38 protein-coding genes and 2 riboswitches (2 of these 40 cut by a window edge) are annotated in these 57,671 nt (G+C 58.2%); of the genes, 15 read left to right on the top strand and 23 right to left on the bottom strand.

Translation table 11 applies throughout. The annotated features are described in order from the left end of the window. A protein-coding gene (locus tag HMPREF1147_RS09200; protein ID WP_369791748.1) for a subtype B tannase crosses the window boundary here: on the top strand, positions 1-195 show its 3' end. 1,329 nt of this gene lie to the left of the window's left edge; only the last 195 of its 1,524 coding nucleotides appear in the window; its start codon lies off the left edge, out of view; its stop codon occupies positions 193-195. Positions 196-614: 419 nt separating this feature from the next. On the opposite strand, the gene HMPREF1147_RS09205 is transcribed toward HMPREF1147_RS09200, so the two are convergent. The 7 genes from HMPREF1147_RS09205 to HMPREF1147_RS09235 all read right to left on the bottom strand — a co-directional run bounded on the left by HMPREF1147_RS09205 (position 615) and on the right by HMPREF1147_RS09235 (position 13,553). After that, complete coding sequence (locus tag HMPREF1147_RS09205; protein WP_009349530.1) at positions 615-1,169, bottom strand: biotin transporter BioY; 555 nt, start codon at positions 1,167-1,169, stop codon at positions 615-617. A 297-nt stretch (positions 1,170-1,466) separates the two neighbouring features. Further along, positions 1,467-5,462: a DNA-directed RNA polymerase subunit beta' gene (gene rpoC / locus HMPREF1147_RS09210; RefSeq protein WP_198002991.1), complete on the bottom strand. Its 3,996-nt coding sequence runs from the start codon at positions 5,460-5,462 to the stop codon at positions 1,467-1,469. Between the two features lie 50 nt (positions 5,463-5,512). Continuing rightward, positions 5,513-9,265, bottom strand: a complete 3,753-nt coding sequence (gene rpoB, locus HMPREF1147_RS09215) for a DNA-directed RNA polymerase subunit beta (protein ID WP_009658616.1) — start codon at positions 9,263-9,265, stop codon at positions 5,513-5,515. A 268-nt stretch (positions 9,266-9,533) separates the two neighbouring features. Further along, positions 9,534-10,418: a YecA family protein gene (locus tag HMPREF1147_RS09220; RefSeq protein WP_232208075.1), complete on the bottom strand. Its 885-nt coding sequence runs from the start codon at positions 10,416-10,418 to the stop codon at positions 9,534-9,536. A gap of 212 nt (positions 10,419-10,630) precedes the next feature. After that, positions 10,631-11,407: an ABC transporter ATP-binding protein gene (locus HMPREF1147_RS09225; RefSeq protein ID WP_009658709.1), complete on the bottom strand. Its 777-nt coding sequence runs from the start codon at positions 11,405-11,407 to the stop codon at positions 10,631-10,633. Continuing rightward, positions 11,404-12,366, bottom strand: coding sequence for an iron ABC transporter permease (locus tag HMPREF1147_RS09230; protein ID WP_232208076.1), 963 nt, complete (start codon positions 12,364-12,366; stop codon positions 11,404-11,406). The genes HMPREF1147_RS09225 and HMPREF1147_RS09230 overlap by 4 nt, the downstream gene beginning before the upstream one ends. A gap of 56 nt (positions 12,367-12,422) precedes the next feature. Further along, entirely contained in the window at positions 12,423-13,553 is a 1,131-nt protein-coding gene (locus HMPREF1147_RS09235) for an ABC transporter substrate-binding protein (RefSeq protein WP_037351378.1), read from the bottom strand. Between the two features lie 101 nt (positions 13,554-13,654). Further along, positions 13,655-13,810: riboswitch (molybdenum cofactor riboswitch) on the bottom strand. Positions 13,811-13,991: 181 nt separating this feature from the next. On the opposite strand from HMPREF1147_RS09235, the gene HMPREF1147_RS09240 reads away from it, so the two are divergent. The 4 genes from HMPREF1147_RS09240 to HMPREF1147_RS09255 all read left to right on the top strand — a co-directional run bounded on the left by HMPREF1147_RS09240 (position 13,992) and on the right by HMPREF1147_RS09255 (position 18,096). Beyond that, entirely contained in the window at positions 13,992-15,044 is a 1,053-nt protein-coding gene (locus HMPREF1147_RS09240; protein WP_009658633.1) for a methionine ABC transporter ATP-binding protein, read from the top strand. Then, a complete protein-coding gene (locus HMPREF1147_RS09245) occupies positions 15,013-15,666 on the top strand; it encodes a methionine ABC transporter permease (protein ID WP_009658697.1) in 654 nt (217 codons plus the stop codon). Before HMPREF1147_RS09240 ends, HMPREF1147_RS09245 begins: the two co-directional genes overlap by 32 nt. A 24-nt stretch (positions 15,667-15,690) precedes the next feature. Further along, on the top strand, positions 15,691-16,497 hold the full coding sequence (locus tag HMPREF1147_RS09250; protein ID WP_009658637.1) for a MetQ/NlpA family ABC transporter substrate-binding protein: 807 nt from the start codon (positions 15,691-15,693) through the stop codon (positions 16,495-16,497). Positions 16,498-16,623: 126 nt separating this feature from the next. Next, complete coding sequence (locus tag HMPREF1147_RS09255; protein WP_009658638.1) at positions 16,624-18,096, top strand: MATE family efflux transporter; 1,473 nt, start codon at positions 16,624-16,626, stop codon at positions 18,094-18,096. A gap of 114 nt (positions 18,097-18,210) precedes the next feature. Here HMPREF1147_RS09255 and HMPREF1147_RS09260 read toward each other — a convergent pair whose 3' ends face one another. The 5 genes from HMPREF1147_RS09260 to HMPREF1147_RS09275 form a co-directional block, all read right to left on the bottom strand. Continuing rightward, complete coding sequence (locus HMPREF1147_RS09260; protein ID WP_009658712.1) at positions 18,211-19,305, bottom strand: hypothetical protein; 1,095 nt, start codon at positions 19,303-19,305, stop codon at positions 18,211-18,213. A gap of 39 nt (positions 19,306-19,344) precedes the next feature. After that, the gene (locus HMPREF1147_RS12170; protein WP_009438289.1) at positions 19,345-19,491 is read right to left on the bottom strand and encodes a hypothetical protein; all 147 of its coding nucleotides are present in this window, start codon (positions 19,489-19,491) and stop codon (positions 19,345-19,347) included. Further along, positions 19,479-31,262, bottom strand: a complete 11,784-nt coding sequence (locus HMPREF1147_RS09265; RefSeq protein ID WP_009658694.1) for an autotransporter domain-containing protein — start codon at positions 31,260-31,262, stop codon at positions 19,479-19,481. Before HMPREF1147_RS09265 ends, HMPREF1147_RS12170 begins: the two co-directional genes overlap by 13 nt. Before the next feature lie 13 nt (positions 31,263-31,275). Next, the gene (locus HMPREF1147_RS09270; RefSeq protein WP_232208077.1) at positions 31,276-33,735 is read right to left on the bottom strand and encodes a TonB-dependent siderophore receptor; all 2,460 of its coding nucleotides are present in this window, start codon (positions 33,733-33,735) and stop codon (positions 31,276-31,278) included. Positions 33,736-33,996: 261 nt separating this feature from the next. After that, positions 33,997-34,169: riboswitch (cobalamin riboswitch) on the bottom strand. A gap of 572 nt (positions 34,170-34,741) precedes the next feature. Then, positions 34,742-36,061: a metallophosphoesterase gene (locus HMPREF1147_RS09275; protein WP_009658591.1), complete on the bottom strand. Its 1,320-nt coding sequence runs from the start codon at positions 36,059-36,061 to the stop codon at positions 34,742-34,744. A gap of 206 nt (positions 36,062-36,267) precedes the next feature. Between HMPREF1147_RS09275 and purB the strand changes: the two genes are divergently transcribed. Beyond that, positions 36,268-37,560, top strand: a complete 1,293-nt coding sequence (gene purB, locus HMPREF1147_RS09280; RefSeq protein ID WP_037351380.1) for an adenylosuccinate lyase — start codon at positions 36,268-36,270, stop codon at positions 37,558-37,560. A 36-nt stretch (positions 37,561-37,596) separates the two neighbouring features. Continuing rightward, the gene (locus tag HMPREF1147_RS09285) at positions 37,597-38,883 is read left to right on the top strand and encodes an adenylosuccinate synthase (RefSeq protein ID WP_009658602.1); all 1,287 of its coding nucleotides are present in this window, start codon (positions 37,597-37,599) and stop codon (positions 38,881-38,883) included. 84 nt (positions 38,884-38,967) lie between these two features. Here HMPREF1147_RS09285 and HMPREF1147_RS09290 read toward each other — a convergent pair whose 3' ends face one another. From HMPREF1147_RS09290 to citD, 5 genes are all read right to left on the bottom strand, one after another. After that, entirely contained in the window at positions 38,968-40,293 is a 1,326-nt protein-coding gene (locus HMPREF1147_RS09290; protein ID WP_009438284.1) for a CitMHS family transporter, read from the bottom strand. Positions 40,294-40,335: 42 nt separating this feature from the next. After that, complete coding sequence (gene citG, locus HMPREF1147_RS09295; protein ID WP_009438214.1) at positions 40,336-41,190, bottom strand: triphosphoribosyl-dephospho-CoA synthase CitG; 855 nt, start codon at positions 41,188-41,190, stop codon at positions 40,336-40,338. A gap of 112 nt (positions 41,191-41,302) precedes the next feature. Next, the gene (citF, locus tag HMPREF1147_RS09300) at positions 41,303-42,862 is read right to left on the bottom strand and encodes a citrate lyase subunit alpha (RefSeq protein ID WP_009658676.1); all 1,560 of its coding nucleotides are present in this window, start codon (positions 42,860-42,862) and stop codon (positions 41,303-41,305) included. Between the two features lie 13 nt (positions 42,863-42,875). Then, positions 42,876-43,787, bottom strand: coding sequence for an aldolase/citrate lyase family protein (locus HMPREF1147_RS09305; RefSeq protein WP_009658696.1), 912 nt, complete (start codon positions 43,785-43,787; stop codon positions 42,876-42,878). Next, positions 43,784-44,086, bottom strand: a complete 303-nt coding sequence (gene citD, locus HMPREF1147_RS09310; protein WP_009658675.1) for a citrate lyase acyl carrier protein — start codon at positions 44,084-44,086, stop codon at positions 43,784-43,786. The genes HMPREF1147_RS09305 and citD overlap by 4 nt, the downstream gene beginning before the upstream one ends. Positions 44,087-44,250: 164 nt before the next feature. Between citD and HMPREF1147_RS09315 the strand changes: the two genes are divergently transcribed. Genes HMPREF1147_RS09315 through citX form a run of 3 tightly spaced genes read left to right on the top strand, consistent with a single transcriptional unit; the run spans position 44,251 to position 46,792 of the window. Next, positions 44,251-45,156 (top strand): LysR family transcriptional regulator, encoded by a 906-nt coding sequence (locus HMPREF1147_RS09315; RefSeq protein ID WP_232208078.1) that lies wholly within the window; start codon positions 44,251-44,253, stop codon positions 45,154-45,156. A gap of 18 nt (positions 45,157-45,174) precedes the next feature. Continuing rightward, complete coding sequence (citC, locus tag HMPREF1147_RS09320; RefSeq protein WP_009658666.1) at positions 45,175-46,221, top strand: [citrate (pro-3S)-lyase] ligase; 1,047 nt, start codon at positions 45,175-45,177, stop codon at positions 46,219-46,221. Positions 46,222-46,267: 46 nt separating this feature from the next. Continuing rightward, positions 46,268-46,792: a citrate lyase holo-[acyl-carrier protein] synthase gene (citX, locus tag HMPREF1147_RS09325; RefSeq protein WP_009658600.1), complete on the top strand. Its 525-nt coding sequence runs from the start codon at positions 46,268-46,270 to the stop codon at positions 46,790-46,792. 128 nt (positions 46,793-46,920) lie between these two features. Here the strand turns inward: citX and HMPREF1147_RS09330 are convergent, their stop codons facing one another. The 4 genes from HMPREF1147_RS09330 to HMPREF1147_RS09345 all read right to left on the bottom strand — a co-directional run bounded on the left by HMPREF1147_RS09330 (position 46,921) and on the right by HMPREF1147_RS09345 (position 50,121). Continuing rightward, complete coding sequence (locus tag HMPREF1147_RS09330; protein ID WP_009658656.1) at positions 46,921-47,532, bottom strand: DNA glycosylase; 612 nt, start codon at positions 47,530-47,532, stop codon at positions 46,921-46,923. A 447-nt stretch (positions 47,533-47,979) separates the two neighbouring features. Then, positions 47,980-48,963 carry a YeiH family protein gene (locus HMPREF1147_RS09335; RefSeq protein WP_009658593.1) on the bottom strand — a complete coding sequence of 328 codons (984 nt, stop codon included), beginning with the start codon at positions 48,961-48,963 and terminating at the stop codon, positions 47,980-47,982. Between the two features lie 28 nt (positions 48,964-48,991). Then, entirely contained in the window at positions 48,992-49,354 is a 363-nt protein-coding gene (locus tag HMPREF1147_RS09340; protein ID WP_009658728.1) for an arsenate reductase family protein, read from the bottom strand. Between the two features lie 20 nt (positions 49,355-49,374). Then, positions 49,375-50,121, bottom strand: a complete 747-nt coding sequence (locus HMPREF1147_RS09345; protein WP_232208079.1) for a DUF6630 family protein — start codon at positions 50,119-50,121, stop codon at positions 49,375-49,377. A 311-nt stretch (positions 50,122-50,432) separates the two neighbouring features. Between HMPREF1147_RS09345 and HMPREF1147_RS09350 the strand changes: the two genes are divergently transcribed. Beyond that, positions 50,433-50,891, top strand: a complete 459-nt coding sequence (locus tag HMPREF1147_RS09350; RefSeq protein WP_009658662.1) for an Hsp20/alpha crystallin family protein — start codon at positions 50,433-50,435, stop codon at positions 50,889-50,891. Positions 50,892-51,061: 170 nt separating this feature from the next. On the opposite strand, the gene HMPREF1147_RS09355 is transcribed toward HMPREF1147_RS09350, so the two are convergent. Next, a complete protein-coding gene (locus HMPREF1147_RS09355) occupies positions 51,062-51,709 on the bottom strand; it encodes a class II aldolase/adducin family protein (protein ID WP_009658618.1) in 648 nt (215 codons plus the stop codon). A gap of 174 nt (positions 51,710-51,883) precedes the next feature. Beyond that, the gene (locus tag HMPREF1147_RS09360; RefSeq protein WP_009658685.1) at positions 51,884-52,774 is read right to left on the bottom strand and encodes a LysR family transcriptional regulator; all 891 of its coding nucleotides are present in this window, start codon (positions 52,772-52,774) and stop codon (positions 51,884-51,886) included. Between the two features lie 150 nt (positions 52,775-52,924). On the opposite strand from HMPREF1147_RS09360, the gene HMPREF1147_RS09365 reads away from it, so the two are divergent. The 4 genes from HMPREF1147_RS09365 to dcuC all read left to right on the top strand — a co-directional run. Further along, complete coding sequence (locus HMPREF1147_RS09365) at positions 52,925-54,319, top strand: sodium:alanine symporter family protein (RefSeq protein WP_009658660.1); 1,395 nt, start codon at positions 52,925-52,927, stop codon at positions 54,317-54,319. Positions 54,320-54,339: 20 nt separating this feature from the next. Beyond that, positions 54,340-55,266, top strand: a complete 927-nt coding sequence (locus tag HMPREF1147_RS09370) for a carbon-nitrogen hydrolase family protein (protein WP_009658723.1) — start codon at positions 54,340-54,342, stop codon at positions 55,264-55,266. A gap of 48 nt (positions 55,267-55,314) precedes the next feature. Beyond that, the gene (locus tag HMPREF1147_RS09375; protein WP_037351382.1) at positions 55,315-56,703 is read left to right on the top strand and encodes an aspartate ammonia-lyase; all 1,389 of its coding nucleotides are present in this window, start codon (positions 55,315-55,317) and stop codon (positions 56,701-56,703) included. A gap of 149 nt (positions 56,704-56,852) precedes the next feature. Next, positions 56,853-57,671, top strand: partial view of a C4-dicarboxylate transporter DcuC gene (gene dcuC / locus HMPREF1147_RS09380; protein WP_009658596.1) — the 5' portion only. Its footprint extends 459 nt past the window's final position; only the first 819 of its 1,278 coding nucleotides appear in the window; it begins with the start codon at positions 56,853-56,855; its stop codon lies beyond the right edge, outside the window.

Genomic DNA, 57,671 nt, shown 5'->3' on the forward strand with positions numbered 1-57,671 from the left:
CGAACCGCACCGCACTTCCGCATTCGGCACGGCGCCAAAGATCGTGATACGGCGCTCCCCATCCCTGCCGTTCTCGCCCTGCGCCTTATGAACGCAGGAATTGATGTGGACTTTGCCGTTCCATGGGGATACGGCCATGCCGGCGATTACGATCTGGACGAATTGTTTGCATGGATCGACCGTATTTGTAAATAAGAATTGGCATAGAAAAATCCCGGTATACGACGGCAGCGTATGCCGGGATTTTTGATGCTGTATCGGCAGTCCGCTCTTCCGGGCAGCAACTGAGTTTTTTGCAGTGACACAGTTATGCGCCAAGATCGTGCGTCACGCCTAATACTGCCCCCAAGTGACGCGGAAGTTTGGATGCAGAACAAGGAACAAGAAAAATACAAGCGAAGTCGTAGTTAAAGCGCTACGTCGAGCGCCGTATTTTTCGCAGTGACACAGTTATGCGCCAAAATCCCGCGTCACAGTCACACTACTGTAACCCAAGTGACGCGCAAGCTTGGATGCATAGCTAGGCATGAGGAGAATCCAAGCGAAGGCGTAGTTAAGACCTACGTCGAGCGCAGGATTCGACGAATAACGACGCTAGGCGCCAAGATCGCGCGTCACAGATATTTAAGGCGGCGATTCAGCGACACCCCCAACCCTGCCGCAGCCGCCGCCTTGATCATATCCCCCGGCACATACTGGACAAGCGCACCGAACGCGGCGGCGATGCCGGCGAATTTGTCCCCGAAGAGAACGACGAGCCACAGCGTCGCAAAGATATAGGTCACGGGGACGCTGACGAGGACGGCGACGACTGCATAGCGCGCAAACGACGGGCGATCCCCCTTGAGGAAGCTCATTAGAGTGTAAGCGATGAGGAACCCGAGGAAGAATCCGCCGCGCGGACTAAAAATAATTGCAAGCCCGCCGACGCCGCCCGCAAAGACCGGCAGACCGACCGCGCCGAGCAGCGTATAGCCGACGAGCACGACGGCAGTCTGCGCGGGCGTCAGGACGAGTGCCGTGAGACACAGTGCAAAGGTCTGCATCGTGAGCGGCGCCATGAACGGCACGGGGATCGCGATGTAGGCGCTGACGCAGATGAGCGCGATGCACAGCGCCATCCGCGTGGTATTGCGAATCGAAAAGAATTTGTCGTCATATTGTGACATAAAAATTACACTTCCTATCTATAAATTCTTTCGCTATTTTACACACAAAAAAAGAGAACGTCAACCGGTTTTTATATCCGTGTTGACGGCCTCTTTGTATTCTGAACCCGTAGGTTTTTCACGGTGACACAGCTATGCGCCAAAATCCCGCGTCAACACCGTAACCTCAGTGACGTGGAAGTTTCGATGCATAGCTAGGAATTAAGACGAACGCAAGGAAGGCGTAGATGAAGCCTACGTCGACGAAGCGTCCGTCGAAAATGATGACGCTAGGCGCGAAAATCCCGCGTCACCTTTTTAATTATTGAGATGCTCAAGGCGCGACAAATCCACCTCTTCGTATACCTCTTCCTCTTCTTCGATCTCCTCCGCCACAGGCTGCGGCGCGTGATCGATGATGTCGAGATTGCGGTAACGGGTCATGCCCGTGCCCGCAGGGATGAGCTTGCCGATGATGACGTTCTCCTTGAGGCCGACGAGCGGATCGATCTTCCCCTTGATCGCCGCATCCGTGAGGACGCGGGTCGTCTCCTGGAACGATGCCGCCGAGAGGAAGGAGTCCGTTGCGAGCGATGCCTTTGTGATGCCGAGCAGGATGGGTTTTGCCACGGCAGGCTCGCCATCCTCCTCGATCGCCTTGGTATTGGCGGCTTCGAACGCGTTGATCTCGATGTATTCGCCGGGCAGGAAGTCGGTTGTTCCCGCCTCTTCGATTTTGACCTTGTGCAGCATCTGCCGCACCATGACCTCGATGTGCTTGTCGTTGATCTCAACGCCCTGCGACTTGTAGACCTTCTGCACCTCGTAGACGAGGTAGCGCTGGGTCGCCTGCAGTCCGCAGACGCGCAGGATGTCGTGGGGATTGATAGAGCCCTCGGTGATCTTATCGCCGGGTTTCAGCTCCGCACCGTCGCGCACCGCCATGCGCGCGCCGAACGGTACGCTGTATTCGCGCGGCACGCCCTCGTGCGAGGTGATCGTGACCGTGCGCATTCCCTTGCCGGTATCCTCAATGGCGACGACACCCTCGTTCTCCGCGATGATCGCGTTGTGCTTGGGCTTACGCGCCTCGAAAAGCTCTTCAACACGCGGCAGACCTTGCGTGATATCGTCGCCCGCGACGCCGCCCGAGTGGAACGTACGCATCGTGAGCTGTGTGCCCGGTTCGCCGATGGACTGTGCGGCAATGATGCCGACCGCCTCGCCGATCTCGACCTCCGCCTGATTGGCAAGGTCGCGTCCGTAGCACTTCATGCAGACGCCGAACTGCGATTTGCAGGTCAGCACGCTGCGGATGGAGACACGCTTCCGGACACCTTCGATACGTTTTGCAAGTACCTCGTCGACGGGGTCGTTGATGGAGGCGATCTTCTCTCCTGTCGCTTCGTCGATGATATCCTCGGCGAGCACACGCCCGACGATGCGGTCGGCAAGCGACTCGATGACGCCGGAGCCTTCGGTGATCGCCTCGACCTCGATGCCGCGGACGTTATTGTTGCGGATATGGAGTTCATGCACCTCGGAGTCGAGGATCGCCTCGACGAGTTTATCCGTGAGCGTTGTCCCCTCTGCTGCGAGCACGGTGCCGTCACCCTCGGCAGCGTCGCGCACGACTTCCTTGCCGCTGAGTTCGCGAATGACCGCCGCACGATCCTTTTTGCGTTTTTTCGCGTCAGGTTCGCCGAGCGCGATGCTCTCGGTGATCATGGCGTTGCTGACGGCACCCTCGACATTGACGGAGGAACCACGCACCATGATTTCACGGATATTGTGTTCGCCGATCGCCTCGAGCACCTCATCGGTGAGAACGGTATCACGCGGGTAAAGGACTTCCTTGGTCTTGGGATCGTAAACCGCTGCGGCAAGAAGACGTCCCATGAGGCTCTCTACGAGGAGCTCAAGCGCGTCAAATGTGGACTCTGCAAGCCGCGCACGCACCTGCATGAGGTTGATCGCGGAGACGTCGCAGTCCTCTTCGCGGACGATGACATCCTGCGCGACATCGACGAGACGACGGGTGAGATAGCCCGAGTCCGCCGTGCGCAGCGCCGTGTCGGCAAGACCTTTGCGCGCGCCGTGCGAAGAGATGAAGTAATCGGAAACGGAAAGTCCCTCACGGAAGTTCGCCGTAATCGGCAGGTCGATGATTTTACCGGAAGGGTCAGCCATGAGCCCGCGCATTCCGGCGAGCTGGCGCATCTGCTGCTTGTTGCCGCGCGCGCCGGAGTCCGCCATCATGAAGATGGGATTGAACGGATCCATGTTTTCCATCATGGCGTCCGCCACGTCATCCGTCGCCTGCGTCCACAGCTGGACGACCTTCTTATAGCGCTCGTCCTCGGTGATGAGACCGCGCCCGAACTGGCGCTCCACCTTGTTGACGCGCGCCTGTGTATCGGCGATGATTTCCTTTTTCTTCGGCGGTACAATGACGTCGGACACGGCGACCGTCATGCCCGCAATGCAGGCATAGTGGTAGCCGAGATTTTTCACATGATCAATGACCTCGGCTGTCTTGGTTGCGCCGAAGTGGTCATAACAGTTTGCGACGAGTTTGCCGAGCTCTTTCTTGTTCATCAGAACGCCGAGGCTCCACTCGCCCGTCTCGGGATCTTGACGATAGTGGCGCAGTTCCTCGGGCAGAATCTCGCTGAAAATAAGGCGTCCGAGCGAGCTGCGGACAAGCCCGTAGCCCTCAACACGCACACGGATCTCCGCCTGCAGATCAAGGCTCTTTTGGTGATAAGCGAGCAGAGCTTCCGACGTCCCCGTAAAGACCTTGCCCTCACCCTTCGCTCCCGGCTTGAGTTTGGTCAAGTAATAGGAGCCGAGCACCATGTCCTGCGAAGGAACGATGATGGGCTTGCCGTCTTTGGGGGCGAGAATGTGATTCGCCGCCAGCATGAGGACACGCGCCTCGGTCTGCGCCTCTGCCGAAAGCGGCAGATGAATCGCCATCTGGTCGCCGTCAAAGTCGGCGTTGTACGCCGTACATGCAAGCGGATGAAGCTTCAGCGCACGCCCCTCGGTGAGCACCGGTTCAAATGCCTGAATGCCGAGACGGTGGAGCGTCGGAGCACGATTGAGGAGCACGGGATGCTCCTTGATGACACCCTCGAGTACGTCCCAAACCTCGGGACGCGCGCGCTCAACCATGCGCTTCGCAGATTTGATGTTGTGCGCTGCACCGTCCGCCTGAAGTTTTTTCATGACAAACGGTTTGAAGAGCTCGAGTGCCATCTCCTTCGGCAGACCGCACTGATGAAGTTTCAGCTCGGGACCGACGACGATAACGGAACGCCCGGAGTAGTCCACGCGCTTGCCGAGGAGGTTCTGACGGAACCGCCCCTGCTTTCCCTTGAGCATGTCTGAGAGGGATTTGAGCGCACGGTTGCCGGGTCCTGTGACAGGGCGCCCGCGGCGGCCGTTGTCGATGAGTGCGTCGACCGCTTCCTGGAGCATCCGCTTCTCGTTGCGCACGATAATGTCGGGCGCGCCGAGGTCGAGCAGACGACGCAGGCGGTTGTTGCGGTTGATGACGCGGCGGTAGAGGTCGTTGAGATCAGACGTCGCAAAGCGACCGCCGTCAAGCTGCACCATCGGGCGCAGGTCGGGCGGAATGACCGGAACGACGTCCATGATCATCCACGACGGACGGTTGCCGGATTTGCGGAACGCCTCGACCACCTCAAGGCGGCGGATCGCACGCACTTTCTTCTGACCGGAAGTTGTGCGCACATCGTTCCTAAGCTGCTCGCTCATCGCCTCGAGATCGAGTTCTTCGAGCAGCTCCTTCACTGCCTCCGCGCCCATACCGACGCGGAAGGTATTGCCGTATTTCTCCAGCGCTTCGTGATACTCGCGCTCGGAAAGAAGGTCTTTCTTCTTGAGATCCGTTTCGCCCGGATCGACGACGATATAATAGGCGAAATAGAGGACTTTTTCGAGCGAACGGGGTGATACGTCGAGGATCAGCCCCATGCGGCTCGGGATCCCCTTGAAATACCAAATATGCGAGACGGGCGCGGCGAGTTCAATATGCCCCATGCGCTCGCGGCGCACCTTGGCACGCGTGACCTCGACGCCGCAGCGGTCGCAGACGACGCCCTTGTAGCGGATGCGCTTATACTTGCCGCAGTGGCATTCCCAGTCGCGTGTCGGGCCGAAGATGCGCTCGCAGAAGAGGCCGTCACGCTCCGGTTTAAGCGTACGGTAATTGATGGTCTCCGGCTTTTTGACCTCGCCGTGCGACCACTCACGAATTTTATCGGGGGAAGCGAGTCCAATCCGCATTGAGTCAAAATTGTTTACATCCAGCAACAGATGTCACTCCCTTCCTAAAATCAGAACTCCGAATCGTCCTCATTCGGCACGTCGATGTCGTCAAGCCCGCCGTGCAGGATCGTATCCATATCATCTGACAGTTCTTCGTCCGCGCCGCCGATATGCGCGATGATGTCCTCATCGGGAATATCCTCGCCCTGCTCCGCATCATCCCCCTCGTCATATACGGGGGGCGGCGGCGGTGCGCCGTTTTCGTCAACGCCTTCCACATCGAGATCGAGGGAACGCGCCTTCTCGCCGATATCCTCGTCCTCTTCGTCGCGGATCGCGATTTCCTTCGCATCCTCGTTGAGCACCTTGATATCAAGTCCGATCGCCTGCAGTTCCTTGATGAGCACCTTAAAGGACTCTGGGACGCCCGGCTCGGGGATATTATCTCCCTTAACGATCGATTCGTATGCTTTCACGCGGCCGACTACGTCGTCGGACTTCACCGTCAGGATCTCTTGGAGCGTGTATGCGGCGCCGTATGCTTCGAGCGCCCAGACCTCCATCTCGCCGAACCGCTGTCCGCCGAACTGTGCCTTGCCGCCCAGCGGCTGCTGCGTGACGAGGGAGTACGGTCCCGTGGAACGCGCATGAATCTTATCGTCGACCAGATGATGCAGTTTCAGCATGTAAACACAGCCGACCGTAACGCGGTTCTCGAACGGCTCGCCCGTGCGCCCGTCATAGAGCACCGTCTTGCCGTCGGCAGGCAGTCCTGCCGCGCGGATCGTGCCGAACACATCGTCGTCGCCCGCACCGTCAAAAACCGGCGTTGCGATATGAATGCCCGCCTCATCCGGTTTCGGCATTCCGTTCACGTCAAAATTGTAGCCCGCCGCGCGGAGGTCGCCCTCCACCGTCGGATCGCCGTCCTTAATGCGCTGTCCGAGCACACGGCACGCCATGCCGAGATGCGTCTCGAGCACCTGCCCGATGTTCATGCGCGACGGCACGCCGAGCGGGTTCAGTACGATATCGACGGGGGTACCGTCCGGCAGGAACGGCATATCCTCCTGGCGCATGATGCGCGAGACGACGCCCTTGTTCCCGTGACGCCCGGACATCTTGTCGCCAACCGAGATCTTGCGCTTCTGCGCGATGTAGACGCGCACGAGACGGTTGACGCCGGGCGGCAGTTCATCATTGTTTTCACGCGTAAAGATCTTCACGTCGATGATCTTTCCGCCCTCACCGTGCGGCACGCGCAGCGAAGTATCGCGTACCTCGCGCGCCTTCTCGCCGAAGATCGCGCGCAGGAGGCGTTCCTCCGCCGTCAGCTCCGTCTCGCCTTTGGGCGTAACCTTGCCGACGAGGATGTCACCGGGGCGCACATCGGCGCCGATGGAGACAATGCCCTCCTCGTCGAGATCCTTGAGTGCCTCCTCCGCAACATTCGGGATGTCGCGCGTGATCTCCTCGGGGCCGAGCTTCGTATCGCGCGCGTCGCACTCGTACTCCTCAATGTGAATCGAGGTATAGAGGTCGCGCTTCACGAGGTTCTCGCTGAGGAGGATCGCGTCCTCGTAATTGTAGCCTTCCCATGGCATATACGCCACGATGATATTGTAGCCGAGCGCGAGCTCACCGTTGTCCGTCGAAGGTCCGTCCGCAATAGGCTGCCCTTCCACAACGCGCTCCCCTTCATAGACGAGCGGACGCTGATTGATGCAGGTCGCTTGGTTCGAGCGGACAAATTTCTGCAGTTTATAGTTGTCGAACGCGCCCTCATCCGTCTTGATGGTAACAGCATTCGCAGCGACATCCGTAACGACGCCGCCGCGGCGTGCAAGTACCATGACGCCTGAGTCACAGGCAGCCTTGTACTCCATGCCGGTGCCGACAAGCGGCGCCTGTGTCTTCAGGAGCGGTACCGCCTGGCGTTGCATATTCGCACCCATGAGCGCACGGTTCGCATCGTCGTTCTCGAGGAACGGGATCATCGCCGTCGCGATTGAAAAGACCTGACGCGGCGACACGTCCATATAGTCCACGCGGTCGCGGTGATGCAGCCCCGTTTCCTCATGGAACCGCGCCGTGACACGCTCATTTATAAAGTACTCGTTCTCATCGAGCGGCTCGTTCGCCTGCGCGATGATGAGCTCGTCCTCCTCGTCCGCCGTAAGGTAGCGCACGTCGTCCGTAACGCGGTGATGCTCCTTGTCCACGCGGCGGTACGGGGTCTCCATGAATCCGAACCGGTTGACGCGTGCATAGTTTGCGAGCGAGCCGATGAGGCCGATGTTCGGGCCTTCCGGCGATTCCACCGGGCACATACGCCCATAATGCGAGTTATGGACGTCACGCACCTCGAATCCTGCGCGTTCACGCGAGAGCCCGCCCGGGCCGAGCGCCGAGAGACGGCGCTTATGCGTCAGCTCCGAGAGCGGATTGTGCTGATCCATGAACTGTGAGAGCTGCGAGGAGCCGAAGAACTCCTTCACCGCCGCCACTACGGGGCGGATATTGATGAGCCCCTGCGGCGTGATACTGTCCGTCTCCTGGATCGTCATGCGCTCGCGCACGACACGCTCCATACGAGACAGACCGATGCGAAACTGGTTCTGCAGGAGTTCTCCGACCGCGCGCACGCGGCGATTGCCGAGGTGATCGATGTCATCCGTATTGCCGAAGCCGTCCATAAGACCGAGCAGATAGCTGATCGACGCCATGACATCCTCGCGTGTGATCGTACGGTACTGATAGTCGCGCGTCGGCGCGCAGAGCATCCGGTAGACCTCGCCGTCCGCCTTCTGTACGCTGAGCGCGACGAGCTCGCCGTCGCCGAAGAGCATTTTCTCACGCTCTTCACTCACGGCGTCCACCATGTCCTGCGTAATCGCCTCGCCCTTGGGGAATACGACTTCGTCCGTTTCCTTATCGATGACCGGCTCGGCAAGTACCTTCCCGAGCAGACGGCGCCGCCAGCCGAGTTTTTTCGTCAGTTTATAGCGACCGACTGTCGCCAGATCGTAACGACGCGGATCAAAGAACAGCACCTCGAGGAGCTGGCGCGCATTGTCCTCATTCGCCGGCTCGCCCGGGCGCAGGCGGCGGTAGATCTCAATGACCGCCTTGCCGCGTGTCTTGACCTCATCCGTATCGCGTTCAATCGTCGCGAGGATGCGGGGATCGTCACCGAAAAGCGCACGAATATCGCTGTCCGTCTCGTAGCCGAGCGCACGGATAAGGTAGGTCACAGGCATTTTGCGGGTGCGGTCGATGCGCACGGACACGACATCGTTCGCGTCCGTTTCGAGCTCGATCCACGCGCCGCGGTTCGGAATGACCGTTGCGTTGTAGAGCTCCTTGCCCGTTGTGTCGATCTCCACGCCGTAATACGCGCCGGGAGAGCGCACGAGCTGACTGACGATGACGCGCTCCGCACCGTTGATGATGAACGTCCCCGTGTCCGTCATGAGCGGGAAATCGCCCATAAACACTTCCTGCTCCTTGATCTCGCCCGTCTCGCGGTTGACGAGACGCACATTCACGCGAAGCGGCGCGGCGTACGTTACGTCGCGCTCCTTACACTCGTCGAGATCGTATTTCGGTGCGCCGAGCGCAAACGATTCAAAGGAAAGGATGAGATTCCCCGAGAAATCCTGAATGGGGGAAATATCGCGGAAAATCTCTCCGAGTCCCACATCCAAGAACCACCGATAGCTCGTCCGCTGAATATCGAGCAGATGCGGCATCTCCATAACTTCCTTGATGCGCGCATAGCTATACCGGGTGCGACGACCGACCGACACAGGATTGAACATGAACGCTGTCACCCTTTCGCTGGATTATATTGATGAGAACGAGCGCCGCGGCTTATGCAAAAAGACACAAAAAGAACAAGGCAACCGTCCGAATACCTTGCTCCCGTGGAAATGCCCGAAGGGCAGTCCCCAAATCCTTTCTAAAAAGCCAAAAAAGGCGCACGAACCCCATACTTACGTCAATAGGTCATCATATCTTACTACATACTAATTTTCATGTCAAGGGTTACGGCGAAGTTTTTTCGTTTTTCAAAATTGGATGTATACTCTAGTGTCCACAGCATTTCTTGTACTTTTTCCCACTGCCGCAGGGACACGGCTCGTTGCGGCCGATCTTTTTGCTCTTAGCAGACGGTGATCTTCCTGCCAGGATTTCGTCAATCTGCTCCAAGAGGCTGTCCCGCATCCGTTCGTTCGGGAACTCCTGCTCCATAATACTGCGGCGCAGGTCATAGATATCAAGTTCGCCGTTTTCGAGCATTGCCCGCATATTTTTCCCGATGCTGATCGTCGCGTTTTTATCGTATTCCGTCGGCTGCATCGCTCGGATCTCATTCGGTGTATAGCCGCAATTGCTAAAAAGCCGTGCATTATTGACATGATTTTGATAGAGTTCCGCAAATCTAGCGAAGTCGTCATCGTCACGCAGTATAAACCCATACAACGCAAAGTCATCCATCAGCGTATTCATGTCCACATCGATACGAATCGCAATAAATAGTGCCTTGACGGCGAGATCTACACCGATGATTTTCTTTTTTGGGACGTAATGTGCGCGTAAAAACCGGTCAAACGCGGTATATTCCGGCGTCACCTCAACATAGTACTCATCCATATAAGCAAGTAAGTCTTCTTTCGTAGACGGAATATAATATGTCTTCCCATACTGAAATTCTTTGGTGTCGTAATAGGCGATTTTATCCGTCCGAACCGGCTCCATCAAATCGAGATTGACGATCTCGCGATCACGCGGTGCACTCGGTCGACCGTCGGTATAAAGATTCTCTGCTCCAAGGACTCCATAATTGCCGTCCTCATGCCGGGCAATCTCCGCAAAGTCAAAGAACTCCTCCTCGGAAAAGCTGCGCGGGCTGAAATGTTTTGCAATCTTATACGCCTCGGTCAGAGGGATAATGCCGTAGAGATTTGCCATCGCAGCGAAATATTTCCGCAAAAGGCGGGAGGTCGTATCCTTCAGGGGGATCTCCCGATACATTTGATTCAACGTCCGACGATCATATATATCCGGTATTTCCTCCACAGGTATTTCATTGTTCTTTTTATCCGGCATTTGCTTCCTCCACGATCCATAACATGCTTTCGGCACTTCTATTGTACTCGATCTTCCATCAAATAGAAATACTTTTATCGCTCCCCGATCTCTCCGCCGACGCAGACGCTGCGTGTGCCGATGCTGCCGATGTGGACGGGGAGTCCGTAGAGGGCGGTCATGCTCTCCTCGTCGATGACATCCGCCGCCGCACCGTGCCTCCAGAGGTTCTTATCCTTCATGACGAGGGTCTCGGCGCCGAGGTAGAGGGCGTGATCGGGAAAGTGGGAGGTCATGAGGATGCCGAGTCCCTCGGCGTTCAGGCGCAGGACGAGGTCGAGGAAGCGCTGTGCGTTGCCAAAGTCGAGATGCGCCGTCGGTTCGTCGAGGATGAGGAACGCGGGCTGCTGTGTGAGCGCGGCGGCGAGCATGACGAGCTGCCGCTCGCCGCCCGAGATGTTCGTATAGGGCTGCTCCGCCAGATGCGCGATGCCGAGAAAGTTCATATGATGCCGCGCGATCTCCTCCTCGCGCGCGCCGGGCGAGGCGAAATACGCCATGTGCGCGGTGCGTCCCATCATCACGACGTCGAGCACGCGGAACGGAAACGTGGGCGTGTGCGACTGCGGGATATAGGCGACTCTCTGCGCGATCTCACGGTCGCTGTACGCGGCGCGTTCTTTCCCGTCAAAGAGGATGCGCCCCGCGGCGTGCAGCTCGCCCACGAGGCATTTCAAGAGGGTGCTCTTGCCCGTGCCGTTCCTGCCGAGGATGCAGTAGACGCCCGTGCCGCCGAGCGCGAACGAGACGTCCTCGAGGATCGTGCGCGCCGCGTCATAGCCGAAATGTAAATGCTCCGCTTCGAGTTTCATGACCAGCGCACCTTCTTTTTCAGGATAAAATAGATGAAGATCGGGATGCTCACGATGCCCGTGATGACGCCGATGGGGATCTCGAGCGAGGTAAGTGTGCGGCACAGGTCGTCGATGACGAGGAGATAGACGATGCCGAGCGCGGCGGAGACGGGCATGAGCCGGCGGAAATCGGGTCCCGTGATCATGCGCGCGAGGTGCGGGATGACGATGCCGACCCAACCGATGATGCCGGAAAAGCTGACGACGAGCGAGGTGAGGAGCGTTGCCGCGAGGATGATGAGGGCGCGGTCGCGCGTAACGGAGACGCCCATCGAGCGCGCCTCCTGCGTTCCCATGCTGAGAATATTGATGCGCCAGCGATAGAGGAGGAGCAGCGCGAGTGCGGCGATATACGCGGGCAGGACGAGCAGCAGGCCGTCATAGCGCACGCTCGCGAGCGAGCCCATGAGCCAGTAGACGATCTGCGGGAGTTTTTCCTGCGGGTCGGCGGTGAATTTCAGCAGCGCGACGAGCGAGGAGAAAAAAGCGCTGACAAGCATCCCCGAGAGGATCATGGTCACGGGCGCGCTCCTCTTGCGCCCTGCGAGGAGGAAGGTCAGCCCGACCGAGACGATGCCGAACGCGAGCGCAGAGATCTGCACCGCCGCCGCGCTCGTCGTGAGCACGATGGCAAGCGCCGCGCCGAAGCCCGCACCGTTGCTGACGCCGAGGGTGTAGGGACTGGCGAGCGGGTTGCCAAAGAGCGCCTGAAAGACGCCGCCCGCGACCGCCAGCCCGCAGCCCGCGAGCACGGCGGCGACGACGCGCGGCAGGCGCACGTCGTAGATCATCGAGACCTCCATGGGCATGATATCCGCGGGAAGCGTCCCTGTCACGTCTGCGGTGAGGATGTGAAAGACGTGCTCCACGGGGATATAGTACGCTCCGAGTGTCAGTGAAAATAGGATACACGCCAAAGGGAGCAGGACGCACAGTGCGCCCCGCCCCCCATGGGTGAACAATTTTGTTCCCGTCATTTTGCCTTGATTCCCGCATCCACCGTGCCCGTGAACGGCACGCCGTAGAACGTCTCGTAGAACGCCTTTGCGCGCTCTAGCACAACGTCCGCGCTCACCTTGCTCGGGTAGAACATGTGCGCGAGCCACAGCTCGCCGAGTGCAACGGAATCCGCGTCCGGGTTGCCCCACGGCTTTGCCCAGTACGGCGCGTTGATGACGTTCCCGTTCTGCACAGCGCGCAGCTGTGCATAGGCGGGATCGGTCGTAAGCTCCTTGTAGACCTCGGGATAGCGATCCTGCGAGATGATGACGTCGGGGTTCCACTTTGCCAGCGACTCGACGTTGTATTCGCCGTTGCCTTGAATGTCCTTCGCCGCCGGGTTCACCGCGCCCGCGCGCAGAAGCATACAGCCGACATATTTATCGTTGCCGTAGACCATGTGCTTGCTCGACACGGGGATCGCCGTCACGCGCTCCGCATCGGGGATGTCGCCGACCGCTTTCTCGACGATCGCGCGGCTCTCCTCGGCGAACGCCCAGAGCTCCTTTGCCTTCGCATCGCGTCCCGTGAGGTGTCCGAGGATCTCGATCGCGTTATGCAGCCCGTCCGTATACGCCTTGTCCGCATTGGAAAGGCGCGGATTCTGCGCCTCCGCCTGCTTGCCCTCGCCGCGCAGAGAAATGACCGCAACGGGGATGCCCATCTCGCGCAGCTTTGCCGCGGATGCCTGATCCGACTGCGAGGCGACGATCACGATGTCGGGCTTGAGCGCGGCGATCTCCTCGATGTTGGGCTGCGAGAGCGTGCCGGGTGTTTTCATCTCCTTGATCGCGGGCCAGATGTCCGCGATGTAGTCGCCGAGATCGCGCTGCCACGTCGACTCGACGCCGACAATCTTGTCCTGTCCGCCGAGTTGGCAGATGATGTCGAGCGAATGATGCTGGAGGACGACCATGCGCTCGACGGGTGCCTTGACCTCGACCGCGTTTCCCGCCTGATCCGTAAACTTGTACGTCTCCTGTGCAGAGGTCTGCTCCGCCGCCTGTTTTGCCGTCTGCCCGCAGCCCGTGAGCAGGGCCGCCGCAGTGACCGCGCACGCGAGCAGCGCCGAGATGCGCCGCATGAACTCTGTTCCTGCCCTCATTGAATTCCCCTTTCTCGGCATGTGCCGAAATCCCATCGCCCGGGCATCAAAAAATGCCCGCCGGAAATCCGGGGGCATCGACTGCACGCGAAAAAGCGCACCATGCTCCTGCCGGTTTTCCTTTACAATGCAGACGCTGCGCGCCCGCGGAAGGGGCGTCCGTTTCCAATCCGTCCCCCGTGACCGTGAAAATCCCGGTCAGGCCGCCGCGCCATAGCAAAGCCGTAGGCGCCGACGGCTCGAAAAACACCTCGTTATGGAGTTTTCATTAGTATAGCATGAGGGTGTCCACAATACAAGTATCTGCACCGCCTTTTTCCCATCCGATAAAAATCTGAAAAAAGTTGCGCAAAGCCTCTCGCATTCGTCCGAAAACATTGACAAAAGTTCTCGTCTGTGCTACGTTTGTTTCTAACCTTGCCCAAAGGAGGGCTGTATATGATTGAACTCAAAAATATCATTAAAACATACGCGGACGACGTCCACGCCCTGCGCGGCATCAATCTGCGCATCGAGCGCGGCACGATCTACGGCATCGTCGGACTCTCGGGCGCAGGCAAATCCACGCTCATCCGATGCATCAATCTGCTCGAGCGCCCAACAAGCGGTGAGGTGATCATTGACGGACGCGATCTGACTGCGATGAGCGAGAGCGAACTGCGCGAAGAGCGCCGCCACATCGGCATGATCTTTCAGCATTTTAACCTGCTGTCCTCGGCGACTGTCTACGACAACGTCGCCTTTCCGCTGCGGCTCGCGGGACGCTCCGCCGAGGAGATCCGCCCAAAGGTCACGGAGCTCCTCGCGCTCGTCGGTCTCGCGGACAAGGCGGACGCGTATCCGAGCCATCTCTCGGGCGGGCAGAAACAGCGCGTTGGCATCGCGCGCGCGCTCGCGGGCGATCCAAAGGTGCTGCTGTGTGACGAGGCAACCTCCGCGCTCGACCCACAGACGACGAAGTCCATCCTCGCGCTCATCCGCGACATCAACCGCCGGCTCGGTCTGACGGTCGTCGTCATCACGCACGAGATGCAGGTCATCAAGGACATCTGCGACCGCGTCGCCGTGCTCGACGGCGGTGTCATCGCAGAGGAGGGCGACGTTGTAGATGTCTTTACCGAGCCCCGGCAAGCGATTACGAAGGAATTTATCAGCGTTCTGCTCTCGAACGACCTGCCGACGGCGTTCCGCGGCAACCCGATCGAGGCGTCGCCGACGCCGGGCAGCTACATGCTCCTGCGGCTCACCTTCCTCGGCGAGAACGCGGATGATCCCGTACTCGCCGACATGATCCGCCTGTTCCCCGATATCGAGGTCACGATGCTCTTCGGCACGCTCGACCAGATGAAGGATCAGCCCTTTGGGCGCATGATCATCGGTCTGCGCGGCGAAACCGCGGAGATCGACGCGGCGATCTCGTATCTGTCCGCACAGCATTTGAAACAGGAGGTGATCGGCTATGTCCGCCGAAATGATGCCCCTGCTGACTAAGGCGCTGGGCGAAACCGTCTACATGGTGCTCGTCAGCATGATCATCGCGAGCGCCGTCGGCATCCCGCTCGGCGTGCTCCTGCACGTCACGGCAAAGGGAGAGATCCTCGACGCCCCGGGCGTGAACCGCACCGTCGGCGCCGTCGTCAACGCTGTGCGTTCCGTCCCCTTTATCATCCTCATGGTCGCCATCATCCCGCTCACACGTCTCATCGTCGGCTCCGCCATCGGCACAACCGCCGCCATGGTGCCGCTCGTCATCGCCTCCGTCCCCTTCATCGGACGACAGGTCGAGACGTCTCTGCGCGAGGTGCCGCACGGTCTCATCGAAGCCGCGCTCGCCATGGGCGCCACTCCGATGCAGATCGTCACGCGCGTGCTGCTCCCCGAGTCCATGCCGGGCATCGTCAGTCAGCTCACAACCGTCGTCATCGCTCTCGTCGGCGAATCCGCCATGGCGGGCGCGATCGGCGGCGGTGGGCTCGGCGACCTCGCGATCCGCTACGGCTACCAGCGGTTCCGCCCCGACATCATGATCGCGACCGTCGTCATCCTCATCATCCTCGTCCAGCTCGTGCAGCTTGCGGGCAATGCCCTCGCCGCACGTCTGAATAAAAGGTAATCTCTATCCACAAGGAGGTACTCTATGAAAAAACTGCTCACCCTCGTCCTCGCAATTGCAGCACTCGCTATGGTTGGCTGCGGCGGCGGAGACAATAACGCCAAATCGGAGAAGGTCGTCAAGGTCGGCGCCTCCCCCGTCCCCCATGCCGAGATCCTCGAGGCGATCAAGCCCGAGCTCGAAAAGGACGGTGTGAAGCTCGAGATCGTCGAGTTCAACGACTATGTGCAGCCAAACCTCGCGACGAACGACAAGGAAATCGACGCGAACTTCTTCCAGCATGAGCCGTATCTGAAGAACTTCATGCAGGAGCATCCCGAGGTCAAGCTCGTGAACGTCCTCGGCGTCCACATCGAACCGATGGGGATCTACTCGCACAAGATCAAAAAGCTCGACGAGCTCAAGGAAGGCGCTCAGGTCTCTATCCCGAGCGATCCCACGAACGGCGGGCGTTCGCTCCTCCTGCTCCAGCGCGCAGGTCTCATCAAACTGAAGGACGGCGCCGGCGAGACGGCAACCCTCAGCGACATTGCAGAGAACCCGAAGAAGCTAATCTTCAAGGAAATCGAAGCACCACAGCTCCCGCGCACGCTCGACGACGTGGACATCGCCGTCATCAATACGAACTGGGCAATGCAGGCGAATCTCGTGCCGACGCGCGACGCCCTCTTCATGGAGGATAAGACCTCGCCGTACGTCAACATCATCGCCATCCGTCAGGGTGACGAGGAGCGTCCCGAGATCAAGGCGCTGCTCAAGGCGCTTCACTCCGACACCGTCAAGAACTTCATTAACGACAAGTACAAAGGCGCCATCCTTCCCGCATTCTGAGGAAGTGCCCCACAGTCAGAAAGACTGCCGCACATAGATACGGCAGTCTTTTTGTTTGGCGAGAAAAATGCCTATCCCCCATAATGTTCGTGCAGCCTCCTCGATTCTGTGATAAAATATCTCATTATGAACATCAGCAGCATCAAGTGTCGTCTCTGTGCGATCAAATGTCAAGAACGTATCTACGGCATCCACAATCCGCTCACCTATGACTTTCTGCATCACAATCTGCATCACCTGCACGTTCTGCTCTTTCACAGCGCGGATCAGCAGGACTTTACACGCGGGCCGATCGTACGGCAGCTGCTCGTGTTCATGCTGCCGATTTTGCTCTCGCAGCTCCTCCAGCAGTTCTACACCATCGCCGACACGGCCATCGTCGGGCAAACGCTCGGTGCGGAGGCGCTTGCCGCCGTCGGGACGGCGAGTCTCATCCTCTCCGTCATCGTCAATTTTTTCATCGGCGGTTCGGCGGGGCTGAGTGTGCTCGTCTCACACCTCTACGGCGAGCAGTCCTATGAAAAGCTCAATACGCTCGTGCAGACAATTTTCGTCGTCGTGCTGCTCTTCTCCGTTGTCTTTACGCTCGGTGGGCTCGCGCTCATCCCCGCGATGCTCACGGGGCTCAACACGCCGGAGGACATTATACCGCTCGCCGCCGCGTACCTCGAGATCTCCTTCCTTGGGATGCTCGCGCAGCTCGTCTACAACACGGCAACCGCCGTCCTGCGTGCGCTCGGCAACACGACCAGCGCGCTCCGCTACCTCTTTGTCGCGGTGATCCTCAACATCGCGCTCGACGTGCTCCTCCTCATCGTTTTCCCGCTCGGCATCATGGGTGCGGCGATCGCGACCGTCGTCTCGCAGTACGTCGCCGCCGCGCTCGTCGTGCAAAAATTTTTTCACCTGCATGGCGTATGGCAGTTCCGCCTGCGCCGTCCGCTCTTTCACGCGGGTTATCTCGCACCGATCGTTCACACGAGCATCCCCGCGGGGATGCAGGCAGTCTTTATGAGCATCTCCTCGCTCGTCATCCAGGGGTATATCAACTCGTTCGGCTATGCGGCGATGGCGGGCATGACGGTCTACGCGCGTGTCGAGGGATTTCTCTACTATCCGCTGTTCGCGTTTGGCATCGCGCTGACGAGCTTCATCGGGCAAAATGTGGGGGCAAAGCAGCCAGATCGCGTCCGCGCGGGCGTGCGGGCAAGCCTGCGGCTCACGGTCGGCGGATCGCTCGTCATGGCGGCGTTCGCTTCCTTTTTTGCCCCTGAGCTCATCGCCCTCTTTACGGACGATCCCGCAACGGTCTGCAACAGTCTTGAGGCCGTCTACTGGACAATGCCGTTCTACTGGCTCTACGGAATCAATCAGGTCTACATCGGCGCGATCCGCGGGCTGGGCGACACCTTCTATCCGATGCTCACCTCGCTCGCCGCGTACAGCCTCTTTCGCGTCGCATGGTGCTGCGCGTGGGATCTCGCCGGCATCCACTCCATGCTCGTCGTCTACAACGCCTACAATACCAGCTTCCTCGTCATGATCGCCCTCCTCTATTGGGGATGGAAGCGCAGGATGCGAAGGATGGAAGCGGTGTAAAGTGATCTTTACTTTGTTCCGATGAAAAGCTAGTCACACAACAACCGCCCCGCACGCATGTTTCCTGCGTATGGGGCGGTTTTATCATGCTTTCATCGATAGGAAAACGCATCGTTACGGCGTCGCGGGCGTCTCCTTGCTCACTGCGCCGCGGCGAATCATATCCCCGACGCGCAGGTCATAGGTGAGTGCCGTCTTGTGCAGACTCTCCGCGCGGGCGAAGTCCTCCGGCAGTCCCGTATCAAGACCTTTCACAAAGCTCTCGTACGCCGCAATGGACGCATCCGTCGCCGCCTGCCGCTGTGCGGCGAGATACGCGGCACCGCGCGGCACATCCACGGCGTCGAGCTCCCGGCGATATTTTTTCAGCAGTGGGATCATATCCTCCTGCAAAAGCCGCATCAGCGCCTTGCGATGCTCGGTCGTATAGGTGCCGTGCGCATTCTCCGTCAGGTGCCGGAACTCGCCCTGCATCGAGCGGAACACACCGTTGTAGCGGTCGACGATGGGGCGCGTTGCCTCGATATAGCGCGAGAGATCCACGCTCGCCGCGCTCTGCACCGCCTCGAGATACGCGCGGTAATTCGTCACGCGCACGATCTGCCAGCCGCCGCTCCCGTGCTCCATGCGCAGCTCGAGCGGGAACTCCAGTCCCGTGCCCTCATCGCGCACCATAATTTGCGCCGTTGCCGCTCTCCCGTCATGCGTGATCTCCCCGATGCTCAGCAGCGTCGTATCGCGCAGATGACTGCACTCCATGAGATACTCATAGTCGATGCCGAGCGAACGTCCCTTGAGCGCATCGACGCCTGTAGGCTCCTCCCACGTTCCCGTGCGCACGCCCCCCTCGATGGAGCGCGCAAGCCCCGCCGCGACGGATTCCTTGATATTTTCGTAAAACTTGCCCGAGGCGGTGCGCTCCTTTTCCTTGAGATTCGTATCGCGGGAAAAGAGCACATAGGTGAGATCATCATAGCCCGCGTCCGCAAGCGCCTGCACATTTACGCGGCGGAGGAACGCGTCCGCATCGTGCGCTTCGAGCGCCGCCGCCGTCTGTGCGAGCGCATAGGCGGGACGCTGGATGTAGTAACCGAGGTACCACCCCAGCGCCGCGACGGTCAGCACGATCACTCCCGCTGCAAAGCGAAACTTTTGTCGGCTCTGCTTGCGCCGCCGTGCCAAACGCACCCGCCAAGCAAACTCATCCATCCAATGCCACTCCCATACATTCAAAAATTTCTCTATTTATTATACCATTGAAAGCAAATTCCGCGCAACCTTGCCAAGCCGTTTCATACAGACAAAACGGGACTGCCGCACACATCTGTGCGGCAGTCCCGTCTCTTTCTGCGCGGCACGTTCCATGCCGCCGCCGTATTCGGTTAGAAGCTCCAACGGACGCCGGCGTCCATGCGCCAGTCGGTTTTGACATCGCCGCCGAAGGTCTTTTCAAAGTCGCCGTACAGGCTGCACTTCTCGCCGATCTTCACGGTACCGCCAATCTGCGCGCCGACCCACGTATCCTTAAAGTCCTGATGCGTGTGCTTCCACGGATTGATCCCGTCGGAATAATCGGTATGCAGACTGCCGGAGAAGGCGTGGTAGAGCGATACTTTCGCAAACCATGTGCTCCGATTCGTCTCACGGCCGAATCCGATGCCGAGCCGGCCGATGAGGCTGTTGAACGCGCCCTGCCGTACGTACATCTTCTGATATACGCCGCCGACCATGTAATCGGTGCTGCCCGCATAATTCGCGCCGTTCAGATGCGTGTAGATCAGTTCGGCCTGCGGCTCGATGAAGCCGCCGTTCTTCCCGCGGATTCTCTTGCCGTATTCCGCAGAGAGCGATCCGCCCCACGCGCCGTAGTCGCCTTTGACATAGTGCCCGAAGTCGTTGTAGACGGAGTATTCGTTCGTAAGGCGGCCGACCTTCGCGATGAGATCGAGATATTGGCCGTCTTTTCCCGTCCACGTTCCGTAGATCCCGAGGTTCCCTTCTTTATTCTTGCCGCTGCCGCTCGCGTAGCTCGAAGAGCCCTTCATATAGCTGCCGGCAAGACCGACGCGCCACGCGGGGGATACCTTCCAATCATGTCCGACCTGGATGGTCGAATAGTTCATGCGGAAGTCCGCGCGATCCTTGTCACTGCTCGATTTACCGCGGTAGAACCGCACCCAGGTGCCGATCTGCTCGGGCGAAAGGCGCAGGTCGCCGAGACGTTTCATAAGGTCGTTCGACTCTGCACGCCACGCCATCGCGGACGCCGTCATCGCGGATTTCACGCCGCTCATGAGCTTCGTCTCGTAGTCGCCGTACTGGATATCCGAGAGAGCGACACGCGTGACCCCTTGGCTCAGACCGTTGGCTCCCAAACGCACGCGATAGGTCTTTGCCGATGTCGTCATGCCGTCGGCGATCGCAGCGTTGAGGCGCAGTCCCTTGACCCCTTCATTTTCGATATTGCCGATGTCGCCGCTGTAAACGAACCGCTTTGCGAGTGTCTCGGCGACCTTCTCATCGCCTGCGTCGCTGCCGCTGAACGCGTCGGTTGCAAGCGTCAGAGAATTGTTTGTGCCGATGATGTTTTGAACGGTGAACCGCCCGGTGTTCCGCAGGGTCAGCACACCGTCCGGGGTTGCTGTGCCGCGGTACAGGACTTTTGCCGTCCCTTCATAGCTGCCGATACGCGCTTCCTGATTCGACTGCTGCACAATGGTGCCCTGCGCCGAGAGTTTCGTCAGATCCGAAGCCCCGGTCACATTCCATACCGCCATGCGCCCGAGCGTCAGCTCCCGCGTCCCGGTCGGTGTTCCCGCACGGTAGAAGGATACGCCGCTCTTTGCCGCAGTACCGATGCTGCCGGTGAACACGGTGCCCTCGCCGTCGAGGGTGACGGCCAGATTTCCGCCCTTGCTGATAATATCGCTCTTCAGCACGGAGTTCTTGCCGGTCATTCTGAGATTGAACGTCCCGTCATTCTGCGTGATATTGCCGACGAGCGAGCTCGTCTTGCCCGTGCCGTCCAGCTTGACGGTGCCGCCGTTGTTTTCGACCGCGCCCTTAATGTCAAAGCCGGAGGCGATGCCCACGGAAGAACCTGCCGCCGCGCGGATGCTTCTGTTTGCCGCACCGTCTGCGGCGGTAATTGACAGACGATCGCCCGTCATATCCACCTTGCTGTTCGCCGCGGCATCAATGCCGTAGTTCTTGGCATTGATGGCAAGGGTCGTGCCGGAACCGCCCGTGATATCGACGGGCTTGCCGTCTGCCGCGGCGATGCCGGTATCCGCCGTGATGGACGTTGCTTTGCTGAAATAGTATTTACCGTTTTTCAGCACGCCGCCCGTCGCATAGACGGCATCCGTATCCACATCGCCCGTGATCCCCTGCGTAAATACCGTCGTCACCTGTGTATCCGGGATGTCGGTCGAAGGCTTGTAGGTATAACCGCCCTGTCCTGTCGCTTCATTGAACGTGATTTTCTCCGTACGGCTTGCCGAGGATGTCGTAAGGCCTTCGGCAATCTCCGTTTTGCCCGTGAGGTTGCGTTCGCCCGTCGTATATGCCGTATAGTAGAGTTTGTTCGCGAGAGCGTTCAGCGTCGCGCTGACGAGGTTCTGATCGGCCGCTTTGGTTGAGGCCGTATTGAGACCGTTGCTGTCCGTGCGCATCGTAACGGTACTGCCGGCCGCCGCCTTGCCGATCGTCAGCTTGCCGCCGTAGATCGTCGTCGGTGACAACGCGTCATGGCGATAGAGCATCGTCGTCGAGCCGTTGAACTCATCAATCGTGAGATCGCCTGTCTCGCCAAGTCCCTTCTCCTCAATGGAGGAGGAACCCGTCTGTACGGGAGCGCCGCTCAGGCTGTTGCTCGAAGCGAGGAAGCGGTTCGTTCCTGTCATATCGATGAAACCGCCGCTGCCCGTGAAGTATTTGACCCTGCTGATTGCCGGGTTGTTGCTCTGATCCTTCTGCTCCTGCGTGATAGCATTGTGCCAGATCGCGCCGTCGGAGAGCTTGAGCTGCATATTATTTCCAACGTTGAAGCCCGTCCAGCTCGTTCCTTCGCCGCTCATCTCCACTTTCATGGAACCGTTGGAGAAGCCCTTCCAGTAAGAGCCGTTCTTCATGAAGAGGTTGACCGCACCGAGCTGTCCCGGCGTCACGCCGTAGCCACTCGTATCGGCATAGTTGCCGAGCCAGTGCGAATCCGCCGTCGAAAGACCGACGGAGACGCGCCCCTTCGTACCCATGCCGCCGTTCGTGACGATGTCACCTTCGATGACGGCGCGGTTCGTGCCTGCGCCGTTGGCGAGGCCGTCCGCTCCCTTCGTGACGTTGAAGTTGACCGTGCCATAGTTCTCCGAAACGAACTCGCCGTAAGCGCGAATCGCCGCCCATGCACTGCCGGTGGCGCGAATCGATCCGCCGCCGATGTCGACGCGCGAAGCGACGGCGCTGACACCCTCGTTCGCGCCCTTGCCATCGGGATATGTACCGTCTACAAGAATGTCGACGAGTCCGTCAATCGTGATGCTCGATTCCGCACCATCGACGCCGTTCATCGACTTGATAACAGCGGGACTCGCTTCTTTCTTGCCGACGGTGCGCAGCGTGAGTACCTTGCTTTCAAGATCTGCACCGCCGTTTTCAATGTGGACGGAGCCACCGCCGTTGGCAAAGAGCGTCGGGGCATAAGCGCTGCCCGTATTCGTTCCTGTGATGGAGATCGCACCCGCATTCTTGATATTGACCTGGCTTCCCTTGCCGACTGCGCTGATGCCTACGACCGTACCGTTTCCTGTGGCTTCAATCGTCAGCTTCCTGCCGTTCATGTCGATATTGAGCGGCTGTGCGGCATTGACATTCGATATCGCGGGAGAGTTCGCAGGTGTCCACGGTCCGCCGATCACTGTTTCAGAATCATCCGTCGTGATTTTTGTATCCTTCGTGAACACATAGTTACCGTCGCCCTTGCGGACGCCAGCATTCACATAGGGAGCGTCGTGCGTTTCATCGCCTGTAATGGATGTGGTGAACTCTGTCGTGGTCTGTGATGCCGGGGGATCGGCGGCAGGCGTATAGACATAGCGGCCCTGTCCGCTTGCCGTATCGAACGTGATGTCCTCGATGCGCTTGCTTGCAGCAGAGGTCGTCAAGCCTTCGGCGATCTCCGCCTTGCCCGTGAGGTTCCTTTCTCCCGTCGTATAGGCCGTGTACCAGAGCTTGTTGGCGAGCGCATTGAGCGTCGCGCTGACACGGTTCTTATCCACCGCCTTCGTCGATTCCGTATTGAGACCGACGCTGTCCGTCGTCAGCGTAATGGCGCTTCCCGCTGCCGCGTTCTTGATCCGGAAGTCTCCGCCGATCATCGTCGTCGGCGTCGCAGCATCATGCGCATAGAATACGCGCGTATGGCCGCTGTAATTGTCAATCGTGATGTCCTTGGCGTTCTTCTGGAAGATCGCGCCTGCATTGTTGGCATTGCTGCCACCCTTCAAAGAGGCAAGACGACTGCCGGCAAAGGACACCTTTTCAAGAACAGCGGAGGATTGGTTCCAGTCCTGATTGTTCCACACAGCACCGTTCGTCAATAAGAGACTCACTCCATTTACGGTCTCTCCCTCTTTATGAACAACACCGTTCAAAGCGGACTCCGCTGTAGTCAGTGACAGATCTATACTGCTATTGGGTCCTGAATGAATATTTCCACGCAAGATTACCTTATGCGTGCCTTCCTTGTTTACCTTAATGGTCCCATTGTTGTCGATAGACCAACCATCCAAAGAGGCTTTATTCAGTGTGACATCCAGACCGTCCGTCTCAATTGCAGCATCTTTACTTGCGGAAAGTCCCTTTGCCGCATCGCCACCCGTGGCAGATATATCCAAATCCCCTGTTATTTTAATTGTTGAGCCGCCCTTAGCATTCCAAACACCGTATGCCTTTCCCGTTCCACTCTTGACATTGATCTTTACCGTATCTGCGGCAATTGCAATGCCCTTTTCACCGCTGTTTTTAATCCCCGTGACAAGTCCGTTATTTCCTTCGCTCTTGACCGTCAGCACATGTCCGCCGGCATCAATCGTCAGCGGATTTTGGGGAAATCCCGTGTTGGAAATGGCTCCGGCATAAGATGTCTTGGATATGGTCGTATCCTTCGTGAACTTATAATTTCCAGGACTGGGTTCAACATTGGCATCCTTGTATTCCGCAACTTCTTTCTGCGTAAGCTGCGTCGTAAACTCCGTCTTTGTCTGCTCCCCGATCGGCGGAGTCGGCGGGGTTGTCGTATAGCTGCCCTGCCCTGTTGTGCCGTCGAAGGTGATGTTTTCGATGCGCTTGCTGGCCGCCGATGTCGTCAGGCCTTCGGTGATTTCCGCCTTGCCCCTGAGATTCCTCTCTCCTGTCGTATAGGCCGTGTACCAGAGCTTATTGGCGAGCGCATTGAGCGTATCGTCCACAAGCTTCTTGTCCGCTCCCGACGCTGCCTCTGTGTTCAGGCCGCTGTTGTCCGTCGTCAGCGTAATGATGCTGTCCGCAGCCGCCTTACCAATCTTCAGCGCGCCGCCGATCATCGTCGTCGGCGTCGCAGCATCATGCGCATAGAACACGCGCGTATGGCCGCTGTAGTTGTCGATCGTGATGTCCTTGGCGTTCTTCTGGAAGATCGCGCCGGCATTGGCTGCAGCATCGCCGCCTTGCAAAGTAGCAAGATGGCTGCCCAGCCACTTGTCCGTGACGCTGGATCTCTGTTCATTCGTCCATCGCGCACCATTCTGCAGGGTCAGGTTGAACTGACCGACATCATGCGCCGTGAAGCCGCCGGAGCCGAAATCTGCCCGATTGACGTCATACGTTGCCGCGCCCGTCCAGGAAGAATCTGCTGTCGTCAAAGAGACGTTCAGCACGCCCTCCTTTTCAAAATCAACAAGCTGACCGCCGCTGTATTCGACTGTCTTCTTTCCATATTCACGCGTGACATACATATCGCCCGTGATATTCGTCTTTCTGCTGCCGCTGACACCCTCGGGCGTGTTGATGTTCACCGTGCCCTTCTCTGCACGGACGGCATAATACTGCTTCGTATGATCGGCATCCTCGGCAGCCGACATCGTGCCGCCGCCGACATCGATCACGCTGTCCGCGCCGACCGTCTGCAGTACGCTGCCCTTGATATTCTGAATATCGACATTGCCCTTGACTGTGATCTTAGTCTCATCGCCTGTCGTTTTGAGCGCAGCCAGATTGCGTCCGTCGTCTGCACCCTTGTTTTTCGTGTCCACGCGATCAGCCCGTATGGACTGCACAGTGAGATCGCCGTCGATCGTGACATCGCTCGGGGAACCAATGGTACCGGATGTCTGAATCGCCGTCGCATTATATCCCTTTGCATGAACATCCTCGATGACGACAGGTCCCTGAATATAGATATGGGAATTTGCATCCGACTGGATGCCGGTAGCCGCACGCGTATCCGTATTCGATGCCTTGATGGTCAGCGCCTTTTCTTCGCCGCTGTTCACAATTCGGATGCTCTTGTTGTTGCCGCCGTAAATTGCGCTGGAAATCTGGTTCTTACTGTTTGCCTCAAGGTGCAGACTATGACCGTTCATATCGACGACCATCGGATGCTGCTTATCGTATGCAGTATTATCCGTGTAGAGCGCGGAGACAATGCGGTTGCCCTTGGTATTCGGCTGTGTAGCAATCGCCTGGCGATCATAGGTCAGTGTCTCGGATTCCGTAATCGGATCAGTCGTCACTTCCGAAGCCGGCGTATAGACATAGCTGCCCTGTCCGCTTGCCGTATCAAACGTGATGTCCTCGATGCGCTTGCTTGCAGCGGACGTCGTCAAGCCTTCGGCGATCTCCGCCTTGCCCGTGAGATTCCTCTCTCCCGTCGTATAGGCCGTGTACCAGAGCTTGTTGGCGAGCGCATTGAGCGTCGCACTGACACGGTTCTTATCCACCGCCTTCGTCGACTCCGTATTGAGGCCGACGCTGTCCGTTGTCAGCGTAATGGCGCTTCCTGCTGCCGCGTTCTTGATGCGGAAGTCTCCGCCGATCATCGCCGTCGGCGTCGCAGCATCATGCGCATAGAACACGCGCGTATGGCCGCTGTAATTGTCAATCGTGATATCCTTGTCATTCCTCTGGAAAATCACACCCGCATGGGAAGCATCGCTGCCACCCGCGAGGTTCGTCAGACGGCTGGCAAATCCTGTCGGCTGGGCCGTGTACTCCTCATTATGCCAAGCGGCGCCATTCTGGAGCCAGAGATTGAGCGTCCCAACGCCGGAGATAAGCCCTTTGATGTACGATGTTCCGGTCGTAAGTGCAGCATCCACACGGCTGCCGGACTCCCGGGCGGTAATATTGCCGTCGAGCATGACTTCGCTGCTGCCGACCGTGCCGTCCTTGACATTGACGTTGATGCGCCCGTCGCCCTGTACATCGAGCGTCACCGCATCCTTGGATGCGGCATTCGCCTTGGCACGGAGGCCTTCCAGCGTCACCGTGCCGCCATAAGCCTGGATTGCCTTGCTGCGCTCCGTGCCTGCGACATCGATTTCCGTCATGCCGGAGATATTCGTCGTACCGCCCATAGACAAAATGCCCCAGGCAGTCTGCAGCGGAGCGACCGAAGTCGTATCGTTCACGAGGAGTTTCAGCGTCTTCGCCTTGATATCAAGCGTCTTTCCGGAATTAGCGATAGCAGCGCCTTGTGTGACGCTCGCGATCCCGCTGCCATTCTTGATCGTCAGGACGCGATCTGTTGCATCGATGTGAACATCCTCATTCGGTATAATTGTGCTGCGGAGCCCACCCTGGTCGTTTTGATACGTGATGGTCGAGTCCTTCGTGAAGCGATATGTGCCGTCTACCTGACGAACATTCGCATCGATGTATTCCTGATCCGAATCCGTACCGCGAAGGCGTGTTGTGAACTCCGTCGTCGTCTGCTCCGTGCTCGGCGGGGTCGGCGAGGTCGTCGTATAGCTGCCCTGCCCTGTTGTGTTGTCAAACGTGATGTTTTCGATACGCTTGCTTGCGGCAGAGGTCGTCAGGCCTTCGGCGATCTCCGCCTTGCCCGTGAGATTTCTCTCTCCCGTCGTATAGGCCGTATACCAGAGCTTGTTCGCGAGCGCATTGAGCGTATCGTCCACAAGCTTCTTGTCCGCTCCCGACGCTGCCTCTGTGTTCAGGCCGCTGTTGTCCGTCGTCAGCGTAATGATGCTGTCCGCAGCCGCCTTACCAATCTTCAGCGCGCCGCCGATGATCGTCGTCGGTGCTGCAGCATCATGCGCATAGAATACGCGCGTATGGCCGCTGTAGTTGTCAATTGTGATATCCTTATCGTTCTTCTGGAAGATCACACCCGCATGGGCAGCATCATCGCCGCCCTTGAGGGAAAGCAGCTGGCTTCCTATGAATTTCGCCGCAGTGAGCGCGCTCTTTCGCGTATTGTAATCTTCATTCGTCCAAACAGCGCCATTCTGCAATGTCAGCGCATTGCCTTTTGCCTCGCCGTTCTGCTGAGGACTGACCGGAAGACCGAATTCCTCGTCCTCGTCTTCATCCTCACCGCCGCCGCTTGAGGCCACTTTTTGAATGATTCCGTTCAAAACAGACTGCTCCGTCGTCAGCGATATATTGGTATTCCCTTCCTCACCTGTCTGAACATTGCCGTTGATGACCACCTCATGTGTGCCGTCGCTGTTGACCGTGACCGTGCCGTTGCTGTTGCTGATGGCCCAGGCGCCGTTCGTCGAGTCCTTGTTCAGCTCTACATGCAGCCCATCCGTTTCAATCGCCGCACCCCGGCTCGTGACGAGACCCTGCGCAGTCTGGCTGCTCTGCCCCTTGATATCGAGGTCGCCCTTGATCTTGACGACAGAGCCGTCCTGATTATTGCGTATGCCAAAAGCACGGCCATCGCTGCTCTTTACGTCAATCTTCAGAGCATTCGCCGTGATCTTTATGCCATCCTTGCTGTTGTTGTCCATGCCGAGGATGAAGTTGCTGCCGTCGCCGATCAAGGTCAGCGTCTGACCGCTTGCATCGACATTGAGCGGCTGTTTCGGATACGTTGTTGCTGCGATAATGCCGTCATAGGAGCTTCTGCGAATCGTCGTATCCTTCGTGAACTTGTAATTGCCGGGTGACGGCTCGACATTGGCCTCCTTGTACTCAGCAACTTCTTTCTGCGTGAGCTGCGAGGTGAATTCCGTCTTCGTCTGCTCCGTGCTCGGCGGAGTCGGCGTGCCGCCCGTGTAGCTTCCCTTCTCGTTGCCGAAGGTGATGTCCCCCTTGATGGAGGACGTCGTCAGGCTCTCACCAATTGAGAGCTTGCCCGAAAGCTTGTTCTCGGCAAAGCTCTTGTACGTCAGCTTGTTGGCAAGCGCATTGAGCACCGCAGTCTGATTGCCTGTCGTTACGCCGGCGCCGTCGGTAAAGAGGGTAAAGACATTCTCGGTGTCTGCCTTCGCCTTGTTGATGATGATGTCGCCGCCCTTAAAGAGCGCCGGTTCAGCCGCATCATGGGTATAGATTGCCGCCGTATGGCCGCTGTAGTTTTCAAGTACGAGCGGATTTATGCTCTTCTGGTAGATGATGCCGCGCTGTGCTTCCGTTGCACCGCCAACGAAGTTCGTGACGCGGCTCTGCGCATTATAGAACCTCCCGACAGTACCGCCTGCCCGGGTTTTGGCAGCCGCCATCATGCCGGCTCCCATATCCTCGTCGTCCTGATAATAGCGCTCGTTGCGGCCTTCATTGAGCCACTTTGCGCCGTTCTGCAGATAAAGATTCGCCGTGCCGCCGTTGTCAACAAGGCCGTGCAGATAGGACTTATTCGTCATAAGGGCAACATCAAGCCTGCCCGTGGGCAAAGCAAACAGATCGCCGTCGAGCTTCACGTCAGCGATTGCATTTTCCGGCTTGCCGTTGCCTGGCTTCGTCCCATCTTCTCCCATATTCATGGAAATCGCGCCCTGATATGCGGCAAGCGCGTAGTAGCTGTACTTCATGCCGGCAGGCACCTGAATGGAGCCGCCGCCTGCGAGGCGTACACTGCTGTCCTTGGCATTCGTTGTCACGCCGTTGCCGTAAACGGTCATATCCACCTCACCGGTTACGGTCACCGTGCTCTTTTCGACCTGTGTCAGAATGCCTGCATTATTAAAGCGCGAGAATACATTCTCACGATTGAGCGGAATGCCCCACCGATCCGTCTGTTCGCCTGCAATCTTCAGATTGCCGTTGATGCGGATTCCCGATGCGACGCTCGCTTCATAGGATTTCTCCCCCAAACGGTCGCTCTTTTGAACTGCGACGCCGTTGCCGCCAAGGCCGCCTGTCATCGAGATATTGAGCGGTCCGTTGATGGTAATCTTCGATGCCTTGTCCTTCAGTGCATCGAGCTGGACGGCATTCGTCAGCGTATTGCCGCCGTCAAGCCCTCGTGTGAGGATATTGATTCCCTTCGCCGCACTTACGATGAGATCCGTTCCCTTGGCGTAGATTCCCGTCGGATTTCCCACGGTGTTTTCCACCTGCAGCTGCAGGAGATTTTTCTTCGCACTGATATTAAGACGCTTGCCGCCGGTTGCAGAAATAGCCGCAAGCACATTCGTCGATTTGTCGCCGAGCTTGTCTTTTCCGATGCTGACAACGGTATCGCCGTCCCAGCCCTGCCGCGTCGTGACCGTATCGGTGTATACGGCATTGTCTTTCCAGACGGCATTCTCATTGAGTGCCGCTGCGGTCGTCGTTCCGCCCAGTTCCGCCGGCAGCGTCATGACGACAGATGCCGTATTGCCGTAGACCCAGTCCGGCTCGATCATCGTGATCTTGTTGAAGCGGCTGAATGCCTTGTTCTCGGAGAAATCCTTCGCCTGCCATATATGTTTCGCCGCATCATCGCCGTCCGTATAGGCCTGCAGGGTATCGCCGAGTTCGAGCCAGAGACGCTTCGTATAGTATTCGGCGTTGAGCTTGCCGAACCAGCCCTCCTGTTCGTGCGCAACGGCAATCTCCGTCCAATCGTCGGGATGTTCCGACATCAGGTTGGACATGGTCGTCTGGTAGACATGCGCATTGATCTGGCTGCCGCTCGGGCTGAGGTTGTACGTCATGACGTAGGCAGTACCGTTCGGCAGGATCTTCAGATCGCGCATATCCTCGCCGGTTCCCTTGACATGCTCTGGAATCGAGGCGCGGCGCTGCTCCGTGCCCAGGATGCGCCCCGTATTCTGATCGATCTTAGCGATATTGAGCGCCGTATAGTGGGTATTTCCCGTCCCGTTATAGTGCTGATAGCCGCCGATGCAGGAAATAAGGATATGGTCGTTGAACTTATTGAGCCTGCCCTGATCGATGTTGCGGCTGATGCGCGTATAGCTTCCGAACTTCAGACTGCCATCGTCCTGGATGTCGTACTGCATCAGGAAGCCGTCGTCGTAGGGATCGTAGCCCGCGAGCGGGTTGACGGACGCCGCCACATAGAGCCTGCGCCCATCGACAAGCAAAGCTTCACCGTGTACCTGCGCTTTCGCCGGATCGCCCGTGTAGATTTTGCCCTTTTCGCCTTTTGGATCCTCGTCGAGGTTCTGAAACGTCTCGGTGAAGTTATAGCCACAGTACTGCTTGATGTCATTCTTGAGATTGACGACAGCTGTTTTGTTTTCCATCAATCGCTTGCCGCTTTGGCGAAAGACGCCAATCTGTCCCATATCATAGCCGGTCATATAGATATGCTCGTCACTAGCCGCCGCCGCATGCATATTCGGCACAGTTTCCGTCTTCCCGCTCGCCACGCTCGCCGCCGCGCCTGCGGAATTCGGATCGATGAGAGCGGTGTTCTCAAGCTCCGTCGTGCTGTAGGTGTACTGTCGCAACAGGAGCATGCTCTTGCCCTTCTGATGGAAACCGAAGGAGGCAGGGTCGCGGTTGAGGTTCTTCAGCACCCCTGCCTGTGGCGCCGCATCGACCTCCGTCGTTACGCGCGAGCCAGTGACCGCGCCCATCTCGCTATTGCCGTAATCCGAAGGAATCGTCGAAACCAGATTGGCGGCATGCACCGACGAGCCGTAGAGCAGCCCGCCCACGACAAGAGCCGTCAGGCGCAGGCGCCGCGCCTTGCTGAAATACTCCTTCATCTTCTTTCCCTCCCTAGAATTCATAACGGAAGCTCATATAGTAACTGCGTCCCTGCAGCGGGTACTCGATGTTTACCCAGCTCGGGTCGCTCAAGTAGCGCTGTACGCTGTGCACTTTCAGCTTCGACGCCTCATCAAGCACATCGTTGCAGCCAATCGACATCGTCATATCCTTGCGCGGCGACCACTTGAGACCCACGTTGATCGTCTTCAGCGCAGCTCTCGGCCTGCCGGCAAGTTCTTTTTCCACGGGATTCCTGGTCTGCGGAATGGCATAGTGCGTGTAGTATTGCGAAACATAATGCGCCTCGCCGAAGAAGAGCCACTTCTCCGTCGGGCGATAAGTTAGCCGGATATTGCCTTCCCACTCCGGCTGATACGTCGGGCGCACCTCGAACCAATCGTAGTGTACGCCAGGCGAGGAGTCTCTGCGCTGCGCCTCTATATTGAGATGCGTGCCTTCGATATCGAGATCGAATTTCTTCCAGTGGAAATTCGTCTGCAGCTCAAAGCCATGCGCCTTGCCGCGCATATCATTGAAGTACGAGCTGTAGTTCAGGCCGGCACGATAGAGGTAAAGCATGCGCTGCGTGTCGCGCCAGAAGTACGTGAGCGTCGTCCGATTGTCCGCGCCGAGGAACTTTCCGTCCCAAATCGCACTGCAGTCAAACTGCTTGCCGTACTCCGGCTGTGGGAATTTCGCACCGCTTCCCTTATAGTCTATTGGAGCCGGCATGATGCCCGCGCCGTCGCCCGCGATCTCGTACATGTTGAGCAGTCGGAAGTAGGTGCCGCCCGTCATGCGCATCGTGAAATGATCGCTAAACTCCTTTTTCAATGCGAGCTGCCAGGTCACCTTGGAATCCACCTGATTGTCCTTCGGATGAACCCAATGATACGTTTTTGCAGGATTGAAACGGCCGAACTGACTGTAGCCCACAATTTCCGAGCGATTGTAGCGGATGGCGGGCGTCAGCTGCCATGTCCTCTTCTTGTCGAGCGTGATTGTATCCTGCAGCTGGACGTTGAAGATGTTCTGATCGAACTGATTGCGCATCTGTGCCCAGAGGTTCCCGATGCCCGCCTGCACGTCGTCGATGACCTCGTTGAGTCCGTCACCATCGATATTCATGCGCTCGTGAGAGTAGTTCATTTGAAAGTCGAGCATGTTGTTCTTGCTGAGCTCGTAGGTTCCGTCCACCTGTACGTTGTATTTCTTCGAACGGTAACGGCTCCACTCCCGCATGGGAACCTTGATCATAAAACGCAGACCGTCGTGAATATTCTCGGCACGGTAGTCCTTGCTCTGGGTGAGATAGTCGACCATCCAGCCCCATTCAAAGCGTTTTCCCATATATCGACGCTGCACGAGCAGCTCCTTTGCACTGATTGTCTGATGCCGTTTGTCGTATTTATAGAGATCGTATTTATCAACGAGGAGCCCCGGCGTAATCATATCGAAATAGCTTCGGTAGTCGACCCAAAGGCTGTCGGGCAGATGGCGATTGACGGTTTTATAGGTGCCCTTGACCATCCAGTTGTCATCCTGCCATTTGATGAGGAGGTCGGAGTTGCTGTAGTCGTTGTACTTGCGGCGGCGCTCTGGGTCATCGGCAGCGGTCACCAAGCGACCGCCGTTGTCTTCGAGCCACTGGATGCAGGAATCTACATTATCCTGCCATGCGCCCGCGCCATTGGCGGCATCATAGGCGGCACGCTCTGCCGCTGTCATCCCCAAGAACTGCTTTAGTTCTGCCCGTGTTTCCACAATCTGTCTGCCAAGTCCGGTATTCGTGTAGAACTGATCTGCTGCGTAGCTGTGGTAGGGGAAGTCGCCTTCACGCGATTCATGGTTCAATCCAAAGAGGAGGCTGCCGTCGCCGACAGGGGCTGTGACCTCGACGGACGCCTTTTTGCCGCCGAATGAGCTTGGTCCGATCTCGGCAGAACCGTGTGCGCCCGTCGGCTTCTTCGTCACGACGTTGATGACGCCGCCGATGAATGTGCCTGCAAAGCGTGCGGGGATGTAGCCGCGATAGACCTCGATGCGCTCGACGTTGCTGACGGGGATGGTCGAGATGTCAACTGCCGCATCGCCGCCGAGGTTCGTCAGTACGCCGTCCACGAATACGCCGACCTGAGCCGCCGTCGAGCCGCGCACGGTCACGGTTGTATACTGTCCCTTCCCCTGCACCTCGCGCACATGTACGCCCGGCACCATCTTCAGGAAGTCGGGCAGCGTCTTTTGCTCCCCTTTGAACTCCTCGGGGCGGATGACGGTCACAGTGCCGGGGGAGAGAGTCTCCTCCCATACGGGGCGTTTTGCCTGAACCGTAACATCCTGCGTTGTATATATTCCCTGTGCATCCTCCGTTTGCCCCGAGTCTGCTGCGAATGCGGGATGCCCTGCCGCAGCGGCAAGCAGCATCCAGAGAACACCCGAGACCATCCTTTTGCTTACTTGCTTTGACATAAAAGAGCCTCCGTTCTTCTTTGCCGACCAACCGTATGCCGGCGTATCTTCAAAAAATGTGGACAATCCCCGTGCCATGCTTTCCTTCACTCCATGAAAAAATCCGCCTGTACCAACGAGCGCAGTCAGGCGGATGAACATCTATAGAAATCAGAAATCCGGCAGAATATATTCCTGCCAGAGATACGTCTGTATTTCGTCTTGGACGTAATCCCCTCCCCATCGCTCGCAGGTACTGATTCTTGATACAATTCAAAAATCAACGGTGATGTTGAAACAGGCAAGTCTCCTGGCTTAGATTCATCGCCGCGTCAAACCTTCCCGGATCTCTCCAGTGGCATATTTTGACGGACTCCTCTTACAGTGGCGGGACCGCTCCGGCTTTGACCGGATTCCTTTTGAAGTCTTGCGACACCTATTCCCTATCATATGCAATTTTTATGTTTATATTAGCATTATTGTTTTTTTTTTGTCAATAAGAGTTTTCAGGTTGCATTCATATTTAACGATAATAAAATACTTTATAATAAATAAGCAGGAAATCCGGCTGCGCAACAGCTAAATTTCCTGCTTCATTTCATGTACTGTAAGCTGCGCTGCAAACCCTAACACCCGAGATCGTCCGCCCCATTTTTGGCAATAAAATACCGGCGGAAAGCTGAACCTCTCCTAAATGCTGAAGTACGTAAAGCGCATACTTTACATAAATGACAGACCTCAGTCGGTACCCCGGCTTAGGATCGTCGCCCATTCATCCCTTTGTAAGAGGACTGCGATGAATAAACTCCCCTTCACGGCTGCGCTACAGCGTTGAAATCACATCAAACTTCCCCGTAAAGCTTTGCAGCAAGTCACAAAACACCTGATGTCCTTATTCAATTTTTACGATAAATAATATTCGGCAAATTCCTCCCGTTATATATAAATTTATCTTATTCTACCATAACGGTAAAGGAATGTCAATCCAATTATAAATTTTTACATACAATTCGTCAAGCCATATACTTCATTTCTCCACGCGCACGCGATCCATCTCCGTGCCGTCCGGGAGGAAGCACGCGATCTCGATGCTGTCCGCGCCGACCTCCATCGTGAGGTAGTTGTCGGTCTCGGGCTGCGGGAGCGTCACATCGTCCATCGCGTGATCCACCCACAGATTCGGATAGCGGACGTTGCCCGCGACACCCGTGAGGATGTAGAGCGGTCCCCTTTTGTCCGGCTGCTTCACGAATCCGTAGATATGTCCGCGGTTGCGATAGGTGTGCAAGTGCGCCGTATATACGATGTCTATGCCCAGTTCGTCAAACAGCGGCATCCATAGGTTCCCGTCCTCGCTGAATCCCTCCGTGCGCTCGGGACGCCCGTTGATTCGGTATTGCAGGACATCTTTGTGCATCATGACGATATTCCACTTTTTCCGGTGTGCTGCCATGTCGCGGCGGATCCATGCCTGCTGTTCCTCCACGAGCCCGGGGATAAAGTCGTCAAGCTCCTGCTGCATTGTATTGAGGACGATGTAATGGACGCTGCCGAAATCAAATGAGTAGTAGTACCGCTCGAACTGCGCGCTGCCGTTTGCGGGCACGTCGAAATAGTGCAGATACGCCTCCGGCAGACGTACCTTCCAATCACGGTTATACGTTTCATGATTGCCCATCACGGGGACGAAGGGCAGCGCGTGCAGCATGTCGGCGTCAAATCCCTCGAACCACGCCGCCCACTGCGAACGATCCTCTCCGTTGTCCACAAGGTCACCCATGTTGCAGTAGACGGCCGCATCACGGTTGCGCTCCCACGCGCCGCGCGCCACATTCTGCCAGTCCGTATAGTCGCTCGACTGTGAATCCGGGAAGATGATCATTTTATACGGTGCGTCCTCGGCAGGTGCCGCGAGCGGCATCCACGCCGTCGCAGCATCACCGGCGCGCACGCGGTATTCGTACGACGTGCCGGGCGTCAGCTCGTCAATCGCCGCTGCGTATTGATAGACGGTCACGCCGTCGTCTGTAAAGCCCGCATCGCGCACATCAAAAGAACGCGTCTCCGTCTGCCCCGCCGTGCGCAGCTCGACGACCTGATCCGCCGCAGGCGCGGGCATCTCCCACATGAGGACGCGCGCACGCCCCGTATCCTGCGTGACGATCTGCCGCAGATAATTTACGCGCAGCTCGGCAAAGAGTTTGCGCTCCGCTGTCTCCACAACCGTGCGCCCGCAGCCCGTCCCCAAAAAGAGCGCGCCGCTCGCAGCGAGAACGCCCGCCGCAGCCGCACCTTTGATAAAGGAGCGCCGACTCAAACGTCGCTCCGTCCGGTTATTTTCTCCCATCATAGTCCCCTTGATTCAGTCAAATATCTGTCTGTCAATATAATACTAGGAGCGCACTCTAAGTCAATAGTACGCCCTAAATTTTTACCATGGTGCCATACTCCGCCGAACGTTCTCCGCACGCTTTGTTTTCGTTGACATTGGACGTTTTGAGATATATGATATAGATGTTGTTTTATGTCTGTGCACATGAGCAGGAGGATATGATGATAGAGCGTTATACGCGGCCGGAGATGGGTCGTCTCTGGTCGATCGAGAATGAGTGGCAGACCATCCTGAACGTCGAGATCGCGGCGTGCGAGGCGATGGCGGAGCTGGGCGAGATCCCCGCCGCCGCCGTGGAGAACATCCGCCGCACGGCGAAGTTCGACGTTGCCCGCATCAACGAGATCGAAAAGACGACCGACCACGACATCATCGCCTTCCTCACGAACCTTGAGGAAAATGTCGGCGAGGATTCAAAGTATATCCACAAGGGGCTCACCTCGAGCGATGTGAAGGACACGGCGTACTGCATCATGATGCGTGACGCCGCGGGGCTGATCCTAGGCGGGCTTCGTAAATTCCGCGAAGTGCTCCGCCGCCGCGCAGATGAGTTTCGCCATACACCGTGTATCGGACGTACGCACGGCATCCATGCGGAGCCTATGACGTTCGGACTGAAGCTCCTGCTCTGGAGCGCTGAGCTCGAACGCGACATCGAGCGGCTGACGCGTGCGCAGGAGATCGTCTCGGTCGGTAAACTCTCGGGCGCGGTCGGCACCTACTCCAACATCGACATGCGCATCGAGGAGCTGACGTGCCGGCGGCTCGGACTCACGCCCGTCCGTCTCGCGACGCAGGTCATCCAGCGCGACCGCCACGCCGAGCTCGTCACGACACTCGCGATCATCGCGGGCACGATGGAAAAGATCGCGACCGAGATCCGCAACCTCCAGCGCACGGACATCCGCGAGGCGGAGGAGTTCTTCAAGGCGGGGCAAAAGGGCTCATCCGCGATGCCGCACAAGCGCAACCCCATCAACTGCGAGCGCGTCTCGGGCATGGCGCGGCTCGTGCGCGGCAACGCCGTCGCGGCGCTCGAGGACATGACGCTCTGGCACGAGCGCGACATCTCGCACTCCTCCGTCGAGCGCGTCATCCTGCCGGACAGCACGATCAACGTGGACTACTGCCTCGCAAAGCTGACAAACATCGTCGACAAGCTCCTCGTCTATCCCGATGCGATGCTCCACAACATGGGGCGCACGGGCGGGCTCATCTACAGTCAGCGCATCCTCACTGCGCTCGTTAATAAGGGCGTCATGCGCCAGACAGCGTATGTATGGGTGCAGCGCAACGCCATGAAACGCTGGCTTGAGAAAGAGGATTTCCGCACGAATGTCGAGCGGGACGCGGACATTTCAAAGCACTTGACCGCACAGGAGATCGACGGTTGCTTTGACTACAAATATTTCCTCCGCAATGTGGATGAAATCTTCAAGCGTTTTGACCTGTAAGGGAACAGGTTTTGATAAAAAAAGGGGACTGAGCATATGTCAACCATCGTTATCACGGGCACACAGTGGGGAGACGAAGGAAAAGGAAAGATCGTCGACTATCTCGCGGAGCAGGCGGATACCGTCGTTCGCTATCAGGGCGGCTGCAACGCGGGACACACGGTCGTCGCCGCAGGTGAGGAGTACAAGCTGCGCCTGCTGCCGTCGGGCATTCTCTACAAGGGGACGCATAATATCATCGCAAACGGCGTCGCCTTCGATCCCGAGGTTTGCCTGCAGGAAATGGACGCCCTCGCCGCGCGCGGCATCGACGCGTCGAACATCCGCATCTCCGATCGCGCCCACGTCGTCATGCCCTACCATCGTCTGATGGACGGCATCGGCGACGCGCAGCGCGGCGCGGACAAGATCGGCACAACGGGGCGCGGCATCGGCCCCTGCTATATGGATCGGGACGACCGCATCGGCATCCGCGTCTGCGATCTCATGGACGGCGACGAGTTTGCGAAAAAGCTCAAAAAGAACCTCGCGCGCAAGAACGCTGAGCTCGCGGCGGCATACGACCACGCGCCCCTCGTCTACGAGGACGTTCTCGCAGAATACATGGGCTACGCCGAGCGTCTGCGCCCGCTCGTCACCGATACGATCCCGCTCATCAACGAGGAGATCGCAGAGGGGCGCAAGATCCTCTTTGAGGGCGCACAGGCGACGATGCTCGACATCGACTACGGCACCTATCCGTATGTCACCGCCTCGCATCCCATCTCGGGCGGCGTCACCATCGGCGCGGGCGTTGCGCCGAAGAAGATCGATACGGTCATCGGCGTCGTCAAGGCATACTGCACGCGCGTCGGCGAAGGCCCTTTCCCCACCGAGCAGCTGAACGGCATCGGCGAGGAGCTGCGCCGCGCAGGGCACGAGTTCGGCACGGTGACGGGGCGTCCGCGCCGCACGGGCTGGCTCGACGCCGTTGTCGTCCGCCATGCGGGTATGCTCTCGGGCATTGACTACATGGCGGTCACGCGTCTCGACATCCTCGACGGATTTGACGAGATCAAGCTCTGCACAGGCTACCGGTACAAGGGCGAAGTCCTCAAAGGCGTCCCCGCAAGCCTGAACGTCCTCGCCGAGGTCGAACCGATCTACGAGACCTTCCCGGGCTGGAAGACCGACATCTCCGGCATCCGCAGCTATGACGCGCTCCCGGAGAACGCGCGCCGCTACCTCACGCGCATGGCTGAGGTCACGGGCATCGCCCTCGGCATCGTCTCCGTCGGTCCCTCGCGCGAGCAGACCATCGTGCTCGCGGAGAAGTTGTTCTAACGACACAGCATATAGAAAAACGGCACAGATCACGCATCACGCGCCTGTGCCGTTTTCGTATGCATTACAAGTTTTTCACATTGTCTAGACGACGACAATCCCCAGCAAGATGGCAAAGAACAGTGAAATGATGGAGAGCAGCCAAAGCCACGGCATACAGAACCGCAGGAGATCCTTGATGGAGATACCTGCGAGGCCGCAGCAGAGGAAGGTCGTCGCCGCGTGCGGCGTGACGAGGACGGCAAAGTTCTTGCCGATCAGCATAGCGTGCGACATGTTTTCGGGAGAGATGCCGTACTGCTCGCCGACGCCGATCGCAAGCGGCAGGAGGCCGAAGAAATACGGACTCGTGCCGAGCATCATACCGATCGGCACGGCGAATATTCCCATGACGATATGGAAGTACGGCCCGAGGAATCCCGGGATGATCATGACGAGCGTCTCGGCCATCGCCTCGAGCATCTTGCTGCCCGTCAATACGCCGAGGAACACGCCTGACGCGAGGAGGATCATCGGCACGCCGAGCGCCTCACCCGCATGTGCGCGAATACGCGCCCCCTGCATCTTCGGATCGGGGAAGTTCACGATAAGAGCAATGGAAAGCCCGATCATGAAGGCGGCATACAGCTGAATCTTCGTAAAGCAAAGCAGTGCGATGACACCGACCGTGAGCAGGAGATTGAACCAGAAGAGTTTCGGGCGCTTGAGCGCCGCCGCTTCCTCCGCGGTGACCTGCTTCGCGGACGAGGCGTCCTCATCGAGCTGCGCCGCCTTGCCCGTCGGCACGGCGCCCGCGCCGCGCCGTTTTTCCAGAATGCCCATAAAGGCGGCGAAGACGAGCACCATGCCGATGCCGACGATTTGCAGTGGGATCAGCGTGTGCCAGAGTGCATTGACGTCCGTATCGAGGATCACTCCGACGCGTGCGACGGGACCGCCCCACGGCAAGAGGTTCATGATACTCATCGCCGCGCCGATGATGACGCAGAGGACTACAGGACGGATATGCAGTCGTTTGTAGATTGGCAGCATCGCGGGGATCGTCACGAGCAGCGTTGCGGCGAGCGCGCCGTCGAGATGGGCGATCGTGGCGATGCACGCCGTCGCCACCGTGACGAGAACGACGTTCGATCCCGCGTGTTTTACGAGGAAGTCGACGAGCGGATCGAACAGCCCGACCTCCGACATGATGGAGAAATAGACGATGGAGAAGATAAAGAGCACGGCGACCGGCATGGTCGTCGTTACGCCGCTCTTGACGAACTCTGCAATCTGCGCAAAATCAAAGCCGCAGACAATGGCGCAGACGATCGGCACGATGACAAATACCGGCGTCGGATGCGCCTTCGTTTGGAGCAGGCAGTAGATGATCAGAAAAATCATGACAAAGCCGGTGATGGCCAACAGCATAAAAGTCCCTCCTTTTGCGTATTTCATCAGCACGCGGAAACATTATCCGTCCGCGCGTTCGAGTGCATAGAGAAAATAAGTGACGGCAAGGAGATCCGCCGATCCGCCCGGACTGATCCACTTGCGAATGAAGTCCTCGTCCATCTGCAGGATTGCCGCGCGGCCTTCGGGTGCCGCCATTCCGCCGAGCGCTTCGGCGCGGCGCGCTGTCGCCTGCACTTCGTGCAGGACACCGAGGTGGTGGCGGCTGAGGATATTCGTATCATCATTAAGTGTGATGAGCGTAACGAGAACGTCGACGAGTGCGTCGTTCATGGGCAGCCCCTGATCCATCAGTGCGCGATAGAGCGGCAGGGCGATACGGCGCACAAGAGGGAACCCTGCCTCTGCTGTCCCGCGCGCGCCCGTCGCACCGCAGGCGAGATACGCCGCGTCTCCTTTTGTCTCGGGAGCGCAAGCATCCAGACCATCGAAGTGGCGGCGGCAGATCCCCGCACAGATCTCCTGAACGAGATCAAGCACACACTCCGCCGTGCATTTTTTACCCCGCCGCAGCGCCAGCCCCGCAGCGCCAAGGAGCACGCCGAAGCTAAAGATCGCCCCCTTGTGTGTGTTGACGCCGCCGGTACGTGCAAACATCGCGCGCTCCGCCTCCAAACCGACGCGCCGGAGCGACGTAAGCAGCGCGGGTGCGTCGGTCGTATGCTCTATGCCCGTGCGGACGAAGACGGGCAAGAACGGTGCGATCGCCGCCGCCGAGATCTGAAAGGTAAAGAAGTCCATATCTGCATGTGCACCGCAGTTCGCGCGGTCGACAAGCCCGGGTTTCGGCGTCGCCGCCGCCTCCACGAGCAGAGCCTCGAGCGCGAATGATGCGATGTACGCGGCTCGATCCATCCTTTCGTCACCTCACTCCCTTGCATCGTGAAAATTGATCCGGCAGGCGCCGCGGGGGTGTCTCGCTCCCCTCCGGGCACGATTCCCGAGGGCATTCCCCGCCGACCGATCCTTAGATCTGCAGCGGCTTGATTTTACGTACGACATCGAGGATCGTTCCGTCTCGCGCCTCGAGCACGGCGATGACCCGGTCTTCCCATTCGAGTTCGTCAGGCGTGCCGACAAGGCTGTATGCCTTTTCCTGCAGCGCCTCGATCGTCGTATGCGCGATGCCCGCCGCGTCAAGACATGCGACGAGATCTCTGCGCATGGGGTTGACCGCAATGCCATAATCTGTCACGACAACGTCCACACAATCGCCCGGTGTTGTCACCGTAACGACTTTCTTGCAGACGGTCGCCATGCGCCCGCGTACGAGCGGCGTGACGATGATGCAGCATTTGCTCCCCGCGGCCGTATCCGGGTGTCCGCCCGGAGCGCCGCGCAGCACGCCGTCCGAGCCGGTCAGCACATTGACGTTGAAGTCCGTATCGACTTCGAGCGCCGCGAGCACGACGAAATCCAGCTTATTCACATACGCCCCTTTATTCGCGGGGTTCGCGTATTCGCTCGTGGAGATCTCAAGGTGTTTGTCCGGATGAGCGGCGAGATGTTCGATTGCCTTTGTGTCAAAATCCTGGGTATCGAGGAGTCTCCGCACGAGCCCCTTGTCCATGAGATCGCAGATGTTGCCCCCCATACCGCCGAGCGCAAAGCCCATCACGATGCCGCGTTCACGCATATAGGTCTCGAGATAGCGGTTGACCGCAAGTGAAGGGCCGCCGACACCGGTTTGGAAGGAGAAACCATCCTTAAAATACGGGGTTGCAGCGATGATCTTCGCGCAGCTTTCCGCCATCATCAGATTACGCGGATCCTCCGTGACGCGCGCTTCTTTCGTACCGATTTTCTTCGGATCGCCGATCTCGTCCACGACCACAACATAGTCCACGTCAATCGCCGCGATCGGCGCGGGGGAATTGGGAAACGGGACGAGCGTATCCGTGACGACGACGACGTGATCGGCATAGCGCGAATCAGCGACCGCATAGCCGAGTGTTCCGCAGTTGTTCTTTCCGCCCGTGCCGTTCGCGTTGCCGTAGTCGTCAGCCGCAGACGCCGCGATAAAGCTGATATCGATCGTAAGCTCGCCTGTCTCAATCGCACGCGGGCGCCCACCGTGACTGCGGATGATCGCAGGCGTCTTGAGCTTGCCGGCGGAAATCACCTCGCCGATGCGGCCGCGTACACCGGAGGACTGAACACCAATGATCTTCCCCTGCTCGATGTAGTCCGCGAGGAGATCCTGAGCGCTGCCGAGCGAAGTTGTTGCAACGGTGAGATCCTTCAGCCCCATCTCCTCCACGAGTACCTTCATGACCATACTCGTCACATAGTCACCGTTGCGGAAGGAATGATGGAACGAGACGGTCATGCCGTCGCGCGCGCCGCATTTCTCACACGCCTCGCGGATCGAAGCGACGACCTTCGACGCCTGCGGCCGCTCCGCGCGGCGCACGCGCGGCCCGGCCTTGCGGAAATATTGACCGTCCTTATGATATTTCCCCCGGTAGACCTCTTTGCCGTCCGTCAGGAGCGCATCCGGGATCTCTCTGCCCACTGCGTTTTTCATCGAATCGCCTCCTTTACAAATCGCCGTGATAGACGCCGCACGCCTTCGCGAGGGCGATGATGCGCTGTGCGTCCTCGATGAAGGGAATATCGACCATTTTCCCGTTGACTGTATAGACGCCGACTCCCTGCTTCGACTGCTCCTCGTAGCTGCGGACGTAGAGCTCCGCCGTTGCGATCTCTGCGGGTGTGGGCGCAAAGGTCTCGTGCACATAGGCGATCTGACGCGGGTTGATGAGACTCTTGCCGTCAAATCCCATCTCGTGATCGAGCCGTACCTCGGCGCGGAAGCCCTCCTCGTCGTCGAGCGCCGTGAAGACGGTGTCAAAACACTGGATGCCCGCCGCACGCGCCGCGAGGAGCATGAGGCTGCGCGCCGTGTTGATCTCGATGCCGCCGGGCACGGGGCGGACGTGCATGCTTTTCCGGAAGTCGCCGCCCGAGATCGCGACGCCGAGCATGCGCTCCGACGCTGTGCAGATCTCAGCCGCGTTGAGGATGCCTTTCGGGCTTTCGAGCGCTGCCATGAGCAGCGTGCGGCCGGTCTCGACGCCGAACTCCTCCTCGGCCGCGTGCACATGCTCCTCAACGAGGCGCACGTCCGCCGCACTCTCGCATTTCGCGATGCGCACGCCGTCCGCGCCGGCTGCGACGCTCACGCGGATGTCCTCTTGCCAGTGCGGCGTCTCGAGCCCGTTCATGCGCACAAGCACCTCGGTATCGCCGTAATCGACGCTTTTGAGCGCATGGTAGAGCGAGAACCGCGCTGCGTCCTTCTGGTTCTCGGCAACCGCATCTTCCAAATCGAGAATAATGCTGTCGACGCCGTAAATATAAGCGTCCTTGATGAGTCCCGGCTTCTGCGCATTCATGAAGAGCATCGTGCGGCGCAGCCGGAACCGCTGAGGTTTCGGTCTTGGGATCATCTGACGACACCTCCCCACGGAACGTCTCTGGCCGATGCTTCTGCGCTGCGGAATACGGCGCACTCCACGCGTGCCTTGATCGTGCAGTCGAGAGCGCCCTTATCGACGACCTGCACGCGCGCCGCTGTGACGCCGAGACGTTCCAGTGTTGCAAGAACCGTACGACGAATCGCGCGCCCGTATTGGTTCATGACGCTGCTCTCGATAGCCAGCTCGATGCCGTTTGCGCCCGGCTCTACCGTGACCTGCACGTCGCTGGATTCGAGCGTACCGGCGATCGCAGATTTCTGAATCTCCATCGCATTTCCTCCTTTCATTTATGATACCATTAAACCACGAATTCCCCGTGCTTGTAAAAGTTCTCTTTTTCTGTTCACGCCATTCCCTTTTGGAATGTTTCTATGGTGTTTTGTCAGTACGAGCGGTATAATGAAGAAAAATACGAAGACATCTGCCCTGCAGAATGCACTGCATCTGGGCCGAAGACCATCGCGTCATGCCGCCGAAGAGAGGGAGTCGTATGGATGTTCAGGATTTCAGTCTGCTCGTGACGCTTGCGCGCACGCGCAATATCACGCATGCGGCAGAGGAGCTTTTCATCACTCAGTCGTCGGTTTCTAAACGAGTGCGACATATTGAGAAGGAACTTGGCATCGTTCTCCTCCTGCGTTCGCGGCAGGGCATCCAGTTTACGCCCGCGGGCGAAATCGTCCTCGCGCACGCGCGTACCGTCCTCCACGAAGTCAACACGATGCACCGCGCGCTCAAAGATCGACAGGGCGTTGTGTCCGGCACGCTGCGTGTCGGCGTCTCGATCAACTATGCCGTGTACCGCCTGCCCGCACGACTGCATCTTTACCGGAGCCGCTATCCGCTCGTACAGACGCAGTTCGTCACGTGCTCGAGCCAAGATGTCTTTTCACGGTTCCTCGCGGGAAAGGACGAGGTCGCTATCCTGCGCGGCGAGCACTCCGACTGGATCGGTCCGCGCATGTTCCTGGGGCGCGAACCGATCTGTGTCATCACAAGCAAGGAGGATGCGAGCCGCCCGCTGCGCGAATTCAGCCAGGTCACACGCCATACGGACACCGAGATGGCGCGCGACATCACCCAGTGGATGAAAGAAAACCGCATTCCCCCGGCAAAAAGCCATATCGCCGCGAACAGCACAGCCACCTGCATGGAGATGGTACGACAGGGACTCGGCTGGAGCATCGTGCCGCAGATCTGCCTTGCGCAGTTCGACGGCTGCGTTCGCCCGATGTACTTTGCCGACGGCACGCCGCTCATGCGCGCCACCTACCTCTTTTACACCGCACAGGCGGAGGAGCTTCCGCAGGTGCGCGCCTTCATCGACATGTTCCGCTGATCCGCAAAGGAGTCCGATATGTCCGACATCTCCGTGATCTATCCCTCCGACCGTGCAGGGATCGCCGCCGTCCGCGCCCTTCTCGCAAAAGAAGGTCTGCGTCTCGACCCGCGGCTCGACTACACATGCGCCGTCTATGACGAGCACCGCGCCGTCATCGCGACGGGCAGCTGCGCGGGAAATACACTGCGCTGTCTCGCCGTGGACGCTGCCCGGCAAGGCGAAGGACTGCTGAACGCACTGCTGACCCATCTCCTCGACGTGCAGCAGGCACGCGGCAACAGCCCCGTCTTTCTCTATACCAAATGCGCATCCGCCCGGTTCTTCGGCGACCTCGGTTTCTATGAAATCGCGCGCGTGCCGGATCACGTCGTCTTTATGGAAAACACGCGCTGGGGCTTCTCCGACTACCTGAAAAAACTACAAGCGGAAACGCCGGCCGGAGACGCCCGACGCGTCGCTGCCATTGTCATGAACGCGAACCCCTTTACCCTCGGGCACGCGTACCTCGCGGAACGTGCCGCGCAGGAAAATGACCGCGTGCACCTCTTCATCGTCAGCGAGGACGCGAGTTTTTTCCCGCACGATGTACGCGTGCGGCTCGTACGAGAAGGAACTGCGCATCTGCCGAACGTCGTTCTGCATGAGAGCGGCTCGTATATCGTCAGTCAAGCGACCTTCCCGAGCTATTTCCAAAAGGACGAAGACGATGCGATCCGCGGGCACGCGCAGCTGGATCTTGCCGTCTTTACAAAAATCGCCGCGGCGCTCCGCATCACGCGCCGCTATGTCGGCGCGGAGCGCGCAAGCCGCGTGACGAGCCTTTACAACGAGACCATGCGGACGCTCCTGCCGCAGGCGGGCATTGCATGCGAAATCATTCCGCGCAAAGAATACGCAGGGATGCCGATCAGCGCGTCCACTGTGCGCCGCTGTATTAAGGACGATGACCTTTCCGCGCTGGCCGCGCTCGTTCCGCCAACCACCCTTGCCTATCTGCGATCGGAGGAGAGCGCCCCCGTGCGCCGCGCCATCGCGAAGGCGGAGGATGTCGTACATTACTGAAACCGCGCGCGGCACGTCCATACGCCGATCAGAGAAAGGAACGCCTATGCTGCACGGCACCCCCGTTGATCTCACCGCTATGCTCGCCGCACGCGAAGCGCGCGCCCTGCGTCAACGAGATCTCTTGGCACGCTTTCACGTGCCGCTTCTCTCGTACACACTCAATATCCCCGGTCCCGTCAAAACCTCCGCGGTCATTCGCCGCGCCTTTGACGCGGGGCTCGACGCACTCACCGCAGCGCTGGCGAAGCGAAACATCCCGTGCATCGCGCGGGAAGAGCGGCACGAGGCGACAGGCGACGAAGCCATACTCGCGCTCCGAGCCGCACCCGAAGAAATCAAGTCTATTGCCGTGACCCTGGAGGAGACGCACCCGCTCGGCAGACTGTTCGACATGGATGTCCTCGATGCGGCGGGCGAAAAAATCACGCGCCCCATCCCGCGCCGCTGTCTCCTCTGCGGCAGGCAGGCGCAGGACTGCGCGCGCAGCCGCCGCCACAGCGTCGCGCAGCTACAGGAAGTGGTCGAACGCCTCCTCCGCACGGACTATGAAATGCCTCCGCCCGCGTGAGCGTCATACGGCTCAGCAGTCTTTCCGGCGCATCATCCCCCGTCTAAACAAAAAAGAACCGCTCCGTACCGAGTTTCAAATCGCGTCGGTACAGAGCGGCTCTTTTATGATATGTTGATTTTATCGTATCACAGCGTCCCCAATAATCCCGCTTCCTCGAAAAACGCCCGATAATACTCCGCCTTCTTCTCGAGCTTCATCGGATAGGCGCGCGAGGTGGACGGCAGGCGCGTGACGAGGAGGTCGCGGGCGCCGCAGCGTGCGGAGATCGTCGTGCCCGTCTTGACGTCCTTTGCCTTGACCTCGGCGTCGAGCAGGGAGAGCAATATCTCCGTCGCCTTCCCGCCCGTCGTGCAGATGCGGCGGCAATCTGGAATGTCGCCGAGCACCGCAGTGATGTCGACGCTCTCGACGACGTCAAGATAGGCGTCGGATGCGTTGCCGTGCCGGCGAATGGCGCGCTTCACCGTCGGGCAGGAGGCGATGCCCTTCTCCATGAGGAATGCCTTGATGCGGTCGGCGTCAAACGCCTTTTCATCCGGCACTTGAAAATACTGCGCATCGCCAAAGAACACGAGTCCATAGACGCGCCACATATCGTTTTGGAAGTTCGGGTAGTGGAACGCCATCGCGCGTTTTTCCGCGCTTGGCGGGAAGCTCCCCATCATCATGACCGTCGCACGGGGCGGCAGAAACGGCGGAAAGGGGCGCAGTTCTATTTCCTGTATGCTGTTTTCCATCCGATTCCTCCTAAAGAAATAACCGCCCATCTGCCATTTGAGCGGTTAAATAAAAATAACCCGTAATTCTGGAAAGATGCCGCCCGAGGTGCGTTCTTTCTATGGCTATGATAACAGCTTGTTCATCATCTCGCAAGTCCAAAATACCGTATTGCATCCAATACAGACGTTCGCTATAATATCATAGGAACGTTCTTCGGACTTGGCGGTATCTTTCCCCCGAAAGGGGGTGGTAGGTATGACCATAGCGGATGCGATTGTATTGCTCATCGCAGCGACCGGTTACCTACTAGTTCTTACAAAGAAATAACCGCCCATCTCCACAATGTGCGGTTAATATAAAATAAACGCTTAATTTTGGAAAGATGCCGCCCGAGGGGCGTTCTTTCTGTTCTCATTATAACAGCTTACGCGTCTCCTGACAAGCACAAAAATACGCTGCTCATATTAGAGCAGTCCGAGCGCGCGCTGTACGATGATGGACGTTCCCGCGACGGCGATCCAGCAGACGAGCCCGAGGGCGAGCGGCCGCAGCCCGTTCTTTACGAGCGATGCGAGGTCGGTGTTCAGCCCGATGGCGCTCATCGCCATGACGATGGCAAACTTACCCAGCGCGCCGAGTCCGTGCGACACCTCCGCCGGCAGGACGCCCGTCGTATTCACGATGCAGGCGAGGACAAAGTAGAGGACGAACATCGGGAAGATGCGCCGCAGGGAGAACCCCTCGCCCGTCTCCTTCGCGCGGCGCGAAACGAGCAGCGCAAAGAAGAGACAGACGGGCACGATCATCAGCGTGCGCGTGAGCTTCACAATGGTCGCGTACGCGCCCGCCTCGTGGCTGTATGCGTAGCCCGCCGCGACGACGGACGAGGTGTCGTTGATGGCGGTGCCCGCCCACATGCCGAAGCCCGCGTCCGTCATGCCGTAGCTGTGCCCGATGGCGGGGAAAATAAAGACCGCGAGCACGTTAAATAGGAAAATCGTCGCAATCGAAATCACGACGTCCCGATCCTTCGCCCCGATGACGGGCGCAACGGCGGCAATCGCAGAGCCGCCGCAGATGGCGGTGCCCGCCCCGACGAGCGACGTCATATCGCGGTCGAGTCCGAGCGCTTTCCCCATGAGAAACGCCGCGCCGAACGCCGCGATCAATGTGAATATCATGACGTAGAGCGACTGCGCCCCCACCTCGGCGACGTGAAAGAGATTCATCTCAAAGCCAAGCAGGATGATGGCATACTGCAAAATCTTCTTGCCCGTAAAGCGAATGCCGCTCTCCACCGACTTCGGACGGCGGCGCCGCGCAAACAGCATCCCGATGAGGATGCCGAACACGGGACCGCCGACGATGGGGAAATAGCCACCGAGTACATAGGCGGCAATCGCAAAAATGAGTGTGTAGAGGATGCCCTTCAGATCTTCCCGTTTCATCCAAAATCCTTTCTATCGAGGAACACCGTCACGAAAGCAGCTCCGCCCACTCCTTCTCGCGAAATCCCGTGAGAATCCCCTTCGGCGTGATGATCAGGGGACGCTTGACGAGCATCCCGTCCGTGGCGAGCAGTGCGTACTGCTCCTCCTCCGTCATCGCGGGCAGCTTGTCCTTCAGCCCGAGTTCCTTGTATTTCAGTCCGCTCGTGTTGAAAAACCGCTTCAGCGGCAGCCCGCTGCGCTCATGCCACGCGCGCAGTTCGTCCGCCGTCGGCGGCTCCGCCTTGATGTCGCGCATCGGTGCGCCGCAGCCATGCGCCCGCAGGAACTTCTCCGCCTTTTGGCAGGTCGAGCACTTTGGGTAGCCGATGAATAGAATATCCTTTGTCATATGATGTTCCTCCCTCATACTTACATATCTTCGGCGCGGGCGATACGATGCAGTATCGTTCCTGCCAGTTCCTTCGCCCTAGCAAAATCTTCTTCCGTGAGCACGGTCAATACATAGTTGTCGTTGCCGACATCCTGCGCCGCAAGTACATAGCCGCGCCACGCGTCATTCAGGGCTTTGCACCACTGCTCTATATTTTCGGTCTCACCAAGCATATCTTCATGGATTGCGACCGGCAGACCTGCGGTCAATTGCTTTACGGCAGAGAGAAAATCGGCTTTTTCACTTTTGGCGTCAAGCGCAGTCGCCCTTCCTCTTCGCAGCAGTTCTTCAGAAAGCCGCATCCATGCGGTTTCGATCTCCTCCGGGTCTGCCTTCCCAATGAATTGCTTGGCATACCCCGCATCGCCCGTCAGCAGCTCCGCTAAGGCGGCAAAGGACGCCGCGCGTTTTTCCGCATCGTTCTCCGGGACTTCAACGTATGTGCCGGATTCGGGAAGCCGGCGATCCTTCACGAAATTTCGCATCATCCGCACGGCATCTTCATAGCGCAAGTCGGTGATCCGATATTTTTTATCCCGGACGTCCAGATATAAATCCACACGCTCTTGACGTGCCCCGACAACCGCTTGCATCAGCGTGCAGCCGCCGATCTCATGCGGTGGACGTATCTCCGTATACATGATATGTCCATCCCGCATCGCGCGGAGCGAATTATCGATGCCCGTGATATGGAAGCCGCTGCGGTCATAGATCGGGCTTTTCATGTGCCAGTATTCATAGGTATGAAATACTTTTTCCTGAATCAGGTGATAGAAATTCATCGTAACCACACTGCCCTTTACGCGCGTTCATCGGCAATCGAAATATATCGCCGCTTCCACTTCATTATACAAGCACGGAAAAATTTTTCAATATTTTTCTTTTTGACCTATTGACTTTTTGACTTTTAGTTGTATAATAACAATCAGAAGGCGGGCGATGAAGAAAGCCCCCCTTCCAAAACAGACAGTGAACGGCGCGCGGCTCTCCAAACGGTACGCGCACCGGAATAAAGCACAACGAGGAGTTGATCATCATGTTTGGATTGGTACCTTTTGCCGGGCGGCGCGGACTCAGCCGCAACGATAACGCGAATCCCTTCGCACTCTTTGACGCGATGCGCGATTCCTTCTTCCACGATGGGTTTCCTGCCGCAAACTGGGGCGCGGGCTCGTTCAAGGTGGACGTGAAGGATGCGGACGATCACTATGAGCTGACCGCCGATCTGCCGGGCATGGCAAAGGAGGACATTAACCTCAACTACGAGAACGGCTATCTGACGATCGCCGCCACCCGCAGCGAGTCGAAGGACGAGAAGGACGACGCGGGCAACTACATCCGCCGCGAGCGTCATACGGGCGAGGTGAGCCGTTCGTTCTACATCGACGGCATCGACGACGCGAACATTCACGCGGAGTTCAAGGACGGCGTATTGCAGGTGAACCTGCCCAAAGCCGCCGGCGACGCGCCGCGCAAGCAGATCGAGATTAACTGACCCGCAGCGTTGTTCCCTGCGAGCGGACGCGTTATCTCCCATAAACTCCCATAGCGAAAGACAGACGATTACCTGCCGTTTGGCAAGTGTCTCGTCTGTCTTTTTATATGCAGTTTTCTGTCGGACGGCAAGGATACGCGGCGACAGCTTTGCAGGTATTTTCTGTTGCGTCATGCCTTCCTATGCCGGTTCCGTACGCTCCCCGGGTGTTCTTCGCACATGCGCTCCCAATCTGCCGGCGGGATGTCGCTGACTTCTCCCGCGGCACGCGCGAGCGCATAGATTTTCATAACTTCTTCGCCCGCTTCGATCAGCGCGACAGCCTCTTCCAGCGTCGCACCCACGGCAATACAGCCGTGATTTGCAAGGAGCAGCAGATCGCGGTGCGCGATCGCCTCCTCGATGCCGTCCGCAATTGCGGGCGTGCCCGGTTGTCCGTAGGGCAGACAGGGAATATCCTCAAAGAGAAGCCCAAAGGTGGTGGAGCAGCGCAGACGGATCGACCGGCTGCAGAAGGCATAGGCTGTGAGATGCGGCGCATGGACGTGCACGGCGGCGCTGCAGTCCGGCCGCGCGTCGAGCGCCGCCCGGTGAAGCAAATATTCGCTTGACCGCCTGCAGCTGCCGCCGACCTGTTCATCACCGCGCATGACGGCGATCATGTCGGGCGTGAGCAGGGATTTTCTCTTGCCGGAGGGCGTGATGTAGAGTTTCCCATCCGTCCGATCCAGCACGGAAATATTCCCTTCCAGGGAATTGACCAGTCCCTTCTCATCCAGCAGCTTGGCGTAGAACACAACCTCTTCCGCTTTTGTCATGCGCTGTCACCCCACAATATTTCCATACATCCGGCGTATCCACTTCTTTATTTCGCGATCGCCGCAGAATTTCCTTCTGCGCGCCTGCGCCGGAGTCTCGCGTCAGTCGAACTTTATCCCTGCCCGTAGTACGCATTCTTTCCGTGCTTATTCATTGCCAATCGGCACCCGTGGTTAGCCTTCCTCCGCAAACGCCGCGGCAACCATCTCGGCCAGAAGCATCAGCGGCTGCGGCAGCCACCGGTCTTTCACCGCGAGGATCTGCAGCTCCATGTTCATTTCATAATCCACAACATGAAGGGGGACGACACGATGATCACAAATCGCATTGGCAACCGTGACGGCAGGTAAGATGGATATCCCCAACCCTGCCGCGACAAAGTCGATGATGGTCTTGCTCGTGCCGATTTCGAGACGATCATATAAAAAAAGCCGGCGCGCTGCCAGATCATCTTCCAGCTGCTTGCGGTAGTTTGTCCCCCGCTCAGTCAGGATCCACGCGGTCTTCGTCAACTCCTCCAAACGAACAGGACGGTGCGCAAAGGAATTGTCCGGAGCTGCAATAAATTGTATGGGAGACGGCACATGATACAGGAGGCGTATGTTCGGCATTTCGCTGAACCGATCGAGGAGGATCGCCATATCAATGCCGCCCCGCAGGAGTTCCTGCCGGAGCTGCGGCGCCGTGCTCACATGCACTTGCAGCCGAACATGCGGATACCGCTGCAGGAACGCACCGATGCTGTTCATATAATGCGATGTGGCAATCGTTTCAATAACACCGATGAAAAAGAGTCCTTCCGGCTCTGCAGATCCGCGGAACTGTGCCAGGGTCTCTTGTTCCAGGGAAATCATGCGATTTGCATGCCACAAGAAGGCACGCCCGGCACTCGAAAGAGCCACACGGCGTCCCATACGAATAAACAACTCTGTACCAAGTTCCTCCTCCAACAGGCGAATCTGCTGTGTTACCGTTGACTGCGCATAGTTCTGCCGCTGCGCCGCCTCGGTAAAGCTTCCCGTCTCAGCCGCATAAACGAAGGTCTTAATGTTCCGCAGCTCCATAAATCTCCCCTCCTTTCCATCATTTTTTTCGATAAAGAAATTTACTATTCTCAATTTTACTTAAGTGTTTCTTTTATGATACCATAAATATAGAAAGACGCAACCGTTATTCTGCCGCTGTATTTCCTGTTTGGAGAAAGGAGCTTTGCCGTGGAAATCATCAAAGCCGTCAACGGCATCTTTTGGGGCTGGCTGATTGCCGGTCTCCTGCTTTCATGCGGTATTTTCTACACGATCCGCCTCGGCGTGCCGCAGGTAAGGTACTTCACCCAGCTTGTGCCAAACCTCTGGAAGGCCAGCCGCGACGCGACAGGCGTCAGTGCATTCGGTGCGCTCTGCTCGGCCATCGGCAGCGAAGTCGGTGCGGGCAGTCTCGTCGGCGTTGCAACGGCGCTCGCCTCGGGCGGTCCCGGCGCGATCTTTTGGATGTGGGTAACGGCTATCCTCGGTATGCCCATCATGTTCGGCGAGGCGGTGCTCGCGCAGATGTTCCGCGTGCGAAACGAGGACGGAACGACGTTTCGCGGAGGTCCCGCATACTACATGAGACGAGGGCTGAACGCCCGCGTGCTCCCCATCCTCTTTTCTGTCTCGGTCATTCTCGGCAACGGCGTCGTTTACTGCATGGTACAGAGCAACTCCATCGCGGGGTCGTTCAGCGGTCAAGCCGCGCTCCCGCCGCTCGGTGTCGGGGCAGTGCTCGTGATCCTTACGGCGCTCGTTATCTTCGGCGGCATCAAACGACTGTCCACCGTCGCGTCCTACGTCGTTCCCTTCATGGCGTTCGCCTATATCATCCTTGCGCTCATCGTGCTCGTGACGCACGCTGAGTGGATTGCCGATATGCTCCGCCTTATCTTCGACTCCGCATTCGGTATTCAACAGGCGGCGGGCGGGGCGCTCGGCTACACGGTACAGGAGGCATTCCGCTATGGCGTCGCACGAGGGCTGTTCAGCAATGATGCAGGCGCCGGAACGACTCCGTCCATGCACGCGGCGGCAAATGTCAAGCATCCTGTGAACCAAGGGCTTTCCGGAATGCTCGGTGTTTTCGTGACGACGATCATCGTCTGCAGCTGCACGGCATTCTGTATCCTGCTCTCGGGCGCCCTGAACGGTGATCTGAAAGGGATCCAGCTGACACAGGCCGCATTCTCCGCTTCGTTCGGCGATCTCGGCTACTGGCTCGTCGCCGCTGCGATGTTCCTGTTCGGCTATACAACGCTGCTTGCCAATATGTATTACGGTGAGGTGAATACGCGCTACCTCTTCCCGGACAAGGAACACGCCGTAACCGCATATCGGATCTTTGCGCTCGTGCTCATCTTTTTCGGCTCTATCGTTCCCGTCACTTCTATGTGGGAGTTCTCCGATCTCTTCGGTGCTCTCATGGTGCTTTTCAACGTTATCGCATTGTTCCGCCTGTCCAAATACGTCGCCTTTGCACTCAAAGACTACCAGCAAAAGAGAAAAACGACCGATACGCCGCTATGGGACTATGACGCGGACGTCGTCGAACTCTACCGCAGCCGCAACGGCAACTGAATCCGTAAAGGAGTTGTATTATGAAAGATCTCAAGCAAACCTGCCGTCTCGGTCTCATCCAGGCAGCCCCCGTTATGTTCGACAAGGCGGCGTCTCTCGAAAAAGCGCTTGCATGGATCGAGAAGGCAGCAGCACAGGATGCCGAACTCATCGTATTCCCCGAGTTATTCCTCCCCGGATACCCCTTCGGCATGACCTTCGGGTTCACTGTCGGCAGCCGCAGCGAGGACGGCCGCAAGGATTGGAAACTCTACTATGACAACTCCGTTGTTTGCCCGGGGGCAGAAACCGCCGCCATCGGCGCCGCGGCAAAGAAGCACCATGCCTATATCAGCATCGGCGTCTCTGAACGTGACGATACGACGGGTACACTCTACAATACAAATCTGATGTTCACACCCGACGGTGCGCTTGCCTCCGTCCACCGCAAGCTCAAGCCGACCGGCGCGGAGCGGTTTGTCTGGGGCGACGCGAACCGCGGCTACTTCCCCACGATCGACAGTCCATGGGGGCCGTTGGGAAGCCTCATCTGCTGGGAGAACTATATGCCGCTCGCGCGCGCGGCACTCTACGAACGCGGTGTGAACATCCTCATCGCGCCGAACACGAACGATGTTCCCTCGTGGATCAACACGGTACAGCACATCGGGCTTGAAGGCCGCTGCTACTTCATCAACGCGGACATGGTCTTCACGCGGGACGACTATCCCCGCGCCCGGCTGCACTGCTCCGAGGAGATTGATCGGCTGCCTGAGATTGTCTGCCGGGGCGGCAGCTGCGTGATCGATCCATTCGGCAATTTCTATACCGAGCCCGTCTGGGACAAAGAGGAGCTCATCGTCACGACGCTCGACCTCGGCAAGGCTGCGTCGGCCAAAATGGAGTTTGATCCCTGTGGTCACTACGCACGCCCCGACGTACTCGAACTCAAAATCAACGACAAATAAACTCTGCAGGCGCCACATTCTGCACAAATGGATGAGGAGAGCAGTATCATGAGAACAGAACACGATTTCTTGGGCAGTCTTGAGGTACCCGACGATGTGTACTACGGCGTCCAAACGATGCGCGCCATCGAGAATTTCCGCATTACAGGGCAAAAACTTGACCCTGATTTCATCGTGGCACTTGCGCAGGTAAAAAAAGCTGCGGCGCTTGCAAACATGGACACGGGGCGTCTCCCGCATGAGATTGGTGATGTTCTCGTACGCGCTGCCGACGAGGTCATTGCGGGCGAAATGTTCGACCAGTTCCCCGTCGATCCGATTCAGGGCGGTGCCGGCACATCCGTCAACATGAACATGAACGAGGTGCTCTGCAATCGTGCGCTCGAGCTGCGCGGCGAGGAAAAGGGACGCTATGACATCATCTCGCCGAACAATCACGCGAACATGGCACAGTCCACGAACGACGCGTTCCCGACGGGCATCAAGGTGTGTCTCTCGGCGAAGGGGACGCGCTTTGTCTTATCGCTCGACCGGCTTGCCGCAGAACTCGAGCGCAAGGCGACGGCATACCGCGGCATCCTCAAGATGGGGCGCACGCATTTGCAGGATGCCGTCCCCATCACGCTCGGGCAGGAGATGGGCTCGTACGCGTCCGCGGTGCGCCGTTCGATTCGGCGTATCCGCTACGTTCTGCGGCATATCCATACGATCAATATGGGCGGCACCGCCGTCGGCACAGGGCTCAACGCGGAGCCGGCATATATCAAGGCGGTCGCAAAACGTCTCTCGGAGGTCACGGGCGAGCAGTACCGCACGTCGCAGAACATCATCGACGCAACGAACAACACCGATGCGTTCGCCGACGTCTCGTCCGCACTGAAGAATGCGGCGCTCGTCCTCATCAAGCTTGCCAACGATTTCCGCCTTATGGCATCGGGACCGCGCTGCGGGCTGAACGAGCTGCATTTGCCGATGCGTCAGCCGGGCTCGTCCATCATGCCGGGCAAGGTGAACCCCGTCATCGCGGAGGTGCTCGATCAGGCGTGCTATCAGGTGATCGCCGGCGATCTCGCCGTCACGCTCGCCGTGGAGAACGGGCAGTTCGAGCTGAACGTGATGAAGCCGGTGATGGCGTTCAACATGTTTAACTCGCTGAATTACCTCACGCGTGCGGTCGATACCTTCGTCGAGAAACTGCTCGTCGACCTTGTGCCAAACATCGATCAGTGTCAAAAGTGGCTTGACAACAGCGTCGGTATCGTCACGGCGCTCCTGCCGCACATCGGGTATGAGAAATCCGCCGAACTCGCACGCGAGGCTTATACAACAGGAAAGCCCATCCGCGAGATCGTCCTGGACTGCGGTCTCCTCTCGAAAAAGGAGCTCGATCACATCCTCTCCCCGCGTCAGATGACACGCCCGGGCATCGCCGAATAAGTTTTCTCTGCCGATACACGACATGATTTTGCTGTGTATCGGCTTATTTTATTGAAATTTTTCCGGTGCATTGGAAAGGATTTCGCCCGTATCTGCCGAAAATAATTCGAATAAGGTAATTTTCTGTATTTTTTAAGGAGGTCGTTTCATTGGCTATCACCGGAGGAATTATTGTTATCCTCGCCTTTGTTGCCATCATCAAAAAGTACGAGACACGCATGGTGCTCATTGCCGCAGGTTTTTTAATGTGCTTCATCGGCGGCGTAGGCGGCAATGCCGTCGCAGCATTCAGCAAGACGATGGTGCACGGCTCGCTTGTGCCGGTCATCTGTACGGTCATGGGCTTTTCGTATGTCATGAAAATTACGACGTGCGACCGTCACCTCGTCGAATCGATCTCGGGCGTCATTACGCGGAGCAAATTCATCCTCATTCCGCTGGCAACGCTCCTCACATGGTGGATCAACATCGCCATCCCAAGCGCTGCCGGCTGTTCGGCGGCGGTCGGCAGCATCCTCATCCCCACGCTCATGGCTGCGGGCGTCCATCCCGCGATGGCGGCGGCGGCGGTGCTCGCAGGCACATGGGGCAGCGCGATCAGTCCGGGACAGGCGCACAACATCTTCGTCGCCGACCTCGCGCAGACCGACCTCATGACCGTCATCATGGCGCAGGTGCCCGCCGCGATCATTGCCTCCATCGTCGCGGTGATTACCCTCACCGTCATCGCAGCCGTACGCAAAGAGGGGCCGGATGCCGCGCGCAGTGCGGCATATCTTGCAGAACTCGAGAAGGAGGAGGGCGGCAAGAACTTTAAGGTCAATGCCCTTTACGCGCTCGTTCCCCTCGTCCCGCTCATTCTGCTCGTGCTTGGCAGCAAGCAGATTGCGTTCCTCCCGCTCGTCGATGTGCCGACCGCGATGATCGTCGGCACAGTGCTCGCGATCATTGTCACACGCCAAGATCCC

The sequence above is a fragment of the Selenomonas sp. FOBRC9 genome, assembly GCF_000287655.1.
Lineage (GTDB): Bacteria > Bacillota > Negativicutes > Selenomonadales > Selenomonadaceae > Centipeda > Centipeda artemidis.

What these genes read in the sequence shown, in the direction of transcription:
- HMPREF1147_RS09205 (WP_009349530.1), bottom strand. Translation starts at nt 1,169, where the DNA reads ATGTCACAATATGACGACAAATTCTTTTCGATTCGCAATACCACGCGG.
- rpoC (WP_198002991.1), bottom strand. Translation starts at nt 5,462, where the DNA reads ATGCGGATTGGACTCGCTTCCCCCGATAAAATTCGTGAGTGGTCGCAC.
- rpoB (WP_009658616.1), bottom strand. Translation starts at nt 9,265, where the DNA reads ATGTTCAATCCTGTGTCGGTCGGTCGTCGCACCCGGTATAGCTATGCG.
- HMPREF1147_RS09220 (WP_232208075.1), bottom strand. Translation starts at nt 10,418, where the DNA reads ATGGCAAATCTCTACGGCATTATCCCTCTGACCGAGGCGTATAAGATT.
- HMPREF1147_RS09225 (WP_009658709.1), bottom strand. Translation starts at nt 11,407, where the DNA reads ATGAAACTCGAAGCGGAGCATTTACATTTCGGCTATGACGCGGCGCGC.
- HMPREF1147_RS09235 (WP_037351378.1), bottom strand. Translation starts at nt 13,553, where the DNA reads ATGAGGGCAGGAACAGAGTTCATGCGGCGCATCTCGGCGCTGCTCGCG.
- HMPREF1147_RS09240 (WP_009658633.1), top strand. Translation starts at nt 13,992, where the DNA reads ATGATTGAACTCAAAAATATCATTAAAACATACGCGGACGACGTCCAC.
- HMPREF1147_RS09245 (WP_009658697.1), top strand. Translation starts at nt 15,013, where the DNA reads ATGTCCGCCGAAATGATGCCCCTGCTGACTAAGGCGCTGGGCGAAACC.
- HMPREF1147_RS09250 (WP_009658637.1), top strand. Translation starts at nt 15,691, where the DNA reads ATGAAAAAACTGCTCACCCTCGTCCTCGCAATTGCAGCACTCGCTATG.
- HMPREF1147_RS09255 (WP_009658638.1), top strand. Translation starts at nt 16,624, where the DNA reads ATGAACATCAGCAGCATCAAGTGTCGTCTCTGTGCGATCAAATGTCAA.
- HMPREF1147_RS09260 (WP_009658712.1), bottom strand. Translation starts at nt 19,305, where the DNA reads ATGGATGAGTTTGCTTGGCGGGTGCGTTTGGCACGGCGGCGCAAGCAG.
- HMPREF1147_RS09265 (WP_009658694.1), bottom strand. Translation starts at nt 31,262, where the DNA reads ATGAAGGAGTATTTCAGCAAGGCGCGGCGCCTGCGCCTGACGGCTCTT.
- HMPREF1147_RS09270 (WP_232208077.1), bottom strand. Translation starts at nt 33,735, where the DNA reads ATGTCAAAGCAAGTAAGCAAAAGGATGGTCTCGGGTGTTCTCTGGATG.
- HMPREF1147_RS09275 (WP_009658591.1), bottom strand. Translation starts at nt 36,061, where the DNA reads ATGGGAGAAAATAACCGGACGGAGCGACGTTTGAGTCGGCGCTCCTTT.
- purB (WP_037351380.1), top strand. Translation starts at nt 36,268, where the DNA reads ATGATAGAGCGTTATACGCGGCCGGAGATGGGTCGTCTCTGGTCGATC.
- HMPREF1147_RS09285 (WP_009658602.1), top strand. Translation starts at nt 37,597, where the DNA reads ATGTCAACCATCGTTATCACGGGCACACAGTGGGGAGACGAAGGAAAA.
- HMPREF1147_RS09290 (WP_009438284.1), bottom strand. Translation starts at nt 40,293, where the DNA reads ATGCTGTTGGCCATCACCGGCTTTGTCATGATTTTTCTGATCATCTAC.
- citG (WP_009438214.1), bottom strand. Translation starts at nt 41,190, where the DNA reads ATGGATCGAGCCGCGTACATCGCATCATTCGCGCTCGAGGCTCTGCTC.
- citF (WP_009658676.1), bottom strand. Translation starts at nt 42,862, where the DNA reads ATGAAAAACGCAGTGGGCAGAGAGATCCCGGATGCGCTCCTGACGGAC.
- HMPREF1147_RS09305 (WP_009658696.1), bottom strand. Translation starts at nt 43,787, where the DNA reads ATGATCCCAAGACCGAAACCTCAGCGGTTCCGGCTGCGCCGCACGATG.
- citD (WP_009658675.1), bottom strand. Translation starts at nt 44,086, where the DNA reads ATGGAGATTCAGAAATCTGCGATCGCCGGTACGCTCGAATCCAGCGAC.
- HMPREF1147_RS09315 (WP_232208078.1), top strand. Translation starts at nt 44,251, where the DNA reads ATGCACTGCATCTGGGCCGAAGACCATCGCGTCATGCCGCCGAAGAGA.
- citC (WP_009658666.1), top strand. Translation starts at nt 45,175, where the DNA reads ATGTCCGACATCTCCGTGATCTATCCCTCCGACCGTGCAGGGATCGCC.
- citX (WP_009658600.1), top strand. Translation starts at nt 46,268, where the DNA reads ATGCTGCACGGCACCCCCGTTGATCTCACCGCTATGCTCGCCGCACGC.
- HMPREF1147_RS09330 (WP_009658656.1), bottom strand. Translation starts at nt 47,532, where the DNA reads ATGGAAAACAGCATACAGGAAATAGAACTGCGCCCCTTTCCGCCGTTT.
- HMPREF1147_RS09335 (WP_009658593.1), bottom strand. Translation starts at nt 48,963, where the DNA reads ATGAAACGGGAAGATCTGAAGGGCATCCTCTACACACTCATTTTTGCG.
- HMPREF1147_RS09340 (WP_009658728.1), bottom strand. Translation starts at nt 49,354, where the DNA reads ATGACAAAGGATATTCTATTCATCGGCTACCCAAAGTGCTCGACCTGC.
- HMPREF1147_RS09345 (WP_232208079.1), bottom strand. Translation starts at nt 50,121, where the DNA reads ATGAAAAGCCCGATCTATGACCGCAGCGGCTTCCATATCACGGGCATC.
- HMPREF1147_RS09350 (WP_009658662.1), top strand. Translation starts at nt 50,433, where the DNA reads ATGTTTGGATTGGTACCTTTTGCCGGGCGGCGCGGACTCAGCCGCAAC.
- HMPREF1147_RS09355 (WP_009658618.1), bottom strand. Translation starts at nt 51,709, where the DNA reads ATGACAAAAGCGGAAGAGGTTGTGTTCTACGCCAAGCTGCTGGATGAG.
- HMPREF1147_RS09360 (WP_009658685.1), bottom strand. Translation starts at nt 52,774, where the DNA reads ATGGAGCTGCGGAACATTAAGACCTTCGTTTATGCGGCTGAGACGGGA.
- HMPREF1147_RS09370 (WP_009658723.1), top strand. Translation starts at nt 54,340, where the DNA reads ATGAAAGATCTCAAGCAAACCTGCCGTCTCGGTCTCATCCAGGCAGCC.
- HMPREF1147_RS09375 (WP_037351382.1), top strand. Translation starts at nt 55,315, where the DNA reads ATGAGAACAGAACACGATTTCTTGGGCAGTCTTGAGGTACCCGACGAT.